Below are 52,187 nucleotides of genomic sequence, written 5' to 3'. Positions count from 1 at the left end.
AGAAGATCCGTGACATGATTGTCGACGATATCCGCGCTGGCCAAGCGCGCAATGATAGACAGCATGTCCTGGCTCTTCTCCACGTACTCCATCACTTCTTGAGAACGCATCCGGCGGCTAGACCCCAACAGCATCCTTGGAGCAGCCGCTTTTGATCGTAGCCGCGCGTTACTCCGTGGCGCGCGCACCCTTAAACACTGAAATGATCTCGGACAGCTCACAATGCAATGCGGTTTGGCTCATGTCCGAATTCGCAAAACGAACCGGGCTCTCTCCTGCTGCGCAGAATCCACGTCGTTATCTCTGGACTGACGCCTTCGCGGTTTGCAACTTTCTCGAACTGTTTCAGCAGACCGCCGATCAACAGTACCAGCGCGATGCGATAGCGCTAATCGACCAAGTTCATCTGGTGCTGGGGCGGTATCGAGACGACGATACACGCAGAGGCTGGATCAGTGGACTTGCTGACAAGCGTGCCCGCCACCACCCCACTTTAGGCGGTCTTCGGATTGGCAAGCGTCTCAAGGAGCGCGGCCAGAATGAGACCTTCGACAACCGTCTCGAGTGGGATCGGGATGGTCAGTATTTCCACTATCTAACGAAATGGATGCATGCACTCTGCCGGGCGGCCTCGGTAACCGGCGACAGCAGGTACACAACGTGGGCGGGGGAGCTGGCACAACGGTCGTTCGAAGCCTTTGTCCGCAGATCGACATCTGGCGAGGTTGCCGGTCTCACCTGGAAGATGAGCACGGATCTTAAGAGACCGCTCGTTCCCACCTTAGGTTTACATGACGCCTTGGATGGCTTGATCACTTTTTGGGAGATCGAGCATGCGATCCAAGACCATACCGATTTGAACGATCTAAATCAGGCGCTCGAAAAGCTGCACCCCCTATGCCTGAATGCAGATTGGGTTACCGACGACCCGCTCGGTTTAGGCGGATTGCTGTTCGACGCTTGCCGGCTTGCTCAATTGCTTCGCGGCAACCATCAACGCGAGATTCGACTATTGGAGGATATACTGCAGGCATGCTGCAGGGGATTAGCGGCGCTTTTCGCCAGCCGTTATCTGGATCAGCCGACAACGCAGCGCTTGGCTTTTCGAGAACTCGGCCTGGCGATCGGGCTCGGGGCGTTGCCCGTAATCGCTGAAACCATTAAACGCGAAGAATGCCTCCGGGACAGGCCCGATTTGCGTCGGACTTTTGAACTGCTGCTGTCGCATAAACCCCTCTGTGAGGAGATCATCGATCTTTGGCTAAATCATGCCAAATTCAATGACGAGAGCTGGGATGCCCATCGAGACATCAATGAGGTCATGCTTGCGACGGCGCTCATGCCACATATGTTTCTTTCGACTAGCCGACATCAGAACACGACCTAGGGACGATCGCTTGACGCTCCCAAGCCGACACGTGGCGTTTCATAATTGAGGTTCGCTAAGTGCCAAAAGCGGACATAAGCTCGTCGGTTTGCAGCTCGGTCGGGGTTTTACGGATAACCATCAGTTCTGCCGCTACTGGCAGCTCCTCGCCATGCTATTCGCGGGGAATCGGTCAACGCCTCATTCGCGATTGGAGCCGTAGAGTCCGACGCCGAGCTCGCCAGCGATGTGCCGGATAGCGCGCATGGCTCGGATACTGTTGCCCGCTTCGTTGAGTCGCGGGGAAAATGCGGCGATGGCAAACTTTCCTGGCACCACCGAGACAATGCCACCGCCGACGCCAGTCTTCGACGGCAGACCGGCGTTGAACATCCACTCGCCCGACTCGTCGTAGAAACCGGCTACTGCCATAATCGCCAAAAGTTCCGGCACATGCGAAGAGTCCAGCACCCGCTTGCCGGTCAACGGATTGACGCCACCGTTTGCTAGGGTAGCACCCATTACCGCCAGTTCCTTGGCGGTCACACCGACCGAGCACTGTTTGGTGTATACACGAAGAGTCTCTTCGGGATCGCCGTAGAGACGCTCGTAGTTGTATAGCAGGTTCGCAATTCCGCGGTTGCTCCACGCGGCCTTATATTCCGAGTCATAGACCTCCTGCATCACATTGAGATCAGCGCCGGCAAAGTCGTCTAGGTTCTGCAGGATTTCCTGCCAGCGCTGCTTCTCGGAATCAGCCTTGACCAGGCTGACTGCTGCGATTGCACCAGCATTGACCATCGGGTTAACGGAACGTTCCGGGTAGAGTTCCAGCGCGATCTTGGAATTGAACGGCAAGCCGGTCGGTTCAACGCCGATTTTCTTGCGCACCGCTTCCGGCCCCTGCTGTTGCATAATCAGTGCCGCAGTGAATGGCTTCGAGACCGATTGAATGGAGAACTTGTAGTCAACATCGCCGGCGCTGTAGATCTTACCGTCACGGGTTGCGATGGCCACGCCGAATAGATCGCTCGGCACCGTCGTCAGAATTGGAATGTAATCAGCATTCTTGCCTTCCCTGAGGCCTTTGTACTTGTCGTAGGCTTCCTGCACTACGGCTTCGAACTGTGCCGGACCGATATCGGTGGCGTCGGCGAACGCATTCGGTACAACCAGAAGCGCTGACGCGACCGCCAGAGCCGCGCTCTTGCATACAGTTTTGTGCAACATAGTCCTTACTCCATGGTCTCCCGAGAAAGATCAAATCGTGGACCGTTCAGAAGCTCCACTTGAAGGACGTCTGAATGCGCGTGTCAGAGCCTTTACTGCCGTCCTTAAGCTCTATACTTCCATACTGCAGCTCCGTGCCCACTAGGATATTGTTGGTCGGGTAGTACAGCAAGTTGACGAGCCCGTACCCCGAACTGGAGAAAGCGTCGCCGGTCTGGCCTCCGCTGTTGTCCACTCGCTCCTCGCTCCAGCCGAAGGAGCTGCTCCAGCGGTCATTCCACCAGTGATCGTAAAACGCCAGCCAACCGATGATCGGCAGGGTCGTTGCCCGCAGGCTGCTGCTTGGTCCCAGATCGATACCGCCGTCGTTCAGATAGCTTGCAATACCCCTGCCGTACGTGAACTCGGCCTTGATGCGGTCACGCCGGCCGACCTTGATGACAGTCGAGAGATTAAAACCCGCGCCGATTTCCTGGCCCGACGGGTTGGCACTAGCAGTTTTGTTGGACTCAAAACCTACCGAGCGCACAATGCCGGCGACTTGGACATGTCCCCAGTCGAGCTCAGTGCGCCAGTGTGCCGTAAGGTCGGGGTACTGCGTACGATCTTGCAGCCCAAGCGTCGGATCGATGAAGTCGACCTTGCCGCTGTCAATCGCCGCTGACGGCGCTTCCAGTGCAATAGCCAGCCTATTGCCGCCCTGACGTATCGGTGTCCAGCGTAGCTGTATGTTGCGGAAGAACACCATGCCCGGCGGCCCCCAGTACTCGATAGAGTTGGGGAACACGTCCGGGTCCATAAAAGTGCTCCAGGTCTGGCCGGCGAGGATCGAACCTAATTCCCCATAAGCGTGCCGCAACCGCGGCGTGGTCTTTCCAGCGTCGCTACCCACACCGACAAGTTCGAACTCAAGCTTGGTCTTTAGCTCGCCCAGCCCGGTGGGCACCAAGGCATCGACACCGGCGCGCGTCTGCCGAACACTGAAAATGGTCTCGCCATCTCTGCCGCAGCCGGGATCGCCGGGACAATTCACTGGGATCTTCGATGGCCGGAGCATATCTTTCCAGTCGGAATCGACGCGCTGGAAATCGTAGATGAAATCCGCCTGCACAAACCCATAGAAATTGAAGGATACGCCGCCTGCGTTCACGCTGTAGTCCGCCTGCAGACTTGTCGGAAACATGAGCGCTAAAGCCGCCAGCCCGCCTGCCAACCGCCGCCAAATCGGGCGGTGCCCCCTTTTGCTCCTCATCGCATCCCCCCGTTAGTCGTTTAGAAGGCGAGCGTCACCTCATCAGTCGAGAGGTTGCTTGATTGGCGTTGTTGACGCGATACGCGGAGATCGAGCTAAGTGCGGGCTCTGGCTCGCCTGCGCTCCTTCACTGATCTGCCTACGCTGCTAGGTCAGTTGGCGGGCAGTTGTGAACGTTTTGCGCTTCTCGCCTCTCATTGACGGCAGCCAGTCTCGCGATGACGCGACATGAATTAGCTTTGGTCAAAAAATGCATTCGGATCGCCACGGGCGCAGCGTCGTGCTCTGCAATTTTTTCGTAGCAAGTGGCCAAACGCCTGTATCGCTCTGAAGCACTAATCATGTGATCAGGATGCGGAAGTTATGTTTAATAAAGCCTTAAGAAGCGTTTCATTTCAGGTCGCACTGCACACGAATCCACCGCCGGACATAGAGGTGCCCTCCGACCCTTCGGAATTTCCAGTTGAAGAGACAATCATCTTAGGCGGCATGAGACAAAAGCACTATTCTAGGAGCGGGTGTCCGTTAGGAGTAATTAGCGGATATCGGCGATCAGATCTGGGATGTGTGCATTCTTAAAAAAAATGCGGACATCCAGATCGTCGAAAGCAATGTCCGCTAGGTACCAAAAGCAGACCCTGCACCTTTCTGAGAGCTTGATCCACCTCAAAAGCCTGTTCAAATAGGGGTGCAAAATCAATGGCACTAAGTGATCGGTTGCTGTCTCGCCCCGCCCAGGGAGAAAAGCTTGATGTACCGCCTCTGCTCGTCCTCATCGTGGCGTCAACCCAGACCCTCGCAGAGGATGCCCAAGCCAAGCCGCAAGTCCTTTTCAGCAACGTCCACGTCTTCGATGGCATCAACGATGCACGCATCGAGAATGCCAACGTTCTCGTCGAAGGCAACCTGATCAAGCAGGTTTCGACCGATCCAATAGAGGCGCCAGACGCCACGATCATTGACGGCGGCGGACGGACGATGATCCCTGGTCTGATCGATGCACACTGGCATACCTACTATTGCTGCATGCCGCAGACCGCCCTGGTCACGGGGGACATGTCTGAAGTCGCGATCCGCGGCGCTCTCGGGTCCGAAGAGACGCTCCTATGCGGCTTCACCACGGTGCGGGATGTGGGCGGCAATCCATTCTCGGTGAAGAAAATGATCGATGCGGGCGAGCTCGTCGGACCTCGCATCCTTCCTTCGGGGCCTCCGACCAGCCAGACTTCCGGGCATTTCGATTTCCGTGGCGTCAACGATGTCCCCGCAAACATGACCGATCCCAAGTCTTATTGGGAACGGAATGCGGTTATTTTGACCGGGGACGGGGTCCCTGAGGTCGTCAAGCGCGCACGTGAAGTCCTCCGACTGGGTGCTACCCAAATAAAGATCGCCACCGGCGGGGGCGTGTCCTCGCAATTCGATCCGCTGGACGTGCAGCAGTACACCTTCGACGAGATCAAGGCGTTCGTTGACGTGGCCGAGACATGGAACACCTACGTTGCGGCGCATGTGTTCAGCGATAAGGCGATCCAGACCTCGATTAAGGCCGGTGTGAAGTCGATAGAGCACGGCTTCCTAAGCCAGTGACGGGTCGCTCCAGATGATGAAGGACAACGGTGTCTGGCTCTCTCTCCAGCCGCTGCTGAACGACGAGGATGCGCTACAGTTCCCCAACCCCGAAAGCACCCGGAAATACGAGGAGGTCACGAGGGGCACTGACAGGGTCTACACCACAGCCAAGGAACTAGGGGTGAAGATGGCCTTTGGGACTGAAATGCTGTTCGATCCGGCTGCGGCGGCGAAGCAGGGAAAGATGTTGGCCAAGCTGAAGAACTGGCTCACGCCCTACGAGGCGCTGAAGATGGCGACCTCCGACAATGCCGAACTGCTGATGCTCGCCGGCCCGCGCCATCCCTATCAGGACGGACCACTCGGCGTGATCAAGAAAGGTGCCTATGCGCACCTGATCCTGGTGGAGGGCAACCCGCTCGAAGAGCTCGATCTCGTCGCTGATCCTGAAAATAACTTTGGCGTCATCATGAAAGACGGCAAAATCTACAAGAACATTCTGAACTGATACGAATGTCCGCTATGGGTCATTAGCAGACATTGGACGCCTCTCGAGCAATGTCCGCTCTACTCCCTAACTCAGAAAATCTTTAGCGTCGAAAACAATGTCCGTTGAGTGCCACAAGCGGACCTGATGGGACCCAACCAGCCGTCACGGTGAGGCAGGCCGCTTTCAGCATTTGCGTGTGCTCGGGTGAAGGCTCTTGCCCAGGATGTGCTCACTCGCATGGACGACGTGGTAGCCGTTGCCCACGATCAGTGGATCAGGATCGTGTACGACGCTCAAATCCTTGTCCGGGTAGGGTAGCGACCATAGAAAGTGCTGCATGCAGTTGAGGCGAGCTCTTTTCTTATCGTCAGACTTAACGATGGTCCACGGTGCGTCGGCGGTATCGGTATAGAAAAACATCGCTTCCTTGGCCTCGGTGTATTCATCCCATTGCTGCAGCGACGCCACGTCGATGGGCGAGAGCTTCCACTGTTTGAGCGGATCGATCTCTCTGGACTTGAATCGCTGCAACTGCTCGTCGCGGGTGATGGAGAACCAGTATTTGAACAGCTTGATACCGCTGCGTGTCAGCATGCGCTCGACTTCGGGGGTTTGGCGCATGAACTCCAGATACTCGTTCGGTGAGCAAAAGCCCATCACTCGCTCGACCCCGGCTCGGTTGTACCAGGAGCGGTCGAACAGGACGATCTCGCCGGCGGTGGGCAAGTTCTTGATGTATCGCTGGAAGTACCACTGCCCCCGCTCTTCCTCGCTCGGCTTCTCCAATGCCACGACGCGCGCTCCGCGCGGATTCATGTGTTCCATAAAACGCTTGATGGTGCCGCCCTTGCCAGCTGCATCGCGGCCTTCGAAGAGCACCACAATCTTGACCCCTGCGTCCTTGACCCAGCGCTGCACCTTGAGCAGTTCCGCCTGTAGCTTCGCCTTCCGCTTCTCGTAGGCGGCGGTACCCATCTTGGTGTGGTACGGGTACTCACCGGTTTCGAAAGCGCGACGGACCACCTCGGGGTCATGGCGCATCTCAGCCAGACGATGTTGCGCCTGAGGCCCAGTCTCCAAGCCCGGCCCTGGCGCAGCCTTGTCGGAAGGTTCCTGCGCCGGCTTGATGGGCGTATCGGACGTCTTCCCTGCAGCTCCATCTGGACATTTCTCAAGCATACGAAATCTTCTCCATTTCACGGACACTCGCCACTTGTCATCGGCATGCCCCGAATCGGTCGATACGACCTCGGCCACCCGAACGCTGGTACGAACGAGTGAGGAACACCCACAGACACCCTCCATCAGCGCTGTGCGGCTAACTGTGGAACCTATACCAATTGCACCCAAACCCGATTTCGCTTTGATAATCATCAAAGAACTTGAAGACAAAACAGTTGCGCGACGATGAGTCCCAATCGTGACATCCGGAATCGGTCAATTTTGACTGCTGAGAGTCTGATGGTCGGTTAAAAGCTGTTGTGTAGTTGTTGTCGGCTTTGGGTCACGAGCCGAAATCAGACCGAGGAGCAGGGATGTCCGCTTTATCGTCAGCAGCGGACATTGAGAGGGCCGCGGTAAGCCAAAAGGCCTATCGGCTTGGCGCCTACTTGCTGACGTTCTTGGGCAAGTGGGCCCCATTTGAAGCTGCACTTCGCTCTCTGGGGCGGCTTGTTAGGTGGGCATGTAAGCATCGGTATCTATGTTGCAGGGTTGATGATCCGATTCGCTTTCGAACACGAAAACAACCTTTAGTGGTACATTCGCCCAAAAAAGGGGCAATGTTAGAACAAGTCAGATTTGGATTGTTTGAACTGCATTTTTTGACTGTTAAATTATTGTTTTTTCATTGCTAAAGCGCTGGAACGACCTTAGTTAACACGGCTCTAAAATCCCCAAATATATGAATACCTTACCGGTGGGCCACATTGATTTTCCAATATGCCCGCGCGTTCCGGGCTAGTTCCAGTTTTGTCCTAGTCAAACTGGAAAACGGATGCCACTGAGTTCCGAGAGGTACTTGGTAGTCGAACGCGGTCCTACCATTAGACGATCTGCCACCCGCCTTGGTGGCGCAGGCTCTTTTCTGGCTCGCACCCTGATCCGCGTAATGGATTCGGCGTTTTTTCTCGTCGCTGAGGTGGCCCGTTGGCAAGGCCAACGACAAGACCTTCTGAATGGCGGGTCATCCCTTTCGCCAGATGGAACGCGCCGCCGCGGATTTGAGCCGTGCGCGCCGACAACATATTGTCCAGAAACTGGGCCTACCCTGCCGGGCATGGACCACATTTCACCATCCGCCAATCGAATTTCGGCGGCGCTTCGCGCGTTGCGGCAGGTCTATGCGGACGCCGCTGCCGATAAATCGGTCCTCGGTCTGAAATGCTTGCAGGCGGTGACGGTTGAACTCGCGGCGGACGGCGTGACTGCCGACGATCTGAAGCCGCTCGCCGAGCTCGAAACGCTGATCAGCGAGTCTCCGGCGGCATCCGCCACGGCCGCGTCGGTGTCAGCCCGCGCACCGGAGCGCCCGCCGGGTTTCGACGATCCCCATCGCGATCGCCGGCGGAAGGCCGTGCCAAGCAATACCCTTCTTGCCAGATCCGCCGTCTTGATCGACCTTCTTGTGAAGGACGGCCAAGGCGAGGAGAGGGCCGCGCAGACGGTAATGCGGCACTTACTCTTGGCGGGTGTGCCGGCACCGGAGCGCGGCGGCAACTCCCGCGGCTGGCGCCGGCTGCGTGAGTTTTGCAATACTCTGCATCAAGGCAACGGTCCGGAAGACGCCTGCGTCGAGTATGAGGCGTTCGGGCGGAAAGTGGATGAGATTCCCGCGGGACGGCGTGTCGACGAAGCGCTCACCGAACGGCTTTGGGACCGGCGGCGCCAAGCCAGGCGTGATGCCGGCTAGCCGACACGATTGACGCTGTTCCTTAGGCGCAACAGGATCGAATAATAACCCTGTCAAAGTTGTCTTTGGCATAACTGTCCAGGGACGGCCACGAAGCACATGAGCTTGATTGAACGGCCTGCTGGTTTACAGGGGCCGTCGGGGTCGCCTCGCGAGGCGCCCGCGAAGAACCCGAGCGCGGGACGGCGCGTCGCTCTATTCCTGGAGACGCCCTTCGCGATTGTCCAGCGCTGGATACTCGGCACCGCCTGGGCCTTGCGGTCGGAACGGATCGCCAGACTCTTGACGGTCGCACGCATCTACATGGCCCATCTCCTCAACCCAAGCCGCGCGCTGCTGGATGCCGGCCTCGAGTTCGCGCTTACCGATCGGCTGTCCGCGGGTGTGTCCTACTCCGGTCAGTATGCGGACACCGTCTGCCACAATGCCGTAAAGGGGCGCCTGACCTGGCTCTTCAACTAGTCTGAGTCTCGGGCTTCCCGGGGCCGGGCCGGCCTCGCTTCCCGAGAGCAGGCTTTACCTCCCTGAGCAGATTGGTAGATTAGTCACATTGGACCAACGCCGTAGCCTCCGGAAACCGTTGAGAAAGTGCCTTCTGGAGGGCTCGAGAGGTTGAACATTGTGACTGGGCCGAGCGGAATTGCCCGCACGGCTGCTGGGAGGCCGTGCCGCGAAGAGCTGGCGCTAAATCCTGACGTTCCGCGTGACGCCGAGGCGCGCCCATGCGCCGATGCCATGCGGAGCGATGCCGGCGAGCGCGGTGCGGAGTGCGCCGCCGCAACAGGGATGCCTGCGTTCGCGGGCGTTCCGGCTGCGAGCCCTGCCGGGGCAGCCAGCGATGCGGACGAAGGGGGTCGCGACACCGATGCGCCGTCACGCTTGAGTCCGAGCGTTTACGGCGCCCTCGACCTTGGAACCAATAACTGCCGTCTGCTCGTTGCCAAGCCGTCGCAGCGCGGCTTTGTGGTGGTAGACGCGTTTTCTCGCATCATTCGGCTGGGCGAGGGGGTCCAGGCGACGGGCCAGCTCTCCGAAGGCGCTCAAAAGCGGACCATTGGCGCGCTTCGTATCTGCGCGGACAAGATGCGCCGCCGCGGCGTCACCCGCTCGCGCCTAATTGCCACGGAGGCGTGCCGGATCGCTACCAATGGCGCGTCCTTTGTCGACCGTGTTGAGAATGAAACGGGCCTTGTGTTGGAGATCGTAGGCCGCGAGACCGAGGCCAAGCTTGCAGTCTCGGGCTGTGCTTCGCTGCTGGATCGCGCTTGCGACTGGGCGCTGGTGTTCGACATTGGCGGCGGGAGTTCAGAATTGATCTGGCTCGATCTTCGCAAAATCGGCCCGGACTGGAAGCGTTCCATACAGAGCCGGGCCGGCATTCAGAACGCGATTGCGGCGTGGACGTCTTTGCCGCTCGGCGTCGTGAACTTGGCCGAGCGCCATGGCGGGCGCGATGTCACGATCGAGAACTACGAGGCCATGGTCGAGGACGTGGCGACCGCCCTGGCCGGCTTCGAATCCCAGTACCGGTTCGGCGAGCGCGTGGCGCCCGACCGTGCGCATTTCCTCGGCACGTCCGGCACGGTCACGACCATTTCCGGCATTCACCTGGGGCTGCCCCGTTACGATCGCTCGCGGGTGGATGGATGTTGGCTCAGAGCCACAGACGTGCGCCGGGTCTCGAACGACCTCATCGCCATGAGCTATGCTGAGCGCATCGCAGAGCCCTGCATCGGACGGGAGCGCGCGGATCTCGTTCTGGCCGGGTGTGCTATTCTCGAAGCGTTGCTTAGGACCTGGCCGTGTCAGCGCCTGCGCGTGGCCGACAGGGGCTTGCGCGAAGGGATCCTCACCACCCTCATGGCCGAGGACGGGCACGACGGCAAAACTTCGCGTCGGCGCCGCCGGAGAGGGCGGGGCGGCGCCAAGGACTCAGGCGGCAAGCCTTCCCACGCCAAATCGCCCAAGGGTAAGCCGCCATCACATCAAGGCTAAGCTGACCGCCAAGATGCCTCCCAATAGGTGGCCTTGCGCTTGTGCGGACTAGTTAGCGCCGAACCAAAACGCGACCGCAAGAGGACACAACACACAGAGCCCAACGACGGCAACAGGCGGCATCTCACGGAATTTTTCATTGTCGACCTCCCTTATGAACGCTTTTGATTGCACTTAGACCGGATTGGGACGAGGGCCTAACAACCAGTGGCTACCCTAGTCCTCGGGCACAAAATCGCGTTGTTTCCCCGGCTCGCCCAAGGCGTGGGCTCTCCGGGAGAGGCTGGAGCCTGCGTCTTTCGGCAGGCGCAGGAAGATCAGCGCCGAGCTTGCGGCGCAGGCGCCGACGATCAGGAACGCTAACGGAAAATCGCTGGCCAGAACCTCGTGGCTCTCGCGGCCCATGCGTTGGAGCTCGAGCACCAGCGCGCCTACGGCTACGCCTGCCGACATGGAGAGCTGCTGCGAAACGCTGGCGAAGCTCGTCGCTTTGCTCATCTCGTGTTCACCGATATCGGCATAGGCAATCGTGTTTATCGCGGTGAATTCGAGGGAGCGGAAGAAACCTCCGACAAGAAGTGTGGCCAGGATCAGCGCTTGCGGGGTGGCGGCCGTGAAGAAGGCGCAGACGGCGATGAAGGCAGCCGTGATGAGCGCGTTCCACACCAGGACCGGTTTGTAGCCAAACCGGCGTAGGATCGGGGCAGCGGCGGTCTTCATCGCCACGGCGCCGATGGCGATCGAAAAAGTCAGGAGCCCGGACTGCAGCGGGTTCATCCCAAACCCGAGTTGGAAGTAGAGCGGCAATAGGAAGGGCGTCGCACCAACGCCGATCCGGAACAGGAAGCCGCCGGCGATGTTCGCGAAAAACGTATCGATCTTGAGCAGGCGCAATTCGAGCAGCGGCGCAGGAATACTGAACGCATGGCGGACGTAGAGCGTGCAAGAGATCGCTCCCACGGTGAGGAGGCTCACCACGACCCAGGGCGGAAACAAGGGCTGGCCGATAATGGTGAACCCAAAGGCGAGGCCCGCGAGGCCAATACCGGATAGGAAAAACCCCTTGAGGTCGAGCGGCGGGACCTTGTCCTCGCGGAAATTCTCGATGAAGCGCGAGGCGAGATAAACGCCGAGTAGCCCGACCGGGATGTTGATCCAGAAGATCCAGCGCCAGTCGAACACCGTGGTGATGAAACCGCCGAGAGGCGGGCCGATGACCGGGCCCATGAGCGCGGGCACGGTCAACCAGGCCAGAGCCGAGATCAGTTCTTCTTTCGGAACCGAGCGCAGAATCACCAGCCGTCCGACCGGCACCATCATGGCCCCGCCGATGCCTTGCACGACGCGGAACAGGATGAAGTCCAGGAGCGAGGTGGCGAAGCCGCATGCGAGCGAGCCCAGCGTGAAGACGACGATGGCCGCGCGGAACACCGTTCGTGCGCCGAACCGGTCGGCCATCCAGCCGCTGATTGGTATAAAGACCGCGAGCGACAGCAGGTAGGATGTCAGCGCCAGCTTCAGCGCAATAGGATCTTCCCCAAGATCGGCCGCGATCGCCGGCAGCGACGTGGCAATAATGGTCGAGTCCATGGTCTCCATGAACAGGGCGACCGACACGATCAGAGTAATGAAGTAGCGGGGCATGTGGCAGGTGCTAAAAGAGAGGTGCGCACGACATGCGCCCCATGGCCCTTGTCGGTCAAGAGTGTGCGGCAAGCGGGCTGGAGGGCCAGGCGGATTTCAGCAGCGGCGGTAGAAGCGGGCGTTATGGCAAGAGGCGGGAATAGCGGTCCAAGGGACCGGGCGGGCCGGCGCGGCCTGACAGTGCGCGTCAAAACCGCGAAGGGGCGGAAGCTTGCCTCCACTCGCTGGCTGCAGCGGCAGCTGAACGACCCGTATGTGGAGGAAGCCAAGCGCCAGGGCTATCGCAGCCGGGCCACCTTCAAGCTTCTGGAGATCGACGACAAATACCACCTGCTGAGGCCGGGCGGCATAGTAGTCGACCTTGGCGCAGCCCCGGGCGGCTGGAGCCAGGTTGCGGTCGCGCGGGTGAAGGCGGACACCGGAGAGGGCCACAGCGACGAGAAAGCCGGCGAGAAAGAAGGCGCCAAGGCAGGTGGTAAGAAAGCTCGTAAAGGCCGGGTCGTCTCCGCCGATTTGAACGAGATAGAGCCCGTTGCCGGCGCGCGCTTCATGCAAGTGGACGTCACCGATGCGGAGGCCGGCGAGATGATTCGCGATGCGTTGGGCGGCGCAGCCGTGGACGTGGTGTTGTCGGATATGGCCGCCTCGTCCACGGGCCACCGCCAGACTGACCACTTGCGTGTGATTGCGCTGGCTGAAGCCGCGCTAGACATTGCCGAGGACGTGCTGAAGCCGGGCGGAGCCTATCTCGGCAAGGTGCTGCAGGGCGGGGCGAGCGGGGACCTACTTACGCGGTTACGCCAGAACTTCGCCAAGGTGTTCCATGTGAAGCCCAAGGCCAGCCGGCAGGATTCCGCGGAAGTCTATGTGCTCGCCATGGGCTATCGCGGACCTGGTAGCCAAGGGAGCCAAGACGAGCGCTAGCGGTCTTCACGCGACGGTGCCTTGCCGTGTGCTGCGGTGCGCCTGACTCTTGATAGGGTAACGGCACTACTGACGGTGCACACCGGAGCGAAGCGATGAATATCGAGGTGGTGAAGGACTATTACGGCACGGTTCTGAAAGGGTCCGAGGACTTGCCGACCTCGGCCTGTTGCGACGTTGACGACATGCCGCGGTATCTCGCCCGCCTGATCGCCAACGTTCATGACGAGGTCGTCAGGCGCTACTATGGCTGCGGGCTCTGCATTCCTACCGCACTTGAGAACTGCAACGTGCTGGATCTCGGCTCGGGCGCAGGGCGCGATGTCTACATTCTTTCGCAACTCGTCGGCGAAAAGGGCTTCGTGACTGGCGTCGATATGACCGCCGAACAGCTTGCCGCCGCCGAAGTCCACAAGGATTGGCACACAAAGAAATTCGGCTATGCACAGTCCAATGTGCGCTTTCTGGAAGCCTATCTGGAAAAGCTCGATGCGCTCGATCTCGACACGGGCGCGTTCGACGTCATCGTGTCCAACTGCGTCATTAATCTATGCCTGGACAAGCTGGCGGTTCTGCGTGGCGCTTACAATCTCTTGAAGCAAGGCGGCGAGCTCTATTTCGCCGATGTCTATTGCGACCGGCGGCTGCCGGAGGAGCTGCGCGGCGACCCGCTGCTCTATGGCGAGTGTCTGGGCGGCGCGCTCTATTGGAACGACTTTCTGCCCATAGCGAAGGAGGCCGGCTTCCTGGATCCGCGCCTCGTCAGCAGCCGGCCTCTCGAAATCAAGAACCCGGACATGCGCGAGAAGCTCGGCTGTGCGCGGTTCTTCTCCGCCACTTACCGCCTGTTCAAACTCGATCATTTGGAACCGGCTTGCGAGGACTACGGTCAGGCCGTCGTCTATCGCGGCGGCATCGCCGAGCAGGCAGACGCCTTCGTTCTGGACGGGCATCACATCATCGAACGGGGCGGGGTCTTTCCCGTATGCGGCAATGTCTGGCGCATGCTTGCGAACACACGCTTTTCGCCGTTTTTCGACTTCGTCGGTGACTTCTCTACGCATTACGGGATCTTTCCGGGATGCGGGACGCCGTCACCGTTCGAGGAAGCGGCACACGCGGGGAACGAATCAGCCAGCTGCTGCTAGCGCGGTAACCAGGGGGGAGGATGAGGTTCGATCTCACGCGGCGGCTCGGCGCCGAGGCGCTTGGCACGTTCTTTCTTGTGATGGCGGTGGTGGGAATCGCGCGTTGCCTGCTGGCCTTTATCTAAGCCATTTCCTTAGCAATCACACTTGGAGTTACACACAAAACTACACACATGCAGACAGGGCTTTTGCCCTTAAGGATGATCATTCTCAAACCAATGACTAGTGCGGTTGACCATCGCAACCAGCGACAGCATTACGGGAACCTCGACAAGGACACCGACGACGGTGGCTAGCGCCGCTCCTGAATTCAATCCGAAGAGCGAGATCGCGACAGCGACTGCCAGCTCAAAGAAATTCGAAGTACCGATGAGGCATGCAGGAGCCGCAATGTTGTGCGGCAACTTCATTGCCTTTGCTGCGCCATAGGCAATAGCAAAAATGCCATACGTCTGAATTAGCAGCGGTATAGCGATCAGCACGATCACGACAGGCTCACTGATGATCTTCTCTGCTTGAAAACCGAATAGCAGCACGACGGTTGCAAGTAGCCCAATTACTGACCATGGCTTCAGCGCGCCGACAAATGCCTTTACGTTTCCGTCGTCCCCATTACTTTCAAGTCGGCGGCGAGTGAGTGCGCCTGCAATAAGCGGGAGTAATACATACAAGATCACAGATATCAGAAGTGTCTCCCAGGGCACGGCAATATCGGTTATGCCCAGAAGGAGGGCAGCGAGCGGTGCGAAAGCGAACACCATAATGATGTCGTTGACCGAAACCTGCACCAGCGTGTAGTTCGGGTCGCCGTCTGTTAGCTGGCTCCATACGAATACCATGGCCGTGCAAGGCGCAACTCCCAGCAAAATCATCCCAGCGATGTATTCCGTCGCAGATTGAGGATCAACCCAGCCTACAAAAAGGACCTTGAAAAAGAGCCAGCCTAACGCGGCCATGGTGAATGGCTTGATCAGCCAATTCACTACAAATGTCAGAAAAAGCCCCTTAGGCTTCTTACCCACGTCTTTGATGGCCGAGAAGTCGATCTGCACCATCATTGGGTAGATCATCACCCAAATGAGTACCGCAACAATTAAGTTGACATGAGCGTACTCAATTTTCGCGATACCCTGAAATGCGCCAGGGAACACGTTGCCCAGAACAACGCCTGCCACGATACAAAGGCCTACCCAGACAGATAGATAGCGCTCAAACAATCCCATGATTGTCCTCCCCAATGAGCTTCAACAATGCGGTGAGTTGTGAGGCCGGGACGTCTAGATCCGGTTCCGCCAGAAGCCGATTGATACGCCGCTCGATGGTGACGATCACCTCTCCAAACATTTCGTCCATCTTCGTCGCCGAAGATAGGCGTGTCGGGTCTGGCAGTCCCCAGTGAGCTTTGGCTGCAGAGCCAGGCCATACAGGGCAAGACTCTTTGTCCGCCTGATCGCACACGGTGATCTCCGCATCGGGTTTGAAATCAGCCAAATCATCAAAGCCTTTGCTCTGCAGATTGGCCGTTGGGTAACCTCTTTTTTCGAGGTGCCGCAGGGTTTCTTGATGCACCACTCCTGACGGCCGGCGAAGTCGAAGATCTCCGCATCCTTGAACACTTAGATGTCAAGGCGGAAGCCCGGGGGTCTCGGCGAAGCTGCGATGGCTGGTTATGGCGCGTCTCTCGTCGCGATAGGATCGTTGGAATGCCGCGCGCGCAGGCGCGCGTTTTCGGCTTCGAGCGCGGTGACGCGTTCGGCAAGCGTTTCGACATCCTCGGCAAATACCATCAGGGGAATGTGCTGCGGACAGTTCGTGTCCCAGGAAGCGACCGTGAAGATAATCGCGGCCTCGGCACGCGCCACGTAGTTGTCGGGCATCAGCGTCTCGATGAGCGCCTCGTCACTCTCGACAACTTTCGCGGTGCCCCAGATCTTTACTCGATGCTTGGTCCGGTAATCCATGACGAAGATCATCGCGTTCGGGTTCTCATCCAGATTGCCCGTCGAGATGTATTGGCGGTTGCCCGAGAAGTCGGCGAAGGCGAGGGTTTGTTCGTCGAGCACGCGCAAGAAACCGGGCGGCCCGCCGCGATGCTGGATATAGGGCTGGCCTTTGCTGCTGGCTGTCGCCAGGTAGAATGAGCGCGCGTGCGCGATGAAGTCCCCAAGCCCCGCATCGATTGCAGTTCGGGTCTTGCCCTTGGTCCTCATGCGGGCATAGCCCTCGCGCGAGCCCCGGCGGGTTTGCGCCGCCTTGACCGCGGGCGTGAAGGCGATGTCCATCCAGGAGGTTGTGGGGTTCGTCATGATGGGGCCTAGAGCGCGGGCATTGAGATGAAGCCAGGCAGGGCCTTGATGCGGCTGATCCAAGCCTGGATCGCGGGGTAGGCGTCCAGTGTTACGCCGCCTTCGTGGCCAAGGGCGACATAGGGCATGCAGGCAATGTCCGCGATAGTCGGGCGGTCGAGGGCAAGCCAGTCGTTCTGTTTGAGCCGCGCCTCGATCAGACCGAGAATGTCGGCTGCATTTTCGCGGGCCTTGTCCGCGTCAACCGGAAAACCGAACTTGTCACGGAGGCGGGCATCCCCAGGACCGCGCGCGATTTCGTTTTCCGCCACCATTAGCCAGTTCACGACGCTCGCCATCCCGACGGGGTCGGTGGGGAGCCAAGACTCGCCGCCATATTTGCGGGCGAGATAAACTAGGATCGCTTGCGAGTCCCGCAGGATGGTGTCTCCGTCCTCAAGCACCGGAACCTGGCCGAATGGGTTCAGGTCGATGAAGGGGCTCTCCTTGTGAGCGCCGGCCATGAGGTCGACAGGCGCGAGTTCGAGATCGAGCCCGAGCAGCGCGCAAAAGAGCCGAACTTTGTAGCAGTTCCCTGAGAGTTCCATGTCGTGCAGGGTGCGGGCAGTCATTGGGCGGTACCTCCGTGCTTCTGGCTGTGGCTTGTCCACCCACATATGGCTTGTTCCAGGAGATTGCGGTATAGACTAAATCATGAAGATATCCTTCCATAATTTGGAAGAATAATTGGACAGGCTCGCAGCCATTCGCGTCTTTTTGGCTATCGCGGACGCGGGCTCGCTGTCGGCCGCGGGCGAGCGGCTCGGGATGCCGCTCTCAACGGTCAGCCGCCACCTCAAAGCCTTGGAAGACGCGGTCAACACGCGCCTTCTCACCCGGACTACGAGGCGTCTGGCCCTCACCGAGCCCGGCCGCACCTATTTGGAGACTTGCCGCCGGGTTCTCGGCGATCTCGATATGGTCGAGCGTCATCTGGCCGGCGAGAAGGCGGAACCGCATGGGCAACTGGCGCTGACCGCGCCCATTCTATTCGGCTGCTTGCATGTTCGGCCAGTCGTGAGCGCGTATCTGGACGCGTACCCGCATGTGAAAGCCCGGATGTTGCTCGTGAACCGGGTGGTCAACCTCGTGGAGGAGGGCATGGATCTCGGCATCCGCATCGGCCATCTCCCCGATTCGGCCATGCGCGCCACCACGCTTGGCACCGTCCGGCTGATCTGCTGCGCCAGTCCGGCCTATTTGAAGACCGCCGGTGTGCCGCCTGAGCCCAGGGCGCTTCTCGATCATTCCTGCATCACGTTCACCTCGTTCTCTGAGCCGGACCGGTGGGGCTTTCCAGGTCGTGCCACGCCGGAGAAAAGTCGCGAGAACCAGGAGAAACGGCGGGCGCAGAATATTCCGGTTCAGCCACGCTTGATCGTTAACACCGCCGAGACGGCTATCGATGCCGCAAAGGCCGAGCTCGGAATCGTGCGCGTGCTGTCTTATCAAGCGCAAGCGGCTCTCAAGGACGGCTCGCTGCGCAGGGTCCTCGAAGAATACGAACCGGAGCCGATTCCAGTCAGCATCGTGCACCGGGAGGACCGCTTGCCGCAGGCAAAAGTGCAGTCGTTCTCGGAACTTGCAGTCCCGTTGCTCCGCAAGGCTCTCAAGGCGCTATGAACTCTGAGGGTAACCCCGTGCCACGGCTTTCCATCGGCGGGTCAAGCTGATATGCAACGGCGTCAACCGGCTCCGCGTTTGGCTCGACTGCCGACGCGGGCATTTCACATATATAAGAGGTTGGCCTATGCCCGACGGGCAGTCTTCACACAATAATTCCCGTTTTCCCGACAGCGCCATGGCGCTGACATTCGACGACGTGCTGATCCGTCCGGGCCCTTCGGACGTGCTGCCGAACGAGGTGCAGGTTGGCTCGAAAGTCACGAAAACGATCTCCGTGAACATCCCGATCCTGTCCGCCGCGATGGACACGGTCACCGAATCCCGGCTCGCCATCGCCATGGCCCAGGCCGGGGGCATCGGCGTCGTTCACCGCAACATGGATGCGGAGCTGCAGGCTGCCGAAGTCGCCCAAGTGAAGAAGTTCGAATCCGGCATGGTAGTCAATCCGGTCACGACCAATCCCGACGCGCGGTTGGCGGACGCGCTGGGGTTGATGGCCAACCACAGGATTTCCGGCATCCCCGTGGTCGAACCGGGGTCCGGGAAGCTCGTCGGTATCGTCACGAACCGCGATGTGCGCTTTGCCACCAACGAAGCGCAGCCGATCTCCGAGCTGATGACCAAGGACCTGGTCACGGTGACGGATACTGTGGACATGGAAGAAGCCAAGCGGCTGCTCCATCATCACCGGATCGAGAAACTGCTCGTGGTCGATGAAGCCTATCGCTGCGTCGGGTTGATCACGGTGAAGGACATCGAGAAGGCCCGCGCGCATCCTGATGCGTGCAAGGACGAGCAGGGGCGCTTGCGCGTGGCGGCCGCTACGAGCGTCGGCGATTCCGGCTTCGAACGCGCCGAGCAGTTGATCGACGCCGGGGTCGACCTCATCGTGGTGGACACGGCCCATGGTCACTCGCGGCTCGTCTTGGATCAGGTCAACCGCATCAAACGCATATCTAACGCTGTGCAGGTTGTTGCCGGAAACGTCGCAACGGCCGAAGGCACCAAGGCGCTGATCGATGCGGGTGCGGACGCGATCAAGGTCGGCATTGGTCCGGGCTCGATCTGCACCACGCGCATTGTCGCCGGTGTGGGCGTGCCGCAATTTAGTGCCCTGCTGGAATCGGTCGAGGAGGCCAAGAAGGCAGGCGTGCCTGTGATCTCCGATGGCGGCATCCGCTATTCGGGCGATCTCGCCAAGGCGCTGGCCGCCGGCGCCGATTGCGTGATGCTGGGTTCGCTGCTTGCGGGCACCGACGAAAGTCCTGGCGAGGTGTTTCTCTACCAGGGGCGCTCCTACAAGTCCTATCGCGGCATGGGCTCGATCAGCGCCATGGCGCGCGGCTCCGCCGACCGCTATTTCCAGCAGGAGATCAAGGACACGCTAAAGCTCGTGCCGGAGGGCATTGAAGGACAGGTTCCCTATAAAGGTCCTGCGGGCAGCGTGCTGCACCAGCTCATCGGCGGCTTGCGGGCCTCCATGGGCTACACGGGGTCGCGCACACTCGCCGACTTCCAGGATCGCACCCGGTTTATGCGCATCTCAACGGCGAGCTTCCGCGAGAGCCACGTGCATGACGTGACGATCACGCGGGAATCGCCCAACTATCCGCGCGAGAACTAGAGCGGCGGCCCCACGGCCGCTCGCCCTTTGTTGGCCGTGCCTGTCTTCTAATGCGTCGCGTATGCTGGCCGCTATTTGACGCCAAGTGCACGGACTTGCTCGAAGACGCCTGGCTCAAGCCTCTCCGCCATTCTGAGATCGGCGCTGCCGTCCGTAGCGTCCCCGGTGCGGCTTTTCACAACGCCGCGGCCCACCAGAGCTAGGGCATTGTTGGCCTGTATTTCAAGTGCGGTATCGAAATCGGGGCCCGCCTTGTCGAGGTTGTCCTGCAAGACGTAGATCCAGCCGCGATCGACATAGCCTTTCGCGCTCTCGGGATCGAGTTCGATGACCTTGGTATAGTCGGCGACCGCGCTGTCGAACTCCTTGCGCTTCCGATACAGCTCGCCCCGGTTGGAGTATCCGTTGGTCGTTTTCGGGTCCAACTTGACCTTCTTGTTCAGGTCCGTCAGTGCGGCGTCATAGTCATTCTTCTGGCTGTAGACGAGGCCGCGCAGGAGGTAATAGTCCGGGTCGTCCTCCTTCAATTCGATGGCCGTGTCCAGATCTGCGACAGCCTTATCATATTCCTTCTTGGCGTGGTAAGCGGCCGCGCGCATGAAATAGCTGTTGGCGCGCTTCGGATCGATCGCGACGGCGGTGTTGATCTCGTCCATGGCGGCGTCGAGATTGCCGGTGGCCGACAGACCCATGGCGCGCACGCTATGGGCGCGAATAACGAGCTTCTTGTCGTCGTTGCCCTTGTCGATGAAGGCCTGACAGGCATCGAGCACGTCCTTGATGCTGAGCTTGCCGTCGAAGCAGGGGTCCGAGGGAGCCTCGTCCTTGGCGGTGGCGGGGGCCGTCAGAAGCGCCGTGGCGAGCAGACCAGCCGAGAGCATGGCACTTACCGAAAGCGCGGCTCTTGCGGTAAAAATGGGAAAAGCGCGCAGGCGCATGGGAATCCTCCTTAGGAACGCTGTGAACTTTGCTATTTTGCTTAGGTTTAGAAGGGCTGGAGCAGTCCCGTCAATTGAACATCCCTCCATGTTTTGAGGACATACTGTTAAGAATCGGGGTCCGGGCCGGAATTCGAGATACGAGGCGAACCCTGTCTCTACAACGGCGACGGTGGCGGAGTATAAGGGCGCGAGGCGCGCACCTATCCCGATGCTATCGCGCACCGCACTCCATGAAGGGGATACCATGTCGTTCGGAGCCATTCTGCTGCCCATGTTCCTGCAGGTCGCGCTGACCTTTGCCCTGCTGTTCTGGATGATCATTCTGAGGCTCCAGGCCATCCGGACAGGCAAGGTGCAGCCGGAAGTGGCTGCCATGCGCCAGGCGGACTGGCCTCCTTACGTGCAGCAGGTGAGCAACGCCTTTCACAATGCCATGGAGATGCCCACGCTGTTCTACGTCGTCGTGCTACTTGGCTTCATGACCAAGACCCTTGATACGACCGTCTACGTGCTGATGTGGATGTTCACGCTGACCCGGATCGGCCATACCGCCATCCATGTGACGAGCAATAAGCTCGCGCATCGGACACCCATGTTTCTACTGGGCGCGATCGCGCTCGCCCTGATGTGGATCCTCGTCGCCGGCCGGATCATCGTGTTCCAGACGCTGTAATGACACCAGCAGGACGAGCCAGTGCGGCCATCGAAGTATTGACCGACTTGGCGGCGCGCAAGCGACCCGCCTCAGAGGCGTTGAAGGACTGGGGGCTCACCCATCGCTTCGCGGGATCGGGAGACCGGGCCGCGATCGGCAGTCTCGTGTTCGATTGCCTGCGGCAGCGCTCTTCTCTCGCTTTCGCAATGGATGACGATAGCCCAAGATCGCTGGTATTGCGCGCGCTCGTGACCGCCTGGGCCATGCTGGCCGACAACGTGGACACGCTGTGTGACGGGAGCCGTTTCGCGCCCGAGCCCTTGAGCGATGCCGAACGCGCCGGGCTTGCCCGTGCGCTCTCGACCGAGGTCCCGTCCTGGGTTCGGGGCGATTACCCGCAATGGCTGGAGGCATCATTCGCGGGCATGTTCGGCGGAGACGCGGCAGAAGAGGGGGCCGCGCTCTCGGTCCGCGCGCCCGTCGATCTGCGGGTCAACACGCTCAAAGCAAGTCGTGACAAGGTGTTGAAAGCATTGGCGCGTTTCGAGCCTCAGCCCACAGCCTATGCGGCTTCGGGCCTGCGGATCGCCCCCCGGCAGGGACCGGCGCGAATACCCAATCTGGAGGCGGACGCCGCCCATGGAAAGGGCTGGCTCGAGGTGCAGGATGAAGGCTCGCAGATCGCCGCTCTCGTGTCGGGCGCGGGGCCCCGCTTGCAGGTCATCGACCTTTGTGCAGGCGCAGGCGGCAAGACATTGGCGCTCGCCGCGACGATGCAGAACACCGGCCAGCTCTACGCCTATGATACCAGCCGGATGCGCTTGCGCCCCATTTTCGAGCGGCTGCGGCGTGCGGGCGTCCGCAATGTCCAAGCGTTGGAGGCGGGGGAAGAGGCGGGGCTCGGGGTGCTAGAGGGCAGGATGGACCGCGTGGTCATCGATGCCCCCTGTACGGGCTCGGGAACCTGGCGGCGGCGGCCCGATGCCAAATGGCGTTTGAGTCCAGAGATGCTGTCGGCGCGCGTGGCCGATCAAGTCGCGGTGCTTGATGCGGGCGCCGGGCTCGTGAAGCCGGGGGGAAGGCTCACCTACATTACCTGCTCGGTGCTGCCGACCGAGAACCGGGAGCAGGTCGAGAGCTTTCTCGCGAGGCACCCGGACTTTGCGGTGACGCCCTGGCGCGAGGCGTGGGACGCGGCGATCGAGACGGAAGCGCCGCCGTCCGCGGATGGGTCCGACGAGACGTTGCTGATGACGCCACGCAGCCACGGTACGGACGGATTTTTCGTGGCGGTCCTGGAGCGCCGGGCCTGAGGCACGCGCCGGATTTTGCGATTCCTTTCAATCGGTTGGGGCCCAGCTTTACGGGTCCGGTTCGGGGCACCGCACGTCGAGAACGCTCATGCGGTCGGCGGTCTTGCGGTGTCCGGCGACCGCGAGCCCCGCGCCCGCGATCAGCATGTCCATCTCTGTTTTGGTGCGGGTCTTGCCGCCTGTTATCGCCAGCATATGCAGGTCGAGCATGATCGCATCCGGGTCGTCGCGGGCGTCTTCGGGCATGAACCGCTCATAGACGATCAGACGCCCGCTTTTGCCCATGGTCTTGCGGCAGTTCTCCAAGATCCTTGCCGCCCCCGCGTCGTCATGCTGCTGGAGAACGCTCTTCAGGACGAAGACATCAGCCGAGACGGAGATGGCCTCAAGGACATCGCCGGGGAGAAACGCGACCCGGTCGGCGAGCTCCAGGGCATCGAAGAGCCGCATCGCATCGTCCAGAACAGGCGGCGCATCGAAGACGACGGCTTTGAGGGTGGGGCCCTGGCTCAACACATCCGCCAGCCAGGCGCCATAGCCGCCGCCAAGGCTCGCGATCACGGTACCCTCCGGCAGGTCACCCAAAGCATCTTTGAGACCGTTGGGATTGGCCAGTTCCTCCTTGGCGACATAGCGGAAGAAGAAGCGGCCTTCCTCGGCCTTGGGACCACGCCAGTCGGCGAAGCTCTTGTTGAGCGCGAAGGGCAGCGAGGGTTCGCCGGTTCGCAAGGAATACATCATCGACATCCAGGGCATCCAATACTGGCCCACGGCGACGAAGGCCTTCTCGCTCAAGTTCGAGGGATTGCCGAAGGTGAGCGCCTTGGCGGCGGGCGTCAGGGCGAAGCGCCCGTCGTCCAGCGCCTCGCAAAGCTGCATGGCCACGAGGCCGCGCAAGAAACGGCGCATGGGCTCGGTTTTTAGACCTAGGTCGGACGCCAGCGCTTCCGCGGTGCGGGGTTCGGCGTTCAACAGGTCCGGCAGACCTGCCGTGACCGCCGTGAAGAGCAGGGCCGCTTCGTGGTAGGACGCGATCTGCCCTTTGAGCCGCTCTTCGATCGCGCGCTGCTCGTTTTTGTCCATATCTTTTTCGCCTGTGTCTTCTTCTCCGCCGCTGTCTTGGCCCATGGGGCATTTCTCCTCGGAGCGAACTCGCATCTCCTTGATAGGGGTAAAGCGATGTGTTTCCGAGCCGAAAACCGTTCCGAAAACGCGTTCGAAATCCCCGGCGCCCCGGAGACTCCTGCTATAACTAGCTGCCAATGGAACCGAAAATGGCGCTTATGGAACAAAAAACTGCAGACCAAGAACAAGCAGATGCCACCCAAGATCGGGTGCTGATCGTCGACTTCGGCAGTCAGGTGACCCAACTCATCGCCCGGCGCGTGCGCGAAGCGGGCGTCTATTCGGAAATCGTGCCCTACGACAAGGCCGAGGCCGCACTTGCCGCGGTGCGCCCAAAAGCCATCATCCTGTCGGGCGGCCCCGCCTCGGTGCATGAGAGCGGCACGCCCCGGGCGCCCGCCGCACTCTTTGACGCGGGCGTGCCCGTGCTCGGCATTTGCTATGGCGAACAGGCTATGGTGGCGGCGCTGGGCGGGCAGGTGGAACCGGGAAACGAACGCGAATTCGGTCGGGCCGAACTCGAGGTCGTGGACAAGACGAAGCTGTTCGACGGTGTGTTCGCCACGGGCGAGCGCGCGCAAGTCTGGATGAGCCATGGCGACCGCGTCACCAAGCTTCCCCCCGGATTTCGTGCGGTCGGCATCTCCACGGGCGCGCCGTTTGCCGCCATCGCCGACGACGACCGCAAGCTCTATGGCGTGCAGTTCCACCCGGAAGTCGTGCATACGCCAAAAGGAGCGGCGCTGATCGAAACCTTCGCGCGAAAGATTGGCGGCTGTTCAGGCGATTGGAGCATGGCCCAGTTTCGCACGGCGGAAGTGGACCGTCTTCGCAAACAGGTGGGCACGGGCCGCGTCGTGTGCGGCCTTTCAGGTGGCGTGGACTCCTCTGTCGCCGCGCTGTTGATCCACGAGGCCATCGGCGATCAGCTCACCTGCATCTTCGTGGACCACGGCCTCCTGCGCAAAGATGAGGCTACCCAGGTCGTCGAGCTGTTCCGCGGGCACTACAACATCCCGCTGGTTCATGTGGACGCAAGCGAACGCTTCTTGCGCGCGCTTGACGGTATTTCGGACCCGGAAGCCAAGCGCAAGATTATCGGGAGGCTCTTCATCGAGGTCTTCGAGGAAGAGTCCGAAAAGCTCGAAGATGCGCAATTCCTCGCCCAGGGCACACTCTATCCGGACGTGGTCGAAAGCGTCTCGGCCACAGGGGGACCTTCCGTCACCATCAAGTCCCATCACAATGTGGGCGGCCTGCCCGAGACTATGAAGCTCAAATTGGTCGAGCCCTTGCGCGCTCTGTTCAAGGACGAGGTGCGTAGCCTAGGGCGCGAGCTTGGCCTGCCGGACGCGTTCGTGGGGCGGCATCCCTTTCCAGGGCCGGGGCTCGCCATCCGCATTCCCGGCGACATCACGGAAGAGAAACTAGAGATTCTGCGCGCGGCCGACGCCATCTATCTGGAAGAGATCCACAAAGCGGGCCTCTACGATACGATCTGGCAGGCCTTCGCCGTGCTGCTGCCCGTGCGCACCGTCGGCGTGATGGGCGATGCGCGCACCTACGATTTCGTCTGCGCGCTGCGTGCCGTCACCTCGACCGATGGTATGACGGCGGACTATTTCGACTTCTCCCACGACTTTCTGGGGCGCGCTGCAACCCGCATCATCAACGAGGTGCGGGGCATCAACCGCGTGGTCTACGACATCACGTCGAAACCGCCGGGCACCATCGAGTGGGAATAGGGAGCTACGCCGCTCTACTGTGCCAAATGTTCCAGCGAGAACAAATGCTGTGTCTTTGCCATTGGGGCGTGACACGACCGGCACGTGTTGAGGTCCTTGTTAAGGCGTTCGCCGCTCGGCTTGAATATGGCAAAGTCCCAATCGCCGTTCTTCAGGCCGTCCGGGAAGTTGTCGCCCCAGCCTTCGCCCTTCTCCATGACGGCAACCGCTGCAAGCTTGTCGCGTACGCGGCGTCCGAGGGCGCTGGTTGCGACCTTGCCGTCTGGGTCCTTTTTCGCCTTGTAGACTTCACCGACAAGGACTGAACCATTGGGGAGTTCGCGCCCCTCCTTCGCCGCTTCGATGGCTATGTCATTCGCGAATAGCCTGATGATTTGATCGTGGTTTTGCACCCGATCGAGACTCACGTAGTTCTCAAATGTCGTTTTGTAGTTGGCAGGAAAAGAGACTCGCTCCTCATCGGCAAGCGCTACGCTTGCGATCAGGCCAAGTCCCAGCACTAAGGCAGAAGCCTTGCGTATCATAAAGTCCTCCCATCTCGATTGGCCCCGCAGTTGTTCCGCGGCTATAATAGGTATATATTTTACCTATTTTTTTGTATGGCATTCAAGGACGTTCTTGACGGTCAGATTTCACCCTTCGGCGAGGAATGCTTCCTCCTCATGGAGAGGCCAATGAGGCTAACCCTTCATACCGACTATTCGCTTCGTGTTCTGATGTACCTGGCTACATTTCCCGACCGGCTGGCGACGGCCGAGCAGATCGCCGGCGCGTATGGTATCTCGCACCATCACATCTCGAAGGTCGTGCAGCGACTGTCCCGGTTCGGCTTCGTCGAGACGTTGCGAGGGCGCAAGGGAGGCATTCGGTTGGCGCTTGCGCCTGAGCATATCTCCGTTGGCGCAGTGGTGCGGGCGACCGAGGAGGACTTCGACCTCGTGGAGTGTTTTCGGTCGAAGACTGAGTGCTGCATCACGCCGGTATGCCGGCTACAGGGCGCGCTCAGCGATGCACTCGAGGCGTATCTGGAAGTTCTTGACGCCTGGACGCTCTCGGAGCTTGCGAGCAGTCGTACCGCGCTGGCCCGCCGTCTCGGCGCGCATTAGCGAGTTCTGAGGGTGCAACGTTCGGGCGGCCTTACCGAGGCCCTATTAACGACTGAGCCGCTCGTTTGCCACATTCACGGCTGATTAAGCATTCGGGCTCTAGTTTCGAAGGTGATTTTCTCGAAAGGGATCCCGGCCGGAAACGTCCGCGTTGAATGTTGAACCGTGCGGGCTTTCGTATGCCGGCCATGCTTGCACAATGGGGAGCGTGCCTCGTGCGAGGGACAACTCACATCTCAAAGGGACGTAAGTCAAAAAGCTTTGGTGCCATACGCGCCATGCTGGACGTTTCCGTTGGTGCGGCGCTGACATTTACGCTCGCCTGTCCGCTGTTCGTTTCGCCGTCCGCGTTTGCCCAGCAGCTCCCCTGGCACGTGCAGCCCGTGCCAGTGCCTACTCCGCCTCCCGTTCCAGCTCCCGCACCGCAATACGCTCCGGCTCCCACTGCGCGGGCGCCTGCTCCGGCCGCGAAATCGCCCGTCATGCCCGTGCCGAACGCGCCGGTGCGGAATGTGCCCGCGCGAAATGCGCCCGTGCCGGACGCAGGTGTGACATCGGTTGCCCGAACACTGCCCGGGTCAAGCGTTGTGCCGGATGTTCTGGCCGCGCCATCCCCTCAGGCCGTCCCAAAGCCTCAGGCGGTTCCGCCTCAACAGGTTCCAGCAGTGCGGTCGGTTCGAACCGTTCCGGTCGCGCCGCCCGCGCCAGAAGTTTCAGGGGCGCCGGCTGTTCGGCCCGCGGCCGCGTTCGGGCCCGTACTCGCCCCAGCGCCCGCCGCGCCGCTCATTCCGGGCCTGCCCGCATGGCTGAACCCGCATATCGGTGACGGCGAGGGTCAAATCTCTGCCATTGTGCTCAAGCGTGCCCACGACTTTCACCTGAAAAAGGTGCGGGCCGGCGCGGTTAAGAATCCGTGCTATTTCGCTTTCGATGCGACGCGCCCCGGTGACGGCGGACAGCGGTTCTACGTGATCTGCGAGTCCAAGGGCACGTTCCGCGCCATCTCGTCCGGCCATGGGGCAGGGCGTAACTTCACAGGTCTAGCCGACCTGTCGAACAAGTCGCGCTGCGCGAAGAATTTCTCAAATGCGCGCAATTCTCATCTGACCACCGGCGGCGGCTATATGACGGCGGAGATCCGCACGTCATTCAAGGGCTATTACAGCGCGGACGGCGGCCCTCAGCCGCTGATGCGCTCCTTCCTGCAATTCGAAGGCGAAGGCGAAACGGCGACCGCGCGGGCGCGCGCTATTGGCGGGCACTCGGCCGCGATCGTGAAGTGGATGTGCCGGATGAAAATCCCGAGCAGCCCCCATGCGAACAAGGATGGCTATGTGCCTTACGGCAAGTTGGTCGACTATAGCGCCGGGCGTTCAAGCGGCTGCACCAGCTGGCCGCAAGCGGAAAATGAGACGATTCTGGCGATTGCCAAGAATAGGCCGACCACGGTCTATATCTACCCGGAAGCGAAAGACATCGTGGCCGTCGGGCGCGCCGTCGAGGCTGGACAGTCGCCGTCGCGCGCCGGCACCTATTGGAGCGCGTCCTGCTTGCGGGAGATCGGGAAGCCGAATTTCTGGCCGCGGGAAAAGCTCGAGCCGGCGCTCACGCGCTACGCGCAGAAGCGCAAGCCCGCGCGGCCGCGAACCTTGTCCGATCTACCGCTCTGCAAAACGGTTGTCGGTTCAGCTCGCTAAGGCGCCCGCGCGGGGGTAGGCTTTCGCTGTGCCGTCGATGAACACATTCGAGAACAAGGCGTTCCTTGCGCACGTTCGCGGCGGCGACTTCGCCCATCCCGGCGAGGAAGAGGCCATCGATCTCGTTCTGTCCCATGTGAAGCCGGAACCGCGCGAGACCGTGCTCGATGCGGGCTGCGGCCTGGGGGGCACAGCGGACGCGATCGGTAAGAAGACTGGCGCCGTGGTCGTTGGGGTCGATCTCGACGCGGAGTCTATGCGTTACGCCAACGCCGCCTATCAGGACTCGCAGTTCATACTAGGCGATGTCACCAAGCTCGGCGAAATGGCCCTGCCCAAGATGGACGTGATCTACGCCTTCAATTCACTCTATGCCTGTCCCGATCTGGAGGCGTGCTTCTCATCGTTCCGAAAGGTTTCGAACTCGGGCGCGCGCATCGCCGTGTTCGATTACACCGCCTATGACGGCTGTGCCCTGGCCGGGACCGAGTGTTTGCCGCCGAGCGTCCATTCCATGACGCAGATGCGCCAGCTCCCCGAACGCCAGGGATGGGCGTGCACCGGCATCGTCAACCTCGATCTGGCCTATGCCGCCTGGTACGGCCGCTTCCTAGCCCGCATGGACGGGAACCGGGTGGCCCTTGCGGCCGCGCGATCCCCCGAACTCTTCGAGGCGGTGCGGAAAAAATATGCGGATATGCTCCGCTGCCTGGAGCAAGGCACGCTCGGCGGTGCGCTGCACGTTTACGCCCGTGCGTGAATTCTGACGCAGGTCTGATTTCGGGCCCGCGCGCTTCAGTCAAACGAGCGAACTCCACCGAAATCTACCCTGCGCAAGGCGCAGGGGTTACACTGAGGTTTTATCGTCTATGATTAGCGTCGGTTGTCTTGCGTGTCCGATTCGCGTCAGCAAAACGCCTCAATAGGGGCGTTTTTCCGCACAGAATCGAAAGGCGAACGATTCAATAGGAGACTACAATTGGTGAGATTGATTCCTCGCCGCCGGAGGGTCGTCAGTCTACTGGCTATTGTAAGCGCCGCCGCACTGGCTGCATTGCTTGAGCTGCCCCGCGCGCTTGCCGACGAGCACTTCGAAGCCACTCCGCCATGGCTGCAGCGCCATGTGGGGGATGGCGACGGGCAGATTTCCGAAATCGTCCTGCAGAGGGCGCGGGCGCTCTACATGCAGAAGGTCGTGGAGGGTTCCGCTAAGCATCCCTGTTATTTCGCCATGGATGCGACGCGGCCCAGCGTTGCGGGCAGCGGCGGCGTAGCGCGCCGGTTCTACATCATCTGCGAACACGATATGTCTTTCCGCGCGATTTCGTCCGGCTACGGAAACGGACGGAGACTACCGGGCGCCAATTTCGCGAACGGCCAGCGCTGCGCGAAGAATTTCAGCAACGCCGAGGGCTCCAAGTTGACGACCGGCGGCGGCTATGTGACGGCCGAAACGCGGACCTCGTTCAAAGGCTACTACCGGACTCGCGGCAAGTCCGTGCCGCTGGTGCGCGCCTTCGTGCAGTTCGAGGGCGAGGGCGATACGGCCAACGCGCGCGAACGCGCTATTGGCGGGCATTCGGCCGTGCTCTTGCGGGGCTTGTGTCTTCGTAAGCGTCCGGACAGCCCCTATGCAAACGAGAAGGGCTACGTGCCCTATGGCCGGCTCTTGAACTACAGCTCTGGGCGCAGCAATGGCTGTACCAGTTGGACGCCGGAGGACTCGGAACTGATTGTGGACATGATCAAGGAGCAGCCGACCACGGTCTATATCTATCCGGAGTCGCGCGACATCGAAGCGGTCGCGAAAGCCTTGAAGTCCCGCCAGAAGCCGTCTAGCGCGGGGCTCTACTGGAATGCCAGATGCTTACGGGAGATTGGCGCGCCCAAATTCTGGCCGAAGGAAAAGCTGGAGCCGATCATCGCCCGGTATCGAAAGGCGCGCCCGCGCCCACCACCGCGTCCTCTGCCGATCTGCCGTTCTGGATAAGCCGATCCTGATCATCGCGCCATACACAGTCTGAACCTGCGCAGTCTAATCTGCGCTTTCGATAGTCATGCCGTCACCCTGGGAACGCTGACTTAACTCAGCCTACTGATGGAGTGCTGCGGTTATGCATAGCAACATCCCGGACGATCCGCGCATCGCGTCGGCCAAGCCAGCATGATAGTGTCCCCGCGAGATTGAGGGAGGTTCGCTATGGCGCTGCTTATCATCGGGATCGTGGTGTTTCTGGGTATTCACCTACTGCCCACGTTCGGGGGTCTGCGCGAGCGGTTGATCGAGAGGCTGGGAGCGAACGGCTACAGGGCCGCGTTCTCGGTGTTTTCAATTCTCGGCTTCGTGCTGCTTGTTTACGGTTTCGCCAAGGCGCCCATCATTCCCATTTGGACGCCCCCAACTTGGATGCGGCACGTGGCGATGCTGCTGATGCTTCCTGCCTTTATCTTTCTGGTCGCGTCCTATGTGCCGGGGCGCATCAAGGCGGTTGTGAAGCATCCCATGCTGGCCGCGATCAAGACCTGGGCGCTCGCCCATCTGCTCGCCAATGGCGATCTTGCGGGCATCATCCTGTTCGGGTCGTTCCTGGCCTATGCAGTCTATGACCGGATCGCGCTGAAACACCGCCAGCCCACGGAGTTGATCGAGACGCCAGGGCCGGGGAGCCCGCGTAACGACATCATCGCGGTGATCTTGGGGCTCGTCTTTTACGCGGTATTCTTGATCTGGCTGCACCCGCTTCTGATCGGCAAGCCGGTGGTGGCGATGTAAGGGCGCCTGCGGCGGACTGTTTTTGCGCTGCACAGATGCCTATATGTCTGCCATAAGACGGGTCGCACGAACGAAAATTCGCGAGGTTAGGGCCTGTGTCACATCAGACCTACATCAAGCGCATCACCGCGCCGGACATAGCTGCACGCAAAGGCGGTGAGCCCATCGTGGTGCTGACCTCCTACCACGCTCAGACGGCCGCGCTGGTCGATCCCCATGTGGACGTTCTCATGGTTGGCGACTCGCTAGGCATGGTGTTCCACGGCCTGGAGACCACGGTGCCCGTGCCACTCGATCTGATGGTCGCGCATGCTCAGGCCGTTGTGCGCGGCTCGGAGCGGGCGCTCGTCGTGGTCGATCTGCCGTTCGGCTCCTATGAGGAGAGCCCCGCCGTCGCCTTCCGGAGCGCGGCCCGCCTCATGAAGGAAACGGGTTGCGGCGCCGTTAAACTCGAAGGTGGTGTGCAGATGGCCGAGACCATCGCTTATCTGACGGCGCGCGGTATTCCCGTGATGGGACATATCGGCATGACGCCACAGGCAGTCAATCAGCTTGGCGGGTTCGCGGCCCGCGGGCGCCGCCGCGCCGAATGGGCCCGGTTCGAGGACGATGCCCGCGCAGTGGCCGAAGCAGGCGCGTTCTCCATGGTGATCGAGGCTATTGCCGAGGCGCTCGCCGCACGCATCACCAAGGACGTGCCGATCCCCACGATCGGTATCGGCGCGTCGGCCGAATGCGATGGGCAAGTCCTGGTGCTCGAGGACATGCTTGGGCTCGCCCCGAGGGTGCCGAAATTCGTCAAGGAGTACGCCGAGCTCCGATCCGCGGTGGAGGGAGCGGTGAAAGCCTATGCGCGGGACGTCCGCGCGGGTGCCTTTCCGGCCGAGGAACATACCTATTCGACCCTGGATGAAGTGCCCTCAGCGCCCAAAAAAGTCAAAATTTCAGTCTGATAGCCCAGGAGGTCGCGCTGGGGCGTCCCGGGGGCTCGCGGCCGGCCGGTGGCATTCAGCCTTGCGCGAACTAGCGGCCTTCACTATACGGCGTGGGTTAAGCCGGGCGTTCGCCCGGGTTCTACAGCCGTGCCCGTTCACCCGCGCCCGCGCGCCGTTCCGAAAGCCGAAAGAGCTCTTAACCACATGACCGACAACAGTTTCATTCGCGAAGTCGACGAGGCGGTTCGTCAGGAGCGGTACAAGGCCCTTTGGGACAAGTTCGGTATCTACGTCATCGTTCTCGCCCTGGCGCTCATTATCGGCGTCGTCGGTTACAATATCTGGACCTACCTGAAAGAGAGCGCGGCCGAGACCGCAGGCGATGAATTCTCGACCGCCCTCTCATTCGAGAGCGGCGCAGATCAGGCCAAGGCGAACGAGGTGTTCGAAAGGCTCGTCAAGGACGGCCCGTCCGGCTATCGCGTTTTGTCACGGTTTCAGCTCGCATCGAGCCAGGCCAAGGCCGGCGAGACCGATAAGGCCGTCGAAGCCTACGAGGCGCTGGCCAAGGAGCGCCGGGTCGATCCAATTCTAAAGGGGCTTGCCACACTTCAGGCGGCCACGCTTCGGCTCGACACGGCAGACTATGCGGAAATGCAGACGCGCCTCGACGGTTTGGCAAACGGGAAAAGCGCTTGGCGTTATTCCGCGCGCGAGCTGCTGGGGCTCTCGGCCTATCAGCACGACGACTTTAAAGCCGCCGAGGACCAGTTCAGCGCGCTCTTGGTCGATGGGGGAACGCCGCGGAATATGCGCGACCGCGCCAACGTGATGCTTGCCCTCATTCTCAGCCAGACCGCCACGGAAGGCGGGTCCAGCACCGATGAGCCCACATCGGACGAAACCAAGAAAAACGACGCCAAAGCGGACGACACCAAGACGGACGCATCGACTACCAACTAGCGCACCGTCGTCTTGGTCCGGCGGTTCTTGTTTGCCTGCCTTTTTTGTGTTCCTTCGCTTGTCTTCGTTGGCCTGAAACACCGGACTCCGCGATCTCGCATTCATGCCCTTTACCGTCGCCATTGTCGGACGCCCCAATGTGGGCAAGTCCACGCTGTTCAACCGGCTCGTGGGCAGAAGGCTCGCGCTCGTCGACGATCAGCCGGGGCTGACACGCGACCGCCGCGAGGTGGAGGTCGTCCTAGAGGGATGCCCGCTCACACTGATCGATACGGCGGGTCTGGAATCCGGCGATGACGGGCTCACCGCGCGCATGCGGCTGCAGACCGAAGCGGCCATTGAGCAGGCAGAACTCGTCCTTTTCATCATCGATTCCCGGACCGGCGTTACGGCGGCCGATGAAATCTTCGCCGATCTTGTGCGCAAGCACGGCAAGACCGTCGTGCTTGTGGCCAACAAGTCCGAAGGGCGGGCCGCCGAGCCCGGGTATTACGAGGCGTTTTCAATGGGTCTTGGCGAGCCCTTTGCGACGTCCGCCGAACACGGACTTGGAATCGGCGATGTGATCGATGCGATCGCGGAGGCCTATCGCAGCGCCCAAGAAGAAGCTGCGCCGGATGGCGGGGCCGAGGAAGGCGAGCCGGACGAAGATGGCGTCTATCCGTTGCGGATTGCGATTGCGGGTCGGCCCAATGTGGGCAAATCCACGCTGGTCAACGCGCTTCTTGGCGAGGACCGCATGATCACGGGTCCGGAAGCGGGGATCACACGCGACGCCATCGCATCGGAGATCGCTTGGGGGTCCCGCCGCCTCCGCGTGTTCGACACGGCGGGCCTTCGGCGCAAGGCGCGGATTGATGCGCGCGCCGAAGTGCTTTCGGTCGGCGATACGCTGCGAGCGATCAAGTTCGCCGAGGTCGTGGTGTTACTGCTCGATGCGGAAAAGCCTTTCGAGAAACAGGACCTGCAGATCGCCGACCTCGCCGCTCGCGAAGGCCGTGCGCTTGTCATCGCCATCAATAAATGGGATCTCGTTTCGGAAAAGCAGGCTCGTCTCGCCGAACTGCGCGAGATGTGTCAGCGCCTGCTTCCCCAGGTCAGGGGCGTGTCTTTGGTGACGCTGTCAGCCCAGAGCGGCAAGGGCGTCGACCGGCTCATGGATGCTGTGCTCGCGGCGGACGCGGTGTGGAACCGGCGCCTGCCCACCGCCGCTCTGAACGATTGGCTTGCCGCTATGATTGATGCGCATGCCCCGCCGGCTGTTTCCGGGCGCCGCCTGAAGATCCGCTACATGACCCAGGCCAACGCCCGGCCACCGACGTTCATCGCGTTCTGCTCCCAGCCCAAGGCGCTGCCGGATTCTTACGTCCGCTATCTCGTGAACGGCTTACGCGAATCCTTCGATCTGCCGGGCGTGCCTATTCGCTTCAACCTGCGCAAAGGCAACAATCCGTATGTGAAGGCCAAGTCGTGATGAGTGGCGAGACGGAGGTCTTCTTCTATCATTTGGAGAGCCGCACACTGGAGCAGGTCTTGCCGGCGCTGCTGGAGCGATCCTTGGATCGGGGCTGGCGGGCTGTGGTTCAGGCATCGAGCCCGGAGCGGGTCGAGGCCCTCAACATGCTACTCTGGACCTACCGCGAGGAGAGCTTCCTGCCCCATGGCGCCGACGCCGACGGCACCCCGGACGCACAGCCTGTCTACCTGACCGATGGCGATACAAATCCCAATGATGCGGCTGTCCGCTTCCTGGTGGACGGTGCCAGCTTGGACGTGGTGGGCGACTACGCGCGCGTGGTCCATATCTTCGACGGTCACGATATAGACGCCGTTGTGCGCGCCCGGGAGGCGTGGGCGGTGGCAAAAGAGCGGGGACTCACGGTGAGCTATTGGCAGCAGGACGAAGGCGGGCGGTGGCAGAAGAAAGCCTAATCCAAATCAGTGCTTGGATCGTCAGATTTCGATACCGGCAAGCCCTAGGATGTAGAGCATCGCGAAATAGGCGCCGACCGTGAGGGCCATCGAGGCCGCCAGGCTTGCATAGAAATCCAGGCCGGTCCGCAAAAGGATGGGCAGGCTGAGAAACAACACGAGCGAGGGCAGAACCAACCAGAAGATTCCCGTGGACAGGCGCGCGATCTTTTCCGTGTCGCCGGTGTCCACATAGAGCCAGATCATGGCCAACACCGAGGTCAGTGGAATCGAGGCGATCAGTGCGCCGAATAGGGTGCTGCGTTTGGCGGCTTCGGAGACTGCGACCACAAGAACGCTCGTCAGAAGAACCTTGATCGTGGCATAGAGCATCGGTACGTCCTCACTGCGTTATCTGGGCAATGAATCTGGGGCTTTCATATCACACACCAATTGATTTTAACGCCCGCGCCTTGTGGCCATCATGACCGATGGCTATAAGCCCGGCCGAGATACAAAAATACTAAAGAATCAGAGACTAGAAGGACTTACGGCTATGGCCATCGAACGCACGCTCTCGATCATCAAGCCCGACGCGACCGAGCGCAATATTACAGGGCTGATCGTCGCGCGCCTGGAAGGCGCGGGCCTCCGGGTGGTCGCGCAGAAGCGCATCTGGTGGAAGAAGAAGCAGGCCGAAGAATTCTACGAAATGCACAAAAAGCGCGATTTTTTCGCCGACCTGGTCAAATTCATGACCTCCGGCCCCATCGTGGTTCAGGTGCTCGAAGGGGAAGACGCGATCAAGCGCAACCGAACGGTCATGGGCTCAACCAACCCAGTTGACGCCGATCCGGGAACGATCCGCAAAGATTTCGCCATTAGCCTGCAGCGCAACTCCGTGCACGGGTCCGACAGCCCCGAAAGCGCCAAGCGCGAAATCGATCTCTGCTTTAAGAAGGGCGAGATCGTCGGGTAAGGGGCTTTCGCCTACATTTGTGAGATGCTTTTTCCGACGCGCAAGGTTCTTGCGCGTCGCTTGCTATGCTCAGCCGGTCCTTTGACCGTTGAGATGCGTACGCTCTTAGCCGTGACTAGCTCAGTTCGCGGATGCGGAAGGGCAGGCCGCCCTGCGGGCAGAGCGTGACGGTCGCGCGGATCTTCGCCGGGGTTGGCCCCACATATTCGGGTGTGAAGCGGCGCAGGAGCTGGACGAGCGCCAGCGTGTTTTCGATCTGCGAGAGTGCCCCGCCGATACAGGCGCGTTTCCCGGCAGCGAAGGGCAGGTAGGAATATTTCCGCCGCTTCTTGGCACGCTCGGGCGCAAACCGCTCCGGATCGAACTTCTCCGGCTCTTCCCAATATTTCGGGCTGTGATGAGCGATATAGGAGAGCATCGAAACCTTGTCGCCCGCCTTGATCTTGTGCCCGGCGATTTCGTCGTCGTCTTGAGCAATGCGGATCAAACCCCAGATCGGTGGATAGAGGCGCATGGTCTCTTGGATCACCATGCGGGTGTAGCTGAGCTGCTGCACCTGGCTCCAATCGGGATCGTCGTCGCCGCAAACCCGGTGCGCTTCTTCGCGGACGCGCTCCATCGCTTCGGGGTGCTGCGATAGGAGGTAGAGCGACCAGGCGAGCGTCAGCGCCGTGGTCTCGGTTCCCGCCCACAGGTACTGCTTCATTTCGTCGATGACCTGGCGATGGTCGAACTCCGGAAAATCCGGATCGGCCTCGGCCTCGAGCATCGCCGTCAGCAGGGTTTTATCGCGGTGATCGATCACGTCAGCGCCAATTACCGCGTCCGGGACCGAGTGCCAGATCTCCATGGCCTTGGCCGGATCCTCGTCCGTGATCTCCTCAAGCTCGCCGCGCACACTCTTCAGGCGCATGGTCTTGTGGTTCATCACGTCGGTGTAGGTCTTGACCTGCTTGAACACGAAATGAGGGTTGAACGGCATTTCGCGATCGAACAGAGCCTTGCACACCATCTCGGCAGCCAGTGTCCAGGTCTCTTCCACCATCTCGACGGTCTCGCCGGTCTCGGCGAATTTCTTCCAGCGGCTCATCTTCGAGTCGATGGCCGACATCAGATAGGGGAAGTATTCCTCGAACATTTTCGGATGAAAGGCCGCCTGCTGTGGCACGCGGATCTTCTGCCAAAGTGCACCGTCGATGGTGATCATGCTGCGGCCGAAAACGGGACGGAGCCCGTCGAAATATTTGGTGTAATTGTCCGCGTTCGTCACGAGGACGCGCTCGGCGTGTTCAGGTTCGCTCAGCAGAACAATGCGCTGGTTCTTGAGATTGACCGGCAGGACGCCGTTGTACTTCTCGCACAGCGCCATGAGAACCTGCATGGGGTTCTCTTGATTCAAAAGCGCCGAGAGCTTGAACCAGATGCTTTGCTCTTCTCCGAGACCGTGCGACGCGGAGTAGGCGACCGTCATGTCCGCCATTTACGCCATCCCTCTTATTGTTGGGCCAAATGCTCCCGTTGGGCCAAGCGTGCCAGACAGGGCTTGAGGCCAAACCGCAAGATCAGCACTAGGTCTCGGGCAACGTTCGCGTGCGCAGATCTTCTGCACGCGGTTCAGTGTTGCGGAGATCGACTGAGTAGTCGTTGTTCCTAGCATCCGCTTGTCTGCGTTGTCTACGGGCCCTTGCGCCGCGCAGTCTTGCGATGCGTCAAGTTTTGCGGGTCTGTTTGCGTGTTTTTCCAAGTTTCTGAGTACAGGGTCAAAAATTGCCCGGAAGCGGGGGCGAAAAAAGGGCAACTTCGTAGGTGCCATCGGCCCCCTCTAGCATACCGACAACGCGTTCGCCGTCCATGGTGACCTGTCCGGAGGCGACGAGCCGTAAGGCATGAGGATAGAGGCGATGTTCGGCGGCAAGCACGCGCGCCGCGAGACTCTCCTCAGTGTCGTCCGCATGGATCGGCACGGCTGCTTGCGCCACGATCGGTCCGTCGTCCATGGCCGCACGCACGAAATGGACCGTGCATCCGGTTATCGTTGCACCGGCGTTCAGGACCCGCGCATGAGTGTCGAGTCCTTTGAAGGCCGGCAGCAGCGAGGGGTGGATGTTGAGGTGGCGGTTTAGCCAGCGGGAAACGAAGCTTTCCGTCAGCAAACGCATGAAGCCAGCGTTGCAGAGGAGTTCCGCACCTGCGCCGCCCAATGCCTCGTCCAGCGCGGCCTCGAAGGCTTCGCGCGATGGGAAGTCGCGGTGATTGACTGTACAGGTCGGGATGCCGGCCACCTCGGCGCGGGTCAGGCCCTGGACGTCAGGCACGTTGGAAACCACAAGCACGAGTTTGGCAGGGTAGTCGGGGGCCTTGGCGGCATCGATCAGCGCCTGCAGATTGCTGCCGCGGCCGGAGATCAGAACGCCGACGCGCCGCTTCGTGCTCATGCCGGGATATCCGTAGCGCCGAGCACGACGGCCGGACCGTCGCCCCGCGCTGTGAGTGTGCCGATCGGCAGTGCCTCAGGTCCGAGGCTGGTACGGACACGCGTGAAATCGTCGGGTGCAATCGCGACCACCATGCCTATCCCGCAATTGAAGGTCCGGTACATCTCGTGCGCATCGAGTCGCGCTTCGGCCTTGAGCCAGGCAAAGACGGGCGGCATGCCGATGGCCTCCACATCGATCGCGGCCGAGAGCGTCGGGGGCAGGATGCGGGGCAGATTGTCGATCAGCCCGCCGCCCGTGATGTGGCACAGCGCCTTCACGGCGCCGGGGTTGGCCCGAATCGTTTCAAGCACTTGGCGGACATAGATGCGTGTTGGCGCGAGGAGCGCGTCGCCGAGCGCAGCGTCTGGCGCAAATGGTGCCGGGTCACTCCAGCTGAGGCCGCAGGCGGCTACGACGCGGCGGACAAGAGAGAAACCATTGGCGTGGCAACCGGAGGAGGGCAGTCCGACCATGACATCGCCGGCCTTCAGGTCGGGGCGGGGCAGGACCGCGTCCCGCTCCACGGCACCGACCGCGAAGCCCGCGAGGTCGTAGTCGCCATCGCCATAGAGGCCGGGCATCTCGGCGGTCTCGCCACCGATCAGCGCGCAGCCCGCTTGGCTACACCCTTCGGCGATGCTGGCCACGACCTCGGCGGCCACGCCCACGTCCAGTTTGCCGGTCGCGAAATAGTCGAGGAAGAAGAGCGGCTCGGCGCCTTGGACCACGAGGTCGTTGACGCTCATGGCGACGAGATCGATGCCGATCCCGGCATGGAGCCCCGTGTCGATGGCGAGCTTCAGCTTGGTCCCGACCCCGTCGGTCGCTGCCACCAGGACCGGGTCCTTGAAGCCGCATGCGGCCAGATCGAACAGCCCGCCGAAGCCACCGAGATTACCGAGAACGCCCGCGCGCTTGGTCTTGGCGGCAAGGGGACCGATAGCGTCGACAAGGGCATTTCCGGCATCGATATCGACACCGGCTTCGCGATAGGTCAGGGGCTTGTCGCCGGGCTTGGACACGTCGGAAGGGTGGGGCACGTCGGGTCGTGTGAGCGTTGAGATTTCGGGGCCGCGGCCAAGCGGGGTGCATGTTCCAGAATTCTGTCATAACACTCTTGGCAGGCACGGGCGCCACAGGCAAGAGACCTCGAGGCGGAAAGGCCGGGTGTTGATCGTCGCGCGAAGGTTTCCGGACGAATACGTCCGGCGACGGGCCGGGGAGCGGTCGATGGGACTTCAGTCAGGCAAAGGTTTCAGGCGGTTGGCGCCATTTTCTGCCAGATTGAGTCGCGCCGCCCTGTTGGGGGCTGCCTTGCTGGCAGGTCCGGAGCTTGCTGCTGCCGCCAGCCTTTACAATGTCGCGGAGGTCCATGTGGACGTCACGGCCAAGGATGCCGTGATTGCGCGGGAGAAGGGCATGGCCGAGGCGGAGACACGGGCCATGAAGACGCTGCTCGCCCGGCTCATGCCGCTCAGTTCATAGGTCAGCCTGCCCACGTTCTCCCACAGTGTGATCGAAGGGCTTGTGGCGGGCATTGCGATCCGGAGTGAGAAGGCCTCCGCCACCCGCTATATCGACGTCCTCGATGTGCGGTTCTATCCGGACGCCGTGCAACAACTCTTGATCAGCCGCTCCATTCCTTTCGTCGATGCGCCCGGGTCGGCCATTTCAATCCTGCCGGTGGTGCTCGAAGGCGATGATGTCGCGAACGATGCGATCACGGACTGGTGGGGGGCCTGGGAGGGTTTAGGTCTTAAGAATGGGGTCGCCCCGGCGAAGCTGGCCGCACCTCGCGACGGGCTCGATGCAAAGACGGTCCGGGCGGCTCTGGCCGGCGACTCGGACGCCTATGTGGATTTGTGCAGCGTCTATGGCTATGGCGGTCTCGTCATCGCCGCGGCCGAGATCACGGGCGGCTTCTTTCGTGTCCGTCTTGCTGGCGAGGATGCGGTGGGTAGGGTCGATGCCACCGTCACCGCTGCGGTCGAACGCCGCAACCTGAAGGCGGCGGTAGACGCGGTTGCCCGGTTGGCGCTTACCACGCTCGAGCGGCGCTGGCAGAAGCGGCTCGATCCTGGGTTCGATAAGGCCGCCGATGGGTTGCTCGGGCGCGGGTCGCTCTATCCGGACCAGGTGCCCGAGATGGACGAGGCGGCTCTGGGCCGCGTTGGCGCGGTCATTGAGTTCTTCAGCGTAAGGGATTGCAGCAGATTCAATTTGGGCTTCAGCGGATGGAGGGGCTCCGCGATTTCGCGGTCACATCCCGATCCGCCCATGCCGTCTCAGTGACATTCGATTACGCCGGATCGGCCGATCGATTGCAGGCCGTGCTCGCGCAGAACGGCATTGGCCCTTTCGAGCGGGACGGCACGCTTGTGATCCGTGTCGGGTAATGGCATGCCGCTTCCCTGAGACGAACCGTTCGCCGAAATTCGGCCCCGCGCCGATGGCAGTCTGATAGTCTCCGTGCCAAATGCAAAAAAGCGATGCGGCCGAGACGCCAGTAAAGAGACCGAAGAAAGACGCTCTGGAGAAGCGCCGGTGAATATCCCTAACACGCTGACATTCGCGCGGATCGTTTCCGTCCCGCTTCTGGTCTGGCTCATCATCGATCAAAGTTTCTTCGCGGCCTTCATCGTGTTCATGTTGGCAGGGATCTCGGACGCGGCCGATGGCTATCTGGCCAAGCGCTATGGCTGGCAGACCGAACTCGGCGCCTATCTCGATCCGATTGCCGACAAGGCCCTACTCGTCGCGATCTACGTCTCTCTGGGGCTCGCCGGCCACTTGCCGGTCTGGCTCGTCATCGCCGTGGTCAGCCGCGATATTCTCATCGTAGGCGCGGTGGTTCTGGCCTGGATCATGTGGCGTCCGGTCGAGGTCAAGCCGCTCATCGTCAGCAAGATCAATACATTCACGCAAATCGCCCTGGCCGGCCTCGTGCTCGCCAAGCTGGGGCTGGGGTTTGGCTGGGACGGGCTGATCAGTGTGTGGATCTGGGTCACCGGTGGCCTGACGATCTTATCCGCCTCTGCTTATTTCCTGGGATGGCTCCGGCACATGATGAGCTACGAGCCCGAGCCCCCTGAGCCAAGGTTGCGCTCCAAGGGGAATGCGTCCCAGCCCGCCGGCCACACATCGCGTGCGGACGGTACCGCGGCATGCGCGAAGAATGGGGGGAACGGCGCTTCCCGGCCTGAGGTTCGGACACCGTGAGTCCCGGTCAGCTTGCGTTCGATTTGCCGCACCGGGCGGCTCTGGGCGCAGAGGATTTTCTGGTCAGCGACTGCAATCTCGCCGCGGTGCGGATGGTCGATGCGTGGCCGGGTTGGCAGGGCGCCGTGCAGGTTCTCGTCGGGCCGGCGGCGAGCGGAAAGACCCATCTCGTTCGGGTCTGGCAGGAACGGTCCTGTGCGGAAACGCTCGATCCGGCGACGCTGGATATTGCATCGCTCGATACGCGGGCTCCGTGCTCGTCCATCGCGGTGGAGGATGCCGACCGCGCCGGCTTCGACGAAAGGACGCTGTTCCATCTCCTGAACCTCGCCCGCGAGAAACGCTTTTCCGTTCTGTTGACGGCCCGGGTCAGCCCCAATCGCTGGTCCTTCTCCCTGCCGGATCTACTGTCGCGTTTGAGTGCCGTGCCCGTGACCGCGATCGGCGCGCCGGACGAGGCGCTGCTGCGCACGGTAATGCTGAAGCATTTCTCCGACCGTCAGCTGACGATCGAACCGAAGGTGCTGGAATTCCTGGCGGTTCGGATCGACCGGTCGCTGGAGGCGGCCGCGGCAGCCGTTGATGCCGTCGATCGCGCCGCTCTGCGCTCGGGCCGCAAGATCAGCCGGCAGCTCGTCGTGGAGGCGCTTGGGCCGCCTGCGACGATGGAGTAACCAGCCGGAATTGACCTATACCGTTACGCTGGTGATACAGTTGTACGCTTAACATGACGGCGCTGCCGGGCGCACAATGCGCTTTATTTCAAGAGGATATCGATGAACGTTCCGGAAACGATAGAGCCGGAGGGCGCGGTTGCCCGAATCGCGGCCTATGGCCCAAGCCGCTACTTCAATCGCGAGCTATCCTGGCTCAACTTCAATAAGCGCGTGATGGAGGAGGCGGAGAATGATCGCCAACCGTTGCTGGAACGCCTGCGCTTTCTGTCGATTTCGGCCAACAATCTCGATGAGTTTTATATGGTTCGCGTCGCCGGACTTCGGGCGCAAATGGTGGCCGGGATCGAGACGCCGAGCCAGGACGGGTTGACGCCGGCCCAACAGCTCGACCGGATCAATCGCTCTGTTGCCGATCTCACGGCACTCCAGCAAGAGAATTGGGTGACCCTTGAGGCGCAGCTCGGCGAAGCCGGCATTCACGTGCTCAGCGCCGATCAACTCACGGATTGGGAGCGCGACTGGCTCGAGGATCATTTCCTCAATCTTATTTTCCCGGTGCTGACGCCCATCGCGGTCGACCCCGCCCATCCGTTCCCATTCATCCCGAATTTCGGGTTCACGCTCGGACTGGAACTGGTGCGCGAAGGATCGTTCCGCACCATGCACGCGCTTCTGCCGATCCCGTCGCAGCTCGATCGCTTCATCCGCTTGCCGCAAGACACGGACGACGGCACGGGCATTCGCTTCGTCCGCCTGGAAACCGTGGTCGGCATTTTCGTATCGCGGCTTTTCCCGGGCTACAGGGTGCGGAGCCAGGGTGCGTTCCGGGTGGTGCGTGACAGCGATATCGAGGTCCAGGAAGAGGCGGAAGACCTCGTCCGCGTGTTCGAATCAGCTCTCAAGCGCCGGAAGCGCGGTTCGGTCATCCGGCTCGAGATGGAAGCGACCATGCCGTCGCGGTTGCAGCGCTTCGTTATGCAGGAGCTGAAGGTCACCGAGCGCGAGAGCTTCGTACAGAAGGGCCTGATCGGGCTTGCCGACACGGACCAGCTCATTGTGGCCGATCGTCCGGACCTAAAGTTCCCGCCCTATGTCAGCCGATTCCCCGAACGGATCCGCGAGCACCATGGCGATTGCTTCGCGGCCATCGCCAAAAAGGACATCGTGGTTCATCACCCCTACGAATCCTTCGACGTGGTGCTGCAGTTCCTAAAGCAGGCCACGGCCGATCCGGACGTGGTCGCGATCAAGTGGACGCTTTATCGGACCAGTAAGACGTCCCCGATCATCGAAGCGTTGAAGGACGCGGCGGACGCAGGCAAATCGGTGACGGCGGTTGTCGAGCTGAAAGCTCGGTTCGACGAGGAAGCCAACATCAAATGGGCCCGCGATCTGGAAAGCGCGGGCGTCCAGGTGGTCTATGGCTTCATCGAGCTGAAGACCCATGCCAAGCTCAGCCTCATTGTCCGCCGCGAACGCGGCGAGCTGGCGACCTACTGTCATGTGGGGACGGGCAACTATCACCCGGTTACGGCCAAGATCTATACGGACCTGTCCTATTTCACGGCCGACCGGTCGATCGGCAAGGATCTGTCACGGATCTTCAATTACGTGACGGGCTATGCCGAGCCGGCAGAACTCGAGGCCATGGCGGTCTCGCCTGGCGGCATCCGGGCCCGCATTCTCGATCACGTTCGCGAGGAGATGTACCACGCCAAGGCAGGACGGCCGGCGGCAATCTGGATGAAGATGAACTCCCTCGTCGATCCGGAGATCATCGATGCGCTCTACGAGGCGAGCCAGGCGGGCGTGGAGATCGACCTCGTCTGCCGGGGCATATGTTGTCTGCGGCCCGGCGTGCCGGGGCTGTCGGAGAATATCCACGTGAAGAGCATTGTCGGACGCTTCCTGGAACACTCCCGCATCTATTGCTTCGGCGCGGGCCACGGTCTGCCGCACCGGAAGGCCGCGATCTATATCAGCTCCGCCGACATGATGCCGCGCAACCTCAACCGCCGGGTCGAGGCCATGACGCCCATCAAGAATCCCACGGTGCATGAGCAGATTCTCGATCAGATCATGGTGGCGAATTTGAAAGACAACCTTCAGAGCTGGCGCGTTCTGCCGGACGGAAACTCCGTGCGGATCAATGTCGAGGAGGGCGAGGAGCCCTTCAGCGCCCAAAATTACTTCATGACCAATCCCAGTCTGTCCGGACGGGGCACTTCTCTACCGGAAAACATGCCTCCGCGCTTTACGCGGGTCGAGGAGAACCTCTAATCTCTGCGCATGGTTGGGAGGAAGAAACGTGCGCCGGTCGCGGTGGTCGATATCGGCTCCAACTCGGTTCGGCTCATCGTCTACGATAGCGCCACCCACGTACCCGCTCCGCTCTTCAACGAGAAGGTCTTGTGCGGGCTGGGCAGGTCGATCGCGACCACCGGGAGCCTCGAGCCGGCCGGCGTCGCGCGCGCCTTGAGGGCGCTCAGGCGTTTTCGCGCGCTGATCTCCCAACTTCATGTGCACCGGACCGAGGTGATTGCCACGGCGGCCGCGCGCGATGCGAAGAACGGCCCCGAGTTCATCGCCAAAGCTGAAGAGGTCCTCGGAACCAAAGTCACTGTGCTGTCCGGTACGATGGAGGCGGAACTCGCCGCGCTCGGGGTCGTGTCCGGAATTTACGCGGCTGATGGATTCGTCGGCGATCTCGGCGGCGGCAGTCTGGAGCTGGTTGACGTGCGGGGCGGGCGTCTGTCCGATGCCCTGACACTGCCGCTCGGGGGCTTACGTCTGATCGACGTCTCCGGCGGGAACCTCAAGAAGGCGCGCGAGATCATCGATTTGGAGTTTTCAAAGGTGGGCTGGCTCGAAAAGGGTCGGGGCCGTGATTTCTATGCGATCGGTGGGACCTGGCGGGCCGTGGCGCGCTTACATATGGCCCAGACGGATTACCCTTTGCGCGTGATGCACAATTACCGGATGGGCGCGCAGGACTTGCTGAAGTTTATCTCGGGTTTGTATGGCCGCTTAGACGACGACATGCCGGGCTTGCGCGATACTTCCAGCGCTCGGCGGGAGACATTGCCCTACGGCGCCCTGGTGCTCGAACGGCTCATCAAGCAGATGAAGCCCCGATCCATCGTGACGTCGGTCTTTGGTATCCGCGAGGGGCTGCTATACAGCCTACTCAGCGCCGAGGAACGGGCGAAGGATCCGCTGATCGAGGCCTGTCAAACGCTCGCGCTGCAAAGGTCGCGCTCGATTGAGAATGCTATAGAATTGCTGGCCTGGACCGATGGGCTCTTTCGTGTGCCGGGGCCGGTGGAGACGCCCGAACAGACCCGGCTGCGCCATGCCGCGTGTCTCCTGTCTGATATCGGCTGGCGCGCGCATCCCGATTATCGCGGCGCCCAAAGTCTCAACCTGATCGCGAATGGTGATCTCGTGGGTGTCGATCACCCAGGCCGCGCGTTTCTGGCGCTTACTGCCTATTACCGCAACGAGGGTGTGGTGAGCGACGAGTTGAGCCAGGGCCTGGTCGAATTGGTCGACAAGGACGCCCTGAAGCGTGCGAGAATCTTGGGAGCGGCGTTCCGTGTTGCCCATATGGTATCGGCGGCCATGCCGGGCGTCCTACCGCACACCCCACTCATCTACGATGGGGAGCGGCTGATCTGGACGCTGCCGGAGCCCTACGCCGATCTCGAAGGCGAACGCGTCAGCCGCCGCTTCAAAACGCTGGCCAACCTTCTAGAGTGCGAGCCGGAGATCCGCATGAGTGCACCGGTTCAAATGGTGGCCAGTTGACGGCGCAGCGCGAGGTTTCCCTTGCGAACTTGCTGAATGAAGAAGCAATCCCCAAATCACTTGGAGTAAAGGGAAAAACACCCACAAGTGGCCTCCCCAAACTCTTTGAACTCACCCGTTTTAACATCACCCAAGCCCTAAGATTGGCCCAGACCTAAGATACCGATGGCAGAGGATCTCTATTCCGTTCTAGGCGTCGCGAAGACTGCGAGCGCCGATGAAATCACCAAGGCGTACCGCAAGCTCGCCAAGAAGCTGCACCCGGACCTCAATCCCGGCGATACGGCCGCGGAGGAGAAGTTCAAGGAAATCTCCTCCGCCTATTCGATCCTCAACGATGAGGACAAGCGCGGGCAGTACGACCGGGGCGAGATCGATGCGAGCGGGCAGGAGCGGCCAGAGGCGCGCTATTACCGCGAGTATGCCGGCGGTCCGGAGGGGACGCGCTATCGCTCCTCGGCTGGGTACGAGGACATGGGCGATTTCAGCGACCTCTTTGGCGACATTTTTAGTGGGGGAGCCGGTATGCACGGCGCAGGAATGCATGGCCGCGGTCAGCGCGGCGGCGCTCGCTTCTCTATGCCGGGTCAGGACGCGCAGTACCATCTCGATATCGGGTTTCTCGACGCGGTCAACGGCACCAAGACGCGCATCACATTGCCTGATGGGAGCACGCTCGACGTGACCATCCCACCCGGTGTCACCGGAGGCCAGGTGCTGCGGCTGAAGGGCAAGGGGCACCCGGGTCTGGGCAAAGGTCCCCCAGGGGACGCGCTTGTCGAGGTCGGCGTGAAGCCCCACCCCGTCTTCACACGCGAGGGCAACGACATTGTGGTCGACCTTCCGATCAGCCTCGACGAGGCGGTGCTCGGGGGCAAGGTGCAGGTGCCGACCATTGCCGGCAAGGTGGCTATGACGGTGCCGCCGGGCGCCAGTTCCGGGCAAACGCTCCGGCTTAAGGGCCGGGGGGTCAAGGGCAAGGGCGATCAGCTGGTGAAGCTCAACGTGACGATGCCCGAGACGATCGACGATGATCTCAAGCGGTTCATCGAGGAGTGGAAACAGACTCACGCCTATGACCCGCGGCGGACGATGAAGGAGCAGGCGTGATGTTGACCGAGGAGGACATCGTCGCGCGCGTGTCGCGCCTCACGGTGACGCGGTTGCGTGTATTCGTATCCCAAGGACTCATCAAGCCCGAGGCGGTCAGCCCTGAAGACGTGGCGCCACCGGGCTATTCGGAGGCCGACCTAGCCCGTGCGGCGCTGATCTGCAATCTTGAAGACGAGATGGGCTTCAACAAGGATGACGTGTCGGTCCTCTTGAGCCTCATCGATCAGATTCACGGGCTGCGCTCGGAGCTGCGCAATTTCGTCGAAGCCGTCGAAGCGCTCCCGCCGGAGGTGCGCACGACCGTGCGTCTGCGGATCGAGCAGCGGCGAAGGGGCTAGCCCATGCGCTCTCCCGGTGTGGCCGTCTTCTATGTCATTCTGGTGATCTTACTCACGATGGCGAGCGTGCAGTACGGTCTTGGGCGACTGCCGGGCGACATCGTCGTGGATCTCGGCGGCTTCTACTTCTATGTGCCTTTCACCACGGGGTTGATCGTGGCTTTGCTACTGGGCGGCGTCTTCTGGTTCTTCCGCCGCTAGCACCGTGACCGAGCCTTCACGGATGGTGAGGGACAGTGCGCCGCGCTTGAGCGCCAGCGCGTCTTCACCAAACAGTTTGCGCCGCCAGCCGCGCAACGCGGACGTATCGGCCTCATTCGATCGGGCGATCTGTTCCAGCTCGTCGGAGGTGGCGATCAGCTTGGGTGCAACGCCATGGCGTCCGGCCGTGGCTTTCAGAAGCACACGAAGCAGATCCATCACCGCTTGCGCTTCCGGCGGCATGGGCTCGCCGCGCTGAAGCGGGGGCACCGTGGTCGGATCGCGCTCGAGGCCGCGCTCCACGGCCTCAAGAACGGCTCGGCCGCGCGAGGATCGTGCAAAGCCATTATGCAAGGATCGCAAGGCGCCTAGGTCCTCGGCCGAGCGCGGCGCCTGGCCCGCGATGTCGTAGAGCGCCTCGTCTTTGAGAACGCGTGAGCGGGGAACGTCTTGAGTCTGGGCCTCGCGTTCACGCCAGGCCGCAAGTTCCATGAGCACGGCGAGTGCCTTTTGCGTCTTGATCCGCATTTTCAGCCGCCGCCAGGCATGCTCCGGATGGAGTTCGTAGGTGGCGGGATCGGTCAGCACGCCCATCTCTTCGCTGAGCCAGCTTGCCCGCTCGGACTTATCGAGCTGGGCCTGGAGCTTGGGATAGAGGTCGCGCAGGTGGGTGACATCGCCCAAGGCATAGGTCAGCTGCCGCTCCGAGAGCGGGCGGCGGCTCCAATCCGTAAAGCGGGAGCTCTTGTCGAGACTGCGGCTCAGCAGGCGCTTGACCAGCATGGCGTAGCTGACCGCCTCGCCAAAGCCGCACACCATCGCCGCCACTTGCGTGTCGAAGATCGGATGCGGCACGACGCCCGCCATATGATGAACGATTTCAATGTCTTGGCGGGCGGAATGAAAAACCTTCAGGACATTCTCGTCAACCATCAGGTCGAAAAACGGCGTCAGGTCAATTTCGGGCGCCAAATTGTCGATGAGGATCTCGGTTTCGCCGCCGGCGATCTGGATGAGGCAGAGGCGCGGCCAGAAGGTCTGCTCGCGCATGAATTCGGTATCGACCGCAACAAAGGGGGCTTTTGCGAGGTCGGCACAGGCCGCCTCAAGATCTTCTGTGGTTGTGATGAGATTCATGGATCGCGGATATAGCCTAATGGAAGGCGCATGGCCAAGGGGGCTAAGCGCCGGCGCCCAAAAAAACGAGGCTAACGGCGGTCATATCGGGCTGGAAGGGGCGCCGAAAGCTGCCCCTCCGCCTTGACAAGGGGAGCCTTCCCGTGCGGTGTTCCGCTCGCCTTCGAACCGGAGGCGTCAGCAACATTTCAGTTCCTCCGCCACAGATTATAGAGCCATGCACGCTTTTCGCACTCATTCTTGCGGCGCGCTTCGCAGCGCCGACGTCGGCAATATCGTTCGCCTTTCGGGCTGGGTGCATCGCATCCGTGACCACGGGGGGTTGCTGTTCATCGATTTGCGGGATCATTACGGAATCACGCAGATCGTCGCCGACCCGGATTCGCCTGTTTTCGCGACAGTCGAGACCCTGAAGCCCGAATGGGTGGTGCGCGTGGATGGAACCGTCGTCGCCCGCTCCGACGACACGGTCAATTCGAGCCTGCCGACAGGCGAGGTCGAGGTCCGGGTCAAGGATCTGGAGATTCTGTCAGAGTCCGCCGAACTGCCTTTGCCCGTGTTCGGCGAGCCGGACTATCCGGAAGAGACGCGGCTGCGGTTCCGCTTCCTAGACCTCCGACGCGAGACGTTGCACGCTAATGTCATGAAGCGGGCGGAGATCATCTCCTCGATCCGCGAGCGCATGCGCGACGCCGGCTTTTTCGAGTTTCAGACACCGATCCTGACCGCGTCCTCGCCCGAAGGCGCGCGCGACTATCTGGTGCCGTCCCGTGTGCATCCGGGCAAGTTCTACGCCTTGCCGCAGGCGCCGCAGCAATTCAAGCAGCTCATCATGATGGCCGGTTTCGACCGCTATTTCCAAATCGCGCCCTGCTTCCGCGACGAGGATGCGCGCGCGGACCGCTCGCCGGGCGAGTTCTATCAGCTCGACCTGGAGATGAGCTTCGTCACCCAGGAGGACATTTTCGACACGATCGAGCCTATCATTCGCGGGTTGTTCGAGGACTTTGGCAACGGCCAGCCCGTGACGCCGAAATTCCCGCGCATTGCTTACAAAGAGGCGATGCACAAATACGGCACGGACAAGCCGGACCTGCGCAACCCGATCGAAATGGAAGACGTGTCCGAGCATTTCCGGGGCTCGGGCTTCAAGGTCTTCGCCGGCATGCTCGAAAAGGACGCGAACGCGCGCGTCTGGGCCATTCCAGGCGAGGGTGGCGGTAGCCGCGCGGTATGCGATCGCATGAATTCTTGGGCGCAAGGCGAGGGCCAGCCTGGCCTCGGCTATATCTTCTTCCGCGACGGCGAGGGGGCGGGCCCCGTCGCCAAGAATATCGGGCCGGAGCGGACGGCGGCGATCCGGACGCAGCTGGGGCTTGCCGACGGCGATGCCGTGTTCTTCGTGGCGGGTCTGCCCAAAGAGTTCGTGGAATTCGCCGCCAGGGCGCGCACGAAAATCGGTGAGGAGTTGAAGCTGATCGCTTCAGGCCGCTTCGACTTCTGCTGGATCGTGGACTTCCCCATGTTCGAGTGGAACGAGGACGAGAAGAAGATCGACTTCTCGCACAATCCGTTCTCGATGCCGCAGGGCGGGCTCGAAGCGCTCGACACGATGGAGCCAGAGGAGGTCCTGGCCTACCAGTACGATTTAGTCTGCAATGGCGTGGAGCTGTCCTCGGGTGCGATCCGGAATCACAAGCCGGAGATCATGGAGAAGGCCTTCGCCATCGCCGGATATCAGACGGAAGAGTTGGAAGCGCGGTTTGGCGGCATGCTGCGCGCGCTGCAATACGGTGCGCCGCCCCATGGCGGCATCGCGCCGGGCATCGACCGCATGGTCATGCTGCTCTGTGGCGAGGAAAATTTGCGCGAAGTGGTGATGTTCCCGATGAATCAGCAGGCGGAAGACTTGCTGATGGGCGCACCGTCGGACGTGTCTCCCGAGCAGCTCAAAGAGCTCAGCATTCGGATTTCCCTGCAGAAAGCAAAAGGCTAGCGCGTGGCCGAGGGCTTTTGTGCCTCTTACGAGCAGGTTCCGCTTTCGTCATTTTCATGACAGCGCTGACGGCGCGCGCCATTCCCAGTTAACATGGCTGCGAGGGTACGGCTGAAAATACGACACGATGGATGCAGTCTGGGATTCAGACTCAAATCCGTGGGCGGTGTTCTGCATGTCGTTGGGAGGGGACTCTTTCCTGGAGTGATGTGCGAAAGGACAGAGGACCATGACGTTAGGCGAGCGCGTCTTTCTTTACTGCGAGCGGGGAACGAGCGAGGCCCTGTGGGCTGAACCGATCAACGCCATTTCCAATGCCGGCTTTTTTCTGGCCGCACTGATCTTCTGGCAACTCGTCTTGTGGCGGCCGCCGGAACAACGCAGCCCGGACCACTATCTGTTCGTAGCGCTTGTCTTTGCGATCTGCTTCGGCAGCACCGCCTTCCATGTCTATGCGGATCGCGGCACCGAGCTTGCCGATATCATCCCCATCGGCGTGTTCATGCTGGTCTATCTCGGCTATGCCCTGAACCGGTTCTTGAACGTACCGCCGGGATGGACAGTTCTCCTCGTGGTGGCTTTCGCAGGGCTCATCGCCGGATCGATGCAGATTCATTGCTGGGACAGCGGGATAGGCTTGGCCGGCGACGCAACCGATGCCAAGGTTTGCCTGAACGGGAGCATCGGCTATCTGCCCGCCCTCGGCGCACTCATCGTCATCAGCATGTTGGTCGCCGAGTGCCGGCACAAGGCCACGCCGTATCTGCTCGCAGCGACGGTCGTGTTCGCGGTGTCCATTCTGTTGCGGTCGCTCGACATGGCCTATTGCAGTCAAGTGGAGATTGAGGGCCGGGACGTGGGCACTCACTTCATCTGGCATCTTCTGAATGCAGTGGTGCTCTTCCTCCTGATGCGCGCGAGCCTCGAGACCGGCACGAAGTCATTGCCGGCC

At 61.2% G+C, this 52,187-nt stretch carries 50 protein-coding genes; 34 read left to right on the top strand and 16 right to left on the bottom strand.

Annotated features, from left to right (window positions below; translation table 11 throughout):
• Positions 1-241 precede the first annotated feature (241 nt).
• Positions 242-1,387, top strand: a complete 1,146-nt coding sequence (locus WBQ77_RS01155; RefSeq protein WP_424058543.1) for a hypothetical protein — start codon at positions 242-244, stop codon at positions 1,385-1,387.
• Between the two features lie 180 nt (positions 1,388-1,567).
• Here the strand turns inward: WBQ77_RS01155 and glsA are convergent, their stop codons facing one another.
• Together glsA and WBQ77_RS01145 are read right to left on the bottom strand one after the other, a co-directional pair.
• Positions 1,568-2,596 carry a glutaminase A gene (glsA, locus tag WBQ77_RS01150; protein ID WP_424042505.1) on the bottom strand — a complete coding sequence of 343 codons (1,029 nt, stop codon included), beginning with the start codon at positions 2,594-2,596 and terminating at the stop codon, positions 1,568-1,570.
• A 46-nt stretch (positions 2,597-2,642) separates the two neighbouring features.
• Positions 2,643-3,779: a DcaP family trimeric outer membrane transporter gene (locus WBQ77_RS01145; RefSeq protein ID WP_424042504.1), complete on the bottom strand. Its 1,137-nt coding sequence runs from the start codon at positions 3,777-3,779 to the stop codon at positions 2,643-2,645.
• A gap of 768 nt (positions 3,780-4,547) precedes the next feature.
• Here WBQ77_RS01145 and WBQ77_RS01140 point away from each other — a divergent pair.
• Both WBQ77_RS01140 and WBQ77_RS01135 read left to right on the top strand, forming a co-directional pair.
• Positions 4,548-5,438: an amidohydrolase family protein gene (locus WBQ77_RS01140; protein ID WP_424058541.1), complete on the top strand. Its 891-nt coding sequence runs from the start codon at positions 4,548-4,550 to the stop codon at positions 5,436-5,438.
• A 13-nt stretch (positions 5,439-5,451) separates the two neighbouring features.
• On the top strand, positions 5,452-5,928 hold the full coding sequence (locus tag WBQ77_RS01135) for an amidohydrolase family protein (RefSeq protein ID WP_424042502.1): 477 nt from the start codon (positions 5,452-5,454) through the stop codon (positions 5,926-5,928).
• A 165-nt stretch (positions 5,929-6,093) separates the two neighbouring features.
• Here WBQ77_RS01135 and ppk2 read toward each other — a convergent pair whose 3' ends face one another.
• On the bottom strand, positions 6,094-7,089 hold the full coding sequence (gene ppk2 / locus WBQ77_RS01130) for a polyphosphate kinase 2 (RefSeq protein ID WP_424042501.1): 996 nt from the start codon (positions 7,087-7,089) through the stop codon (positions 6,094-6,096).
• 1,099 nt (positions 7,090-8,188) lie between these two features.
• On the opposite strand from ppk2, the gene WBQ77_RS01125 reads away from it, so the two are divergent.
• The 3 genes from WBQ77_RS01125 (at position 8,189) to WBQ77_RS01115 (ending at position 10,816) form a co-directional block, all read left to right on the top strand.
• The gene (locus WBQ77_RS01125; protein WP_424042500.1) at positions 8,189-8,821 is read left to right on the top strand and encodes a hypothetical protein; all 633 of its coding nucleotides are present in this window, start codon (positions 8,189-8,191) and stop codon (positions 8,819-8,821) included.
• A 99-nt stretch (positions 8,822-8,920) separates the two neighbouring features.
• Positions 8,921-9,283, top strand: coding sequence for a hypothetical protein (locus WBQ77_RS01120; protein ID WP_424058539.1), 363 nt, complete (start codon positions 8,921-8,923; stop codon positions 9,281-9,283).
• 159 nt (positions 9,284-9,442) lie between these two features.
• Positions 9,443-10,816, top strand: coding sequence for a Ppx/GppA phosphatase family protein (locus WBQ77_RS01115; protein WP_424058547.1), 1,374 nt, complete (start codon positions 9,443-9,445; stop codon positions 10,814-10,816).
• A gap of 216 nt (positions 10,817-11,032) precedes the next feature.
• On the opposite strand, the gene WBQ77_RS01110 is transcribed toward WBQ77_RS01115, so the two are convergent.
• Complete coding sequence (locus WBQ77_RS01110; RefSeq protein WP_424058537.1) at positions 11,033-12,460, bottom strand: DHA2 family efflux MFS transporter permease subunit; 1,428 nt, start codon at positions 12,458-12,460, stop codon at positions 11,033-11,035.
• A 123-nt stretch (positions 12,461-12,583) separates the two neighbouring features.
• Between WBQ77_RS01110 and WBQ77_RS01105 the strand changes: the two genes are divergently transcribed.
• Positions 12,584-13,384 (top strand): RlmE family RNA methyltransferase, encoded by an 801-nt coding sequence (locus WBQ77_RS01105; RefSeq protein WP_424058535.1) that lies wholly within the window; start codon positions 12,584-12,586, stop codon positions 13,382-13,384.
• A gap of 95 nt (positions 13,385-13,479) precedes the next feature.
• Positions 13,480-14,532: a methyltransferase domain-containing protein gene (locus WBQ77_RS01100; RefSeq protein WP_424058533.1), complete on the top strand. Its 1,053-nt coding sequence runs from the start codon at positions 13,480-13,482 to the stop codon at positions 14,530-14,532.
• Positions 14,533-14,726: 194 nt separating this feature from the next.
• Here WBQ77_RS01100 and arsB read toward each other — a convergent pair whose 3' ends face one another.
• The 4 genes from arsB to WBQ77_RS01080 all read right to left on the bottom strand — a co-directional run bounded on the left by arsB (position 14,727) and on the right by WBQ77_RS01080 (position 17,449).
• On the bottom strand, positions 14,727-15,755 hold the full coding sequence (gene arsB, locus WBQ77_RS01095) for an ACR3 family arsenite efflux transporter (protein WP_424058531.1): 1,029 nt from the start codon (positions 15,753-15,755) through the stop codon (positions 14,727-14,729).
• Positions 15,742-16,101, bottom strand: coding sequence for a hypothetical protein (locus WBQ77_RS01090; protein WP_424044941.1), 360 nt, complete (start codon positions 16,099-16,101; stop codon positions 15,742-15,744). The genes arsB and WBQ77_RS01090 overlap by 14 nt, the downstream gene beginning before the upstream one ends.
• Before the next feature lie 98 nt (positions 16,102-16,199).
• The gene (locus WBQ77_RS01085; protein WP_424058529.1) at positions 16,200-16,838 is read right to left on the bottom strand and encodes a pyridoxamine 5'-phosphate oxidase family protein; all 639 of its coding nucleotides are present in this window, start codon (positions 16,836-16,838) and stop codon (positions 16,200-16,202) included.
• Between the two features lie 8 nt (positions 16,839-16,846).
• Complete coding sequence (locus tag WBQ77_RS01080; protein WP_424044938.1) at positions 16,847-17,449, bottom strand: glutathione S-transferase family protein; 603 nt, start codon at positions 17,447-17,449, stop codon at positions 16,847-16,849.
• Positions 17,450-17,564: 115 nt separating this feature from the next.
• Between WBQ77_RS01080 and WBQ77_RS01075 the strand changes: the two genes are divergently transcribed.
• Together WBQ77_RS01075 and guaB are read left to right on the top strand one after the other, a co-directional pair.
• Entirely contained in the window at positions 17,565-18,500 is a 936-nt protein-coding gene (locus tag WBQ77_RS01075; RefSeq protein ID WP_424058527.1) for a LysR family transcriptional regulator, read from the top strand.
• 127 nt (positions 18,501-18,627) lie between these two features.
• On the top strand, positions 18,628-20,127 hold the full coding sequence (guaB, locus tag WBQ77_RS01070) for an IMP dehydrogenase (RefSeq protein WP_424058525.1): 1,500 nt from the start codon (positions 18,628-18,630) through the stop codon (positions 20,125-20,127).
• A 71-nt stretch (positions 20,128-20,198) separates the two neighbouring features.
• On the opposite strand, the gene WBQ77_RS01065 is transcribed toward guaB, so the two are convergent.
• The gene (locus WBQ77_RS01065) at positions 20,199-21,065 is read right to left on the bottom strand and encodes a tetratricopeptide repeat protein (RefSeq protein WP_424042702.1); all 867 of its coding nucleotides are present in this window, start codon (positions 21,063-21,065) and stop codon (positions 20,199-20,201) included.
• A 247-nt stretch (positions 21,066-21,312) separates the two neighbouring features.
• On the opposite strand from WBQ77_RS01065, the gene WBQ77_RS01060 reads away from it, so the two are divergent.
• Both WBQ77_RS01060 and WBQ77_RS01055 read left to right on the top strand, forming a co-directional pair.
• A complete protein-coding gene (locus WBQ77_RS01060) occupies positions 21,313-21,741 on the top strand; it encodes an MAPEG family protein (RefSeq protein WP_424058523.1) in 429 nt (142 codons plus the stop codon).
• Complete coding sequence (locus WBQ77_RS01055; protein ID WP_424058521.1) at positions 21,741-23,036, top strand: RsmB/NOP family class I SAM-dependent RNA methyltransferase; 1,296 nt, start codon at positions 21,741-21,743, stop codon at positions 23,034-23,036. Before WBQ77_RS01060 ends, WBQ77_RS01055 begins: the two co-directional genes overlap by 1 nt.
• Before the next feature lie 48 nt (positions 23,037-23,084).
• Here WBQ77_RS01055 and WBQ77_RS01050 read toward each other — a convergent pair whose 3' ends face one another.
• Positions 23,085-24,164: a methyltransferase gene (locus tag WBQ77_RS01050; RefSeq protein ID WP_424058519.1), complete on the bottom strand. Its 1,080-nt coding sequence runs from the start codon at positions 24,162-24,164 to the stop codon at positions 23,085-23,087.
• A gap of 146 nt (positions 24,165-24,310) precedes the next feature.
• Here WBQ77_RS01050 and guaA point away from each other — a divergent pair, with 146 nt between their 5' ends.
• Positions 24,311-25,906, top strand: a complete 1,596-nt coding sequence (gene guaA, locus WBQ77_RS01045; RefSeq protein ID WP_424058517.1) for a glutamine-hydrolyzing GMP synthase — start codon at positions 24,311-24,313, stop codon at positions 25,904-25,906.
• Between the two features lie 14 nt (positions 25,907-25,920).
• Here the strand turns inward: guaA and WBQ77_RS01040 are convergent, their stop codons facing one another.
• Complete coding sequence (locus tag WBQ77_RS01040; RefSeq protein WP_424042697.1) at positions 25,921-26,430, bottom strand: cytochrome P460 family protein; 510 nt, start codon at positions 26,428-26,430, stop codon at positions 25,921-25,923.
• A gap of 150 nt (positions 26,431-26,580) precedes the next feature.
• On the opposite strand from WBQ77_RS01040, the gene WBQ77_RS01035 reads away from it, so the two are divergent.
• From WBQ77_RS01035 to WBQ77_RS00995, 9 genes are all read left to right on the top strand, one after another.
• Positions 26,581-27,012, top strand: a complete 432-nt coding sequence (locus WBQ77_RS01035) for an RrF2 family transcriptional regulator (protein ID WP_424042696.1) — start codon at positions 26,581-26,583, stop codon at positions 27,010-27,012.
• 278 nt (positions 27,013-27,290) lie between these two features.
• A complete protein-coding gene (locus WBQ77_RS01030) occupies positions 27,291-28,709 on the top strand; it encodes a hypothetical protein (protein ID WP_424058515.1) in 1,419 nt (472 codons plus the stop codon).
• A 37-nt stretch (positions 28,710-28,746) separates the two neighbouring features.
• Positions 28,747-29,469, top strand: a complete 723-nt coding sequence (locus WBQ77_RS01025; protein WP_424042694.1) for a class I SAM-dependent methyltransferase — start codon at positions 28,747-28,749, stop codon at positions 29,467-29,469.
• Positions 29,470-29,691: 222 nt separating this feature from the next.
• Positions 29,692-30,699: a hypothetical protein gene (locus WBQ77_RS01020; RefSeq protein WP_424042693.1), complete on the top strand. Its 1,008-nt coding sequence runs from the start codon at positions 29,692-29,694 to the stop codon at positions 30,697-30,699.
• Positions 30,700-30,909: 210 nt separating this feature from the next.
• Complete coding sequence (locus WBQ77_RS01015) at positions 30,910-31,482, top strand: NnrU family protein (protein ID WP_424042692.1); 573 nt, start codon at positions 30,910-30,912, stop codon at positions 31,480-31,482.
• A gap of 95 nt (positions 31,483-31,577) precedes the next feature.
• Positions 31,578-32,435, top strand: coding sequence for a 3-methyl-2-oxobutanoate hydroxymethyltransferase (panB, locus tag WBQ77_RS01010; RefSeq protein ID WP_424042691.1), 858 nt, complete (start codon positions 31,578-31,580; stop codon positions 32,433-32,435).
• A 186-nt stretch (positions 32,436-32,621) separates the two neighbouring features.
• Positions 32,622-33,380, top strand: coding sequence for a tetratricopeptide repeat protein (locus WBQ77_RS01005; protein ID WP_424058511.1), 759 nt, complete (start codon positions 32,622-32,624; stop codon positions 33,378-33,380).
• Positions 33,381-33,483: 103 nt separating this feature from the next.
• The gene (der, locus tag WBQ77_RS01000; protein WP_424058509.1) at positions 33,484-34,854 is read left to right on the top strand and encodes a ribosome biogenesis GTPase Der; all 1,371 of its coding nucleotides are present in this window, start codon (positions 33,484-33,486) and stop codon (positions 34,852-34,854) included.
• Positions 34,854-35,312, top strand: a complete 459-nt coding sequence (locus tag WBQ77_RS00995) for a DNA polymerase III subunit chi (protein ID WP_424042688.1) — start codon at positions 34,854-34,856, stop codon at positions 35,310-35,312. Before der ends, WBQ77_RS00995 begins: the two co-directional genes overlap by 1 nt.
• Positions 35,313-35,333: 21 nt before the next feature.
• Here the strand turns inward: WBQ77_RS00995 and WBQ77_RS00990 are convergent, their stop codons facing one another.
• Positions 35,334-35,684: a DUF3147 family protein gene (locus WBQ77_RS00990; RefSeq protein WP_424042687.1), complete on the bottom strand. Its 351-nt coding sequence runs from the start codon at positions 35,682-35,684 to the stop codon at positions 35,334-35,336.
• Positions 35,685-35,847: 163 nt separating this feature from the next.
• Here WBQ77_RS00990 and ndk point away from each other — a divergent pair, with 163 nt between their 5' ends.
• A complete protein-coding gene (gene ndk / locus WBQ77_RS00985; RefSeq protein WP_424042686.1) occupies positions 35,848-36,270 on the top strand; it encodes a nucleoside-diphosphate kinase in 423 nt (140 codons plus the stop codon).
• A 115-nt stretch (positions 36,271-36,385) separates the two neighbouring features.
• On the opposite strand, the gene WBQ77_RS00980 is transcribed toward ndk, so the two are convergent.
• The 3 genes from WBQ77_RS00980 to purM form a co-directional block, all read right to left on the bottom strand.
• Complete coding sequence (locus tag WBQ77_RS00980; protein WP_424042685.1) at positions 36,386-37,750, bottom strand: cytochrome P450; 1,365 nt, start codon at positions 37,748-37,750, stop codon at positions 36,386-36,388.
• Between the two features lie 280 nt (positions 37,751-38,030).
• Entirely contained in the window at positions 38,031-38,705 is a 675-nt protein-coding gene (purN, locus tag WBQ77_RS00975) for a phosphoribosylglycinamide formyltransferase (RefSeq protein ID WP_424042684.1), read from the bottom strand.
• Positions 38,702-39,769, bottom strand: coding sequence for a phosphoribosylformylglycinamidine cyclo-ligase (purM, locus tag WBQ77_RS00970; protein ID WP_424058545.1), 1,068 nt, complete (start codon positions 39,767-39,769; stop codon positions 38,702-38,704). The genes purN and purM overlap by 4 nt, the downstream gene beginning before the upstream one ends.
• A gap of 292 nt (positions 39,770-40,061) precedes the next feature.
• On the opposite strand from purM, the gene WBQ77_RS00965 reads away from it, so the two are divergent.
• The 9 genes from WBQ77_RS00965 to WBQ77_RS00925 all read left to right on the top strand — a co-directional run bounded on the left by WBQ77_RS00965 (position 40,062) and on the right by WBQ77_RS00925 (position 48,102).
• Positions 40,062-40,232, top strand: a complete 171-nt coding sequence (locus WBQ77_RS00965; protein WP_424058507.1) for a hypothetical protein — start codon at positions 40,062-40,064, stop codon at positions 40,230-40,232.
• Between the two features lie 42 nt (positions 40,233-40,274).
• Positions 40,275-41,039, top strand: coding sequence for a hypothetical protein (locus tag WBQ77_RS00960; protein WP_424058505.1), 765 nt, complete (start codon positions 40,275-40,277; stop codon positions 41,037-41,039).
• A gap of 252 nt (positions 41,040-41,291) precedes the next feature.
• Complete coding sequence (locus tag WBQ77_RS00955; RefSeq protein ID WP_424042680.1) at positions 41,292-41,966, top strand: CDP-alcohol phosphatidyltransferase family protein; 675 nt, start codon at positions 41,292-41,294, stop codon at positions 41,964-41,966.
• Positions 41,963-42,640 carry a hypothetical protein gene (locus WBQ77_RS00950; protein WP_424042679.1) on the top strand — a complete coding sequence of 226 codons (678 nt, stop codon included), beginning with the start codon at positions 41,963-41,965 and terminating at the stop codon, positions 42,638-42,640. The genes WBQ77_RS00955 and WBQ77_RS00950 overlap by 4 nt, the downstream gene beginning before the upstream one ends.
• Positions 42,641-42,742: 102 nt before the next feature.
• Positions 42,743-44,923 (top strand): RNA degradosome polyphosphate kinase, encoded by a 2,181-nt coding sequence (locus tag WBQ77_RS00945; RefSeq protein ID WP_424042678.1) that lies wholly within the window; start codon positions 42,743-42,745, stop codon positions 44,921-44,923.
• Positions 44,924-44,932: 9 nt separating this feature from the next.
• Positions 44,933-46,450 (top strand): exopolyphosphatase, encoded by a 1,518-nt coding sequence (locus WBQ77_RS00940; RefSeq protein ID WP_424042677.1) that lies wholly within the window; start codon positions 44,933-44,935, stop codon positions 46,448-46,450.
• Between the two features lie 165 nt (positions 46,451-46,615).
• Entirely contained in the window at positions 46,616-47,560 is a 945-nt protein-coding gene (locus WBQ77_RS00935) for a DnaJ C-terminal domain-containing protein (protein WP_424042676.1), read from the top strand.
• Entirely contained in the window at positions 47,560-47,901 is a 342-nt protein-coding gene (locus WBQ77_RS00930) for a MerR family transcriptional regulator (protein ID WP_424058503.1), read from the top strand. The genes WBQ77_RS00935 and WBQ77_RS00930 overlap by 1 nt, the downstream gene beginning before the upstream one ends.
• A gap of 3 nt (positions 47,902-47,904) precedes the next feature.
• Complete coding sequence (locus tag WBQ77_RS00925; protein ID WP_424042674.1) at positions 47,905-48,102, top strand: DUF2905 domain-containing protein; 198 nt, start codon at positions 47,905-47,907, stop codon at positions 48,100-48,102.
• Here the strand turns inward: WBQ77_RS00925 and rnd are convergent.
• The gene (gene rnd / locus WBQ77_RS00920) at positions 48,067-49,239 is read right to left on the bottom strand and encodes a ribonuclease D (protein WP_424042673.1); all 1,173 of its coding nucleotides are present in this window, start codon (positions 49,237-49,239) and stop codon (positions 48,067-48,069) included. The genes WBQ77_RS00925 and rnd overlap by 36 nt on opposite strands.
• 217 nt (positions 49,240-49,456) lie before the next feature.
• Here rnd and aspS point away from each other — a divergent pair, with 217 nt between their 5' ends.
• Complete coding sequence (aspS, locus tag WBQ77_RS00915; protein ID WP_424042672.1) at positions 49,457-51,235, top strand: aspartate--tRNA ligase; 1,779 nt, start codon at positions 49,457-49,459, stop codon at positions 51,233-51,235.
• 229 nt (positions 51,236-51,464) lie between these two features.
• Positions 51,465-52,187: ceramidase domain-containing protein (locus WBQ77_RS00910; protein WP_424058501.1), on the top strand; the 723-nt coding region annotated here is incomplete at its 3' end.

The sequence above is a fragment of the Methyloceanibacter sp. genome (assembly GCF_049590335.1).
Lineage (GTDB): Bacteria > Pseudomonadota > Alphaproteobacteria > Rhizobiales > Methyloligellaceae > Methyloceanibacter.
Note: the sequence above shows the minus strand (reverse complement) of the source record. Positions and strands in the feature narration are given on the sequence as shown.

Bases quoted from the DNA above. Each gene is read 5' to 3' on its own strand.
- WBQ77_RS01065 (WP_424042702.1), bottom strand. From the start codon at position 21,065: ATGCGCCTGCGCGCTTTTCCCATTTTTACCGCAAGAGCCGCGCTTTCG.
- WBQ77_RS00925 (WP_424042674.1), top strand. From the start codon at position 47,905: ATGCGCTCTCCCGGTGTGGCCGTCTTCTATGTCATTCTGGTGATCTTA.
- WBQ77_RS01085 (WP_424058529.1), bottom strand. From the start codon at position 16,838: ATGACGAACCCCACAACCTCCTGGATGGACATCGCCTTCACGCCCGCG.
- WBQ77_RS01050 (WP_424058519.1), bottom strand. From the start codon at position 24,164: ATGGGCCAAGACAGCGGCGGAGAAGAAGACACAGGCGAAAAAGATATG.
- purN (WP_424042684.1), bottom strand. From the start codon at position 38,705: ATGAGCACGAAGCGGCGCGTCGGCGTTCTGATCTCCGGCCGCGGCAGC.
- der (WP_424058509.1), top strand. From the start codon at position 33,484: ATGCCCTTTACCGTCGCCATTGTCGGACGCCCCAATGTGGGCAAGTCC.
- WBQ77_RS01080 (WP_424044938.1), bottom strand. From the start codon at position 17,449: ATGACTGCCCGCACCCTGCACGACATGGAACTCTCAGGGAACTGCTAC.
- WBQ77_RS00990 (WP_424042687.1), bottom strand. From the start codon at position 35,684: ATGCTCTATGCCACGATCAAGGTTCTTCTGACGAGCGTTCTTGTGGTC.
- WBQ77_RS01100 (WP_424058533.1), top strand. From the start codon at position 13,480: ATGAATATCGAGGTGGTGAAGGACTATTACGGCACGGTTCTGAAAGGG.
- WBQ77_RS01155 (WP_424058543.1), top strand. From the start codon at position 242: ATGTCCGAATTCGCAAAACGAACCGGGCTCTCTCCTGCTGCGCAGAAT.
- ppk2 (WP_424042501.1), bottom strand. From the start codon at position 7,089: ATGCTTGAGAAATGTCCAGATGGAGCTGCAGGGAAGACGTCCGATACG.
- WBQ77_RS01145 (WP_424042504.1), bottom strand. From the start codon at position 3,779: ATGTTTCCGACAAGTCTGCAGGCGGACTACAGCGTGAACGCAGGCGGC.
- rnd (WP_424042673.1), bottom strand. From the start codon at position 49,239: ATGAATCTCATCACAACCACAGAAGATCTTGAGGCGGCCTGTGCCGAC.
- WBQ77_RS01005 (WP_424058511.1), top strand. From the start codon at position 32,622: ATGACCGACAACAGTTTCATTCGCGAAGTCGACGAGGCGGTTCGTCAG.
- WBQ77_RS00980 (WP_424042685.1), bottom strand. From the start codon at position 37,750: ATGGCGGACATGACGGTCGCCTACTCCGCGTCGCACGGTCTCGGAGAA.
- WBQ77_RS01015 (WP_424042692.1), top strand. From the start codon at position 30,910: ATGGCGCTGCTTATCATCGGGATCGTGGTGTTTCTGGGTATTCACCTA.
- WBQ77_RS01060 (WP_424058523.1), top strand. From the start codon at position 21,313: ATGTCGTTCGGAGCCATTCTGCTGCCCATGTTCCTGCAGGTCGCGCTG.
- WBQ77_RS01025 (WP_424042694.1), top strand. From the start codon at position 28,747: ATGAACACATTCGAGAACAAGGCGTTCCTTGCGCACGTTCGCGGCGGC.
- WBQ77_RS01030 (WP_424058515.1), top strand. From the start codon at position 27,291: ATGCTGGACGTTTCCGTTGGTGCGGCGCTGACATTTACGCTCGCCTGT.
- WBQ77_RS00930 (WP_424058503.1), top strand. From the start codon at position 47,560: ATGTTGACCGAGGAGGACATCGTCGCGCGCGTGTCGCGCCTCACGGTG.
- WBQ77_RS01055 (WP_424058521.1), top strand. From the start codon at position 21,741: ATGACACCAGCAGGACGAGCCAGTGCGGCCATCGAAGTATTGACCGAC.
- WBQ77_RS01125 (WP_424042500.1), top strand. From the start codon at position 8,189: ATGGACCACATTTCACCATCCGCCAATCGAATTTCGGCGGCGCTTCGC.
- WBQ77_RS00940 (WP_424042677.1), top strand. From the start codon at position 44,933: ATGGTTGGGAGGAAGAAACGTGCGCCGGTCGCGGTGGTCGATATCGGC.
- WBQ77_RS01040 (WP_424042697.1), bottom strand. From the start codon at position 26,430: ATGATACGCAAGGCTTCTGCCTTAGTGCTGGGACTTGGCCTGATCGCA.
- guaA (WP_424058517.1), top strand. From the start codon at position 24,311: ATGGCGCTTATGGAACAAAAAACTGCAGACCAAGAACAAGCAGATGCC.
- aspS (WP_424042672.1), top strand. From the start codon at position 49,457: ATGCACGCTTTTCGCACTCATTCTTGCGGCGCGCTTCGCAGCGCCGAC.
- WBQ77_RS01140 (WP_424058541.1), top strand. From the start codon at position 4,548: ATGGCACTAAGTGATCGGTTGCTGTCTCGCCCCGCCCAGGGAGAAAAG.
- WBQ77_RS00945 (WP_424042678.1), top strand. From the start codon at position 42,743: ATGAACGTTCCGGAAACGATAGAGCCGGAGGGCGCGGTTGCCCGAATC.
- WBQ77_RS01110 (WP_424058537.1), bottom strand. From the start codon at position 12,460: ATGCCCCGCTACTTCATTACTCTGATCGTGTCGGTCGCCCTGTTCATG.
- guaB (WP_424058525.1), top strand. From the start codon at position 18,628: ATGCCCGACGGGCAGTCTTCACACAATAATTCCCGTTTTCCCGACAGC.
- ndk (WP_424042686.1), top strand. From the start codon at position 35,848: ATGGCCATCGAACGCACGCTCTCGATCATCAAGCCCGACGCGACCGAG.
- glsA (WP_424042505.1), bottom strand. From the start codon at position 2,596: ATGTTGCACAAAACTGTATGCAAGAGCGCGGCTCTGGCGGTCGCGTCA.
- WBQ77_RS01035 (WP_424042696.1), top strand. From the start codon at position 26,581: ATGAGGCTAACCCTTCATACCGACTATTCGCTTCGTGTTCTGATGTAC.
- arsB (WP_424058531.1), bottom strand. From the start codon at position 15,755: ATGGGATTGTTTGAGCGCTATCTATCTGTCTGGGTAGGCCTTTGTATC.
- WBQ77_RS01105 (WP_424058535.1), top strand. From the start codon at position 12,584: ATGGCAAGAGGCGGGAATAGCGGTCCAAGGGACCGGGCGGGCCGGCGC.
- WBQ77_RS00935 (WP_424042676.1), top strand. From the start codon at position 46,616: ATGGCAGAGGATCTCTATTCCGTTCTAGGCGTCGCGAAGACTGCGAGC.
- WBQ77_RS01135 (WP_424042502.1), top strand. From the start codon at position 5,452: ATGATGAAGGACAACGGTGTCTGGCTCTCTCTCCAGCCGCTGCTGAAC.
- WBQ77_RS01120 (WP_424058539.1), top strand. From the start codon at position 8,921: ATGAGCTTGATTGAACGGCCTGCTGGTTTACAGGGGCCGTCGGGGTCG.
- WBQ77_RS00995 (WP_424042688.1), top strand. From the start codon at position 34,854: ATGAGTGGCGAGACGGAGGTCTTCTTCTATCATTTGGAGAGCCGCACA.